Source organism: uncultured Bradyrhizobium sp., from assembly GCF_964252615.1.
Taxonomy (GTDB): Bacteria; Pseudomonadota; Alphaproteobacteria; order Rhizobiales; family Xanthobacteraceae; genus Bradyrhizobium.
Map to the genome: position 1 here is coordinate 1 of NZ_CAXUNQ010000037.1, position 48,267 is coordinate 48,267.

Below are 48,267 nucleotides of genomic sequence, written 5' to 3' on the forward strand. Positions count from 1 at the left end.
GTTCTGGTACGGATAATTGTAGACCGCCTCGACTTTCTTCGCGGCGCCCGCGATGGCCGCCTTGGCGTCGCCGTTCTGATTGCCGACGAAGGCCGGCTGCGTGTTGTCGAGACCTTCTTTGAGCCATGCGGCGATCGATTCGCTCGAAACCTTGGCGTTGTCGCCTTCGTCCCACGCGATCGGCAGCGCGTCGAGCGCGGTCTTGGCGTGCCACCAGGTGTCGGCGACGACGGCGACGGTGGAATCGTTGACGCGCACCACCTTCTTGACGCCTTTCATGCCCATCACTTTGGCTTCGTCGTAGCTTTTCAGCTTGCCGCCGAACACCGGGCAATCCTTGATCGCAGCGTTCAGCATGCCCGGCAGCCTGACGTCGATGCCGTAGGTCATCTTGCCGGTGGTCTTGTCGGCGGTGTCGAGGCGCAGGATGCCCTTGCCGGCGATCTTCCAGTCCTTCGGATCTTTCAGCTTGATATCGGCGTCGGCAGGAGGCTCGAGCTTCGCAGCGGCTTCCACCACCTTGCCATAGGTCGTGGTTTTCCCCGACGGCGTATGGGTGATGACGCTGTTGGCGGCAGCGCACTCGGCAACCGGGACTTTCCATTCATCGGCCGCGGCCTGCACCAGCATCATGCGCGCAGTGGCGCCCCCCTTGCGGACGTAGTCCTGCGAGGTGCGGATGCCGCGGCTGCCGCCGGTGGAGAAATCGCCCCAGGCACGCTTGCGTGCGACACTTTGTCCCGGCGTGGGATATTCAGTGGTGACCTTCGACCAGTCGCATTCCAGCTCTTCGGCGACGAGCTGGGCGAGGCCGGTGAGCGTGCCCTGTCCCATTTCCGACCGCGCGATGCGGATGACCACGGTGTCGTCGGGCCGGATCACGACCCAGGCGTTGACTTCAGGCGAACCGTCGGCGGCGCGCACCACGGTGGGGCCGCCGAAGGGAAGATCAAGTCCGAGTGCAAGACCTGCGCCGGCAGCGGCGGTGCCGATGACGAAAGCGCGGCGATTCAGGGTGGGCATGTGATTCATGGCTGCCTCCCTCAAGCGTTGGCGGCGGCGTGAATGGCTTCACGCGCCTGCTGGAAGGTGCCGCAACGGCAGATATTGGTGATGGCTTCGTCGATATCCGCGTCGGTCGGTTTCGGCTTCTCCTTGAGCAAGGCTGCGACCGCCATGATCATGCCGCTCTGGCAATAGCCGCATTGCGGAACGTCGTTGGCAATCCATGCCTGTTGCACCTTGTGCAGCGCGCCATTGGCGGCCAGCCCTTCGATGGTGGTGATCTGCTTGCCGACGGCTTCCGAAACCGGCACGCCGCAGGAGCGCATCGCGACGCCGTCGATATGCACCGTGCAGGCGCCGCATTGTGCGATGCCGCAACCGTATTTGGTGCCGGTCAGGCCGGCGTTTTCCCTGATCGCCCAGAGCAGCGGAGTATCGGCTTCGACATCCAGTTCAAATGCTTTGCCGTTGATCGTGAGGTTTGCCATCGCGTTTCCCCTGATTAGCCCAATCCATCGAGAGAGCTTCGGCGCGATGCTGGACTGAAAACTGGAATAGTTCAAATCAAGATTGGGCCCGGACAACTCCGCATAAAGTGATTTGGCCTGCCTTGCGGTTCAAGCCTCCTTCAGCCCGAACAGCCGCGCCGCATTGCCGCCGAGAATGGCGGCTTTCTGCTTGTCGCTGAGCGTCGTGGTGGCGAAGACGTGATCGACCGGATGCTCTTCCCAGGGGATCGGATGATCGGTGCCGAGCACGACCTGGCCGGCACCGACTTGCGCCACCAGATGCCGGAGCGCTTCGGGCGTGAATACCAGCGCGTCGAAATAAAGCTGGTTCAGATATTCGGTCGGCTTCTTTTTCAGCTTGATGTCCGCGTCGCAGTTTTGCGGCGACACAAAGCAGGCGTGATCGGAACGCGGCGCGTAGGAACCAAGATAGCCGCCGCCATGCGCCGCGATGATTTTCAGACCGGGAAAGCGGTCCAGGGTGCCTTCGAAAATCAGGTGCTGCAGTGCGATGGTGGTGTCGAGCGGATTGCCGATGGTGTTGGACAGCCAGCCATTGCCCTTGAAGCGCTTGCCGAGTTCCGGCGTGCTTTGCGGGTGAATGAACAGCACGGCGCCAAGCTCTTCGGCCTTAGCCCATACCGGATGGAATTTGGGATCGGAAAAATCCTCGCCCAGCACGCTGCCGCCGATCGCGGCACCCCGCAGGCCCTGCTTCTTGATCGCGGTTTCGAGTTGCTGCACCGCAAGGTCCGGAAACTGCAGGGCCAACGAGGCGAACGCCGCAAAACGGTCCGGTTGCGATGCGCACAGCTCGGCCAATTTTTCGTTCTGCACTTTGACAATCTGCCCCGCGAGGTCGCGATCCCGGCCGTACCAGAACGGATTGATCGAGAGCACCTCCATGTCGATGGCCATTGCGTCCATGGCCTTGAGGCGCTGCTCGATGACGATGAAGTGGTCCTGCTGGCCCTTGGTGGGCGGCAGCGGCTTGTCCTTGTCAGGGCCGAGCAGGTCGAGGGCTTCGTGGAACAGACAATGCGAATGAACGTCGATGGTCTTGACGCGCTTGCCATCGACTTTCACCGGCAGGCGCTGCGCCCTGGGCTGCGCGCGAGCCGCATCCAGCATGCCGCAACTGCAGAACGCGATACCGCTCGCCGCGGCGCCTGCGAGAAAACTTCTGCGCGTGGTCATGTCTTTCTCCCCCGGAAAGCCGCGTTTCCCGCCGGCCGGTCGATTGCCGGCTTGTCTTGGTTTATGAAGCGGACACATTGCCAAGCCGAAGGCGAAAGGGCAATGATTCTGGAAATAATTAATAACGTCGGTTACCTGGAATCACCGCTCAAGGAGATCGCGCAATGCGCCTGCTTCACTCGTTTGTTCCAGCGCTGGCGCTTCTTGCCTCCACCGGCGCCATTGCACAAACGAATTATCCGGACCGGCCGATCAAGATGATCGTGCCGCTGGCCGCGGCGAGCGCCGTCGATGTCGCGGCAAGAATCGTCACCCAGAAGATGGCCGACAATATGGGCCAGCAATTCGTGATCCTGAACCAGCCCGGTGCGTCCGGACTGATCGGGGCCGAGGCGGTCGCGCGCGCCGAGCCGGACGGTTACACTATCGGCGGCTTCAACGACAGCATCATGACCATGGTGCCGAATATGCAGTCGAAGATGCGCTGGGACATCCTGAAGGATTTCGAGCCGGTGTCGCTCGTCGCAACGGTGGAGTGGGGGCTAATCGCCAACAATCAGACCAGCTACAAATCAGCCGCGGACCTGATTGCCGCTGCAAAGGCGGCCCCCGGCAGGATCGACTATGGCTCCGGCGGCCCGGGCAGTCCGCAGCATCTGGCGATGGCAATGTTCGCGTCGGCGGCGGGCATCTCGCTGACCCACGTGCCCTACAAGGGCGCCACCCAGGCCGCGACGGACGTCGCCGCCGGGCAGATCCCCGTCGCTTTCCAGGGGCTGGGGACGGTGGCGGCGCTGGTGCGCGGCAATTCGCTGAAACTGATCGGCGTCACCACGTCAAACCGGCTGCCGCAGTTTCCCGACGTGCCGACCGTTTCCGAATCCGGGCTGCCGGGCTTTCTGTTCAATTCATGGTTCGCGATCCTGGCGCCGGCCGGCACGCCGAAGGACATCATCGCAAGGCTCAATGCGGAAGTGCTCAAAGCCATCGGCGATCCGGACATCCGCGCCAGGCTCGAAAACCTCGGTTTTACGGTACGCGGCAGCTCAGCCGAAGACCTCGGCGCGTTGACGCGCGAGCAACTCGCCAAATACGCGCGTGTGATGAAAGAGATGGGAATCGGCAACGAGTGACTTTGTGCCCCAACGCAGCGCAACGCTCTTGCGGTGCGCTCATCGCGCCGGGGACGCGATGTGCTCGGTCATTGCACCTCAGAAGCACGGATGCCGGCGGCCGTCCTGACCGCGATAGGCGGCGGCGCTCTGTTTGCAGCGGACGGAGGTCGGGCCGTCGTAATACGCCCAGGTGCCGGGGAAGGGGCCCGGCCCGTAATTATGAAGATAGCTGAACCAGGGGATGTGATGGCGAACGTGAACATGGTGATGGCGGTGATGGTGCCGGCGGACGGCATAGTCCGCCGCCTGTGCCGCGATGGGCACGGCAATCAGCAAGCTTGAAAGAGACATCGCGGCAAGCCATTTCGATCCGGTCATCATGGACTCCTGAAAAAAGTCATCATAGAACGATTCGCGGGAAAACCCGTTCCGGACCGGGAGTCCCGGGGCGACGATGGTGGTCCCTCACAATCTGCATATCATCAAGCCCGCACTATGTGGTATCCCTCCAGCCCATGAACCAGCGCGCCAAGATCGATATCCGGCACTCCACCTGTCCGCATGACTGCCCGTCTGCCTGCGCCCTCGACGTCGAGGTGATCGGCGGCCAGACCATCGGCCGGGTGCGCGGCTCCAGGCTGCAAAGCTACACCGCGGGAGTGGTCTGCGCCAAGGTCGCGCGCTATGCCGAGCGCATCCATCATCCCGACCGCCTGATGCACCCGCTGCGCCGGACCGGCGCAAAAGGCTCCGGCCAGTTCGCGCGCATTTCGTGGGAGGAGGCGCTGGATGAGATCGCAGCGAGGTTCGATGCCGCCGAGCGCGACTTCGGCGCGCAATCGGTGTGGCCTTATTATTACGCGGGCACCATGGGTGTTGTCATGCGTGATGGCATCAACCGCCTCACCCATGTGAAGAAATATTCCCGTTTCTACTCGACCATCTGCGCCAACGTCGCCCGCGTCGGATTTGCCATCGGCACCGGCAGGATCGCCGGCGTCGACCCGCGCGAGATGGGCGTTTCCGACCTGATCGTGATCTGGGGCACCAACCCGGTGAACACCCAGGTCAATGTGATGACCCATGCGATGCGCGCTCGCAAAGAACGCGGCGCGAAGATCGCTGTGGTGGATATCTATCACAACGACACCATGAAGCAGGCCGACATCAAGATCATCCTGCGGCCGGGGACCGACGGTGCCTTCGCCTGCGGCGTCATGCACGTACTGTTCCGCGAGGGCTTTGCCGATCGCGCCTATATGGAACGCTACACCGATTGCCCCGCGGAACTCGAGGCGCACCTGGCGACCCGGACGCCGCAATGGGCTTCGTCGATCTGCGGGGTTCCGGTGGAGGAAATCGAAGCCTTCGCCCGCAATGTCGGCCAGACCAGGCGTTCGTTCTTCCGCTTCGGCTATGGTTTTACCCGCAGCCGCAACGGTGCTGCGCAGATGCATGCGGCGCTGTGCATTCCGGCGGTGACCGGCGCCTGGCAGTATGAAGGCGGCGGCGCGTTTTTCAATAATCTGGCGATCTGGAAGTTCAATGAATCCGTGATCGAAGGCCGTGACGCCATCGACCGCGCCACCCGGGTGATGGACCAGTCGAAGATCGGACGCATCCTGACCGGTGACGCGGAAGCCTTGATCGGCGGCGGCCCGGTCAAGGCCATGCTGATCCAGAATACCAACCCGATGACGGTGGCGCCGGAGCAGGATCTGGTGCGGCAGGGCTTTGCGCGAGAAGACTTGTTCGTGGCCGTGCATGAGCAGTTCATGACCGAAACCGCGCAAATGGCTGACATCGTGCTGCCCGCGACCATGTTCATGGAACATGACGATCTCTATTATGGAGGCGGCCACCAGCACATTTCGGTGGGCGCGAAACTGATCGAGCCGCCCGGCGAATGCCGTTCAAACCATGAGGTGCTGCAGGCTCTTGCCGCGCGGCTGGGCGCGAGGCATCCAGGTTTCGAAATGTCGCCGCGCGAATTGATCGACGTAACGCTGAAGAAAAGCGGGCATGGCGATATCGACACGCTGCAGGCCGATCTGTGGCGCGACATTCAGCCGGACTTCCGTACCTCGCACTACCTCGACGGCTTTGGGCATGCGGACAAGAAGTTTCACTTCAAGGCGGATTGGGCGCACCCGCCATGGGGCATCGCCGGGATGGGTCCATGGGAGCAGATGCCGTCGCTGCCCGATCACTGGACCATCATTGAAGAAGCCGACGAGGCGCATCCGTTCCGCCTTGCTACCAGCCCGTCGCGCAGTTTTCTCAACACCACTTTCAACGAGACGCCATCCTCGCAGGCGCGCGAGGGTGCACCATCGGTGATGATGCATCCGGCCGATGCCGCGCGGCTGGGGATTGCCGACGGCGACGCCGTGACGCTCGGCAATACCCGGGGGCAAACGACGCTGACGGTAAAACTGTTCGACGGCCTGCGCCGCGGCGTGCTGATCGCCGAGTCGATCCAGCCCAACCATGCCCACATCGGCGGACGGGGGATCAACACGCTGACCGGCGCCGATGCGGTCGCGCCCGTCGGCGGCGCCGCGTTTCACGACAACAAGGTGTGGGTGAAGAAGGCCGGGGCAGGCGCTGGCGCGGATTAATCCACCGTCGTCATCGGGATGCGCCACCTGGCGCAGGCATGGAATCCATAATCTCCGATCATGGTTATGGTTTCCGGGTTCGCGCTTCGCGCGCCCCGGAATGACGGTATAAAACTCAGCTTCCGGGGGGAGATCGTGACCAGCAGCCCCTTCTATCGCGCCGAGCACCTCGCCTACCGCGAGGTGGTACGCCGCTTCGTCGAAAAAGAGATCGAGCCTTACGCGCATGAATGGGATGAGGCCGGCGGCTTCCCGCGCGTGCTGTATGAGAAAGCCGCGGAAATCGGACTGCTTGGCCTCGGCTTTCCCGAACAATACGGAGGCACCGAGGCCGACAACTTCATGTGGATCGTGGCTGTGCAGGAACTGGCGCGGGCGGGCTGCGGCGGCGTCAGCGCCAGCCTGAAAAGCAATTCGATCGGCGCGCCGCCGATCGCGCGCGCCGGTTTGCCGGAATTCAAGGCGCGGGTGCTGCCTGAGATTCTTTCGGGCAGGAAGATTTCCGCGCTGGCCATCACCGAGCCGTCAGGCGGATCGGATGTCGCCAACCTGCGCACCTCGGCGCGGCGCGACGGCGACGTCTACGTGGTGAACGGCGAAAAAACCTTCATCACCTCGGGCATGCGCGCCGACTACATCACCACCGCCGTGCGCACCGGCGGGCCGGGCAGAGGCGGCGTCAGCCTGCTGGTGATCGAAGGCGATACGCCGGGGCTGTCGCGCACGCCTTTGAAGAAAATGGGCTGGTGGGCGTCGGATACCGCAACGCTGCATTTCGACGATTGCCGTGTGCCGGCCGGCAACCTGCTCGGCGAGGAGGGCGCCGGCTTCAAGATTATCACGCACAACTTCAACGGCGAGCGGCTGACCATGGCGGCGGGCTGTATAGCCGCAGCGCGGGTCTGCCTCGACGAGGCGATCGAATATGCCAGGCAGCGGCATACCTTCGGCAAACCGCTCGCGCAGCATCAGGTGATCAGGCACAAGCTGGTCGATATGGCGCAACGCGTAACTGCATCGCAGGCGATGCTGGAACTGCTGGCGTGGCGGCTCGACCGGGGCGAGAATCCGGTGGCGGAGATCTGCATGCTGAAGAACCAGGCTACCCAGACCATGGCGTTCTGCGCGTCCGAAGCGGTGCAGATTTTCGGCGGCGCCGGTTTCATGCGCGGCATCAAGGTCGAGCGCATCTACCGCGAGGTCAAGGTCAACGCCATCGGCGGCGGCAGCGAGGAGATCATGAAGGATCTTGCGAGCAGGCAGATGGGATTATGATTCTTCTTCGTCATGGCCGGGCTTGACCCGGCAATCCATCCTTTAAAAGAGGATTCCAAAGGTGATGGATACGCGGGTCAAGCCCGCGTATGACGAGATGTGTGAATCCAGCAGGATCAAGCCCGCATTGACGGCAGAGATATGTGCATCCAGTAGGGGCAAGCCCGGCAATGACGGCAGAGATGTGTGCATCCACTAGAATCAAGCCCGGCAATGACAGAATCAAGGGATGATATCATGATCACGCTTTACCACTGCAATGCCGCGCGGTCGTTTCGTCCGCTGTGGATGCTGGAAGAACTCGGCCTGGCCTACGACCTCAAGATGCTGCCGTTTCCGCCGCGGGTGTTCGCCAAGGACTATCTCGCCATCAATCCGCTCGGCACCATCCCGTATATGATCGATGGCGAAACCCGGATGTCGGAATCATCCGGCATCTGCCACTATCTCGGCACGCGATACGGACCGACGCCGTTGGTGGTCGATGTCGCAGAATCCGATTATGGCGCGTTCCTGAACTGGATGTATTTCAGCGATGCGACGCTGACATTCCCGCAGACATTGGTGCTGCGCTACACGCAACTCGAACCCGAAGAGCGGCGCAACCCGCAAGTCGCGGCCGACTATGCCAAATGGTTTCTGGGCAGGCTTCGGGCGGTCGAAGCGGCCACCGGAAAGAGTGACACGCTGTGTGCGGACCGCTTTACCGCCGCCGATATTTTGGTCGGCTATGCCTTGCGCCTTGCCGAAAACATCGGTCTTGCCAGAGATTTCGGTCCGAACGTCGCGGCCTATTGGCGGCGTCTGCAGGCGCGCGACGGATACAGGCGCGCCGTTGCGGCCGAGAATCTCGCCGGTGAGCAGCAGCAGGTGCCGAAGCGGACGTGAGTCCCATGCCGTGGACGCTGAGCCGGGGCCGTCGCGAACACCGTGTTTCGGGCGGTCCGGTTCTGCGAAGCGGCGTTGCACGCAGCACCGCGCCCGGGACACGTGCCGCCGGTGACATCGCCTTCTATTTCTGTATTCTGTGCATCGCTCCGCAAGAGAGCGATCGGGGGACGCTTCAGCCATGAGCGACAAGGCCGTCATCACCTGCGCGCTGAACGGCGTGCTGACCGACCCGAAGCAGCATCACATGCCGGTGACGCCGGAGGAAATGGCGCGCGAAGCCAAAGCCGCATTCGATGCCGGCGCCAGCGTGATGCACATTCATCTGCGCCGGCAGGCGCCGGGCCAGGGCCATCTGCCGTCATGGGATGTCGGCGTCTCGCGCGAAATCCAGCAGGCCATCCGCCAGGCCTGCCCCGGGGTCGTCATCAATCACACCACGGGCACCGCGGGGGCGAATTATCAAGGTGCGCTGGATTGCGTGCGCGAAACCAGGCCGGAGATGGCAGCCTGCAACGCCGGTTCGCTGAATTATCTGAAGGTGAAAAGCGACAATACCTGGGCGTGGCCGCCCATGATGTTCGATAACGCGGTGGAAAAGGTGCAGGCCTATCTCGACGTCATGAAAGAAGCGAACACGATTCCCGAATTCGAATGCTTCGACGTCGGCATCGTGCGCTGCGTCGGCATGTACCGGCAGACCGGGATGTATGCAGGACCGCTGGGATATAACTTCGTGATGGGCGTAGCTTCAGGCATGCCGGCCGATGTGGAATTGCTGCCGATCCTGCTCAAGCTGAAGCCGCCGGACGCCGGCTGGCAGGTCACCGCGATCGGCCGCGCCGAAATCTGGCCGCTGCATCAGCGCTGCGCCGAGTTGGGCGGCCACCTGCGCAGCGGGCTGGAGGACACGTTCTATCTGGGCGACGGCACCAAGGTGACATCGAACGGCCGGTTGATCGAGAGTTTGGCGGCGTGCGCCCGCCGCGCCGGACGAGAGGTTGCGAGCCCTGCGGAGGCGCGGCAGATTTTCGGGATATTGCGGTGATGCGCTCCCCCAAGCACTTCCGTCATCTCGAGAAGCCGCGCGCCCGAGCGGCGTCTCGAACGATGGCCACAAGCGCGTTTGCGGCCCATCCTTCGAGGCCCGGCATGAAGCATGCCGGACACCTCCGCATGACGGCGGCGACGTCGCTGCATCGGCAGATCGGCGGCCATGCCGGTCATTGACTCTACCATTGCGCCCGCGAGTGACGCGTTCAAGGCCAACCGCGAGGGCATGCTGGCGCTGGTCGGCCGCATCCGGGCGCTGGAACACCGCACCCGCGAAGCATCGGCTGCCGCAAAGGACCGCTTCCACAACCGCAGCCAATTGCTGCCGCGCGAGCGCGTGGCGCTGGTGCTCGATCCCGGCTCGCCCTTTCTCGAGTTGTCGACACTGGCGGGTTATATGTTCGACGTCCCGAACGCGGACAAAAGCGTGCCGGGCGGCGGCCTGATCGCCGGGATCGGTTTTGTTTCGGGCGTGCGCTGCATGGTCAGCGCCAATGATTCCGGCATCGATGCGGGCGCCCTGCAGCCCTACGGCCTCGACAAGACGCTGCGGGTGCAGGAAATGGCGCTCGAGAACAAGCTGCCTTACGTGCAACTGGTCGAGAGCGCCGGCGCCAATCTGCTGCGCTACCGCGTCGAGGATTTTATCCGGGGCGGCAACATCTTTCGCAACCTGGCGCGGCTTTCGGCGGCGGGTCTGCCGGTGGTGACGGTGACGCACGGCTCATCGACCGCCGGAGGCGCCTATCAGACCGGACTGTCGGATTACATTGTGATGGTGCGCGGACGCACCCGGGCGTTTCTCGCAGGCCCCCCGCTGCTCAAGGCAGCGACCGGAGAAATCGCCACCGAAGAAGAACTCGGCGGCGCCGAGATGCACACCAGTGTTTCCGGGCTCGGCGATTATCTCGCCGAAGATGATCGCGACGCGTTGCGGATCGCGCGCGACATCGTGGCCAAGCTGGAATGGGGCCGGCCCGCTGCCGCCGGACCGCCGGCGGCAATTCGTCCGCCGCGCTGTGATCCGGAGGAATTGCTGGGCATCGTGCCGATGGACTACCGGCGTCCGGTGGATATGCGGCAGGTGATCGCGCGCATCATCGACGATTCCGATTTCCTGGAATTCTCTCCGGCCTACGGTCCTGCCACGGTGTGCGGCCACGCGCGTATCGAAGCGCATGCCGTCGGCATCATCACCAACAACGGCCCGCTCGATGTCCCCGGTGCCAATAAGGCGACGCATTTCATTCAAGGATGCTGCCAGTCGCGCACGCCGCTGCTGTATCTGAACAACACCACCGGTTACATGGTGGGCAAGGCCTACGAAGAGGCCGGCATGATCAAGCACGGCTCGAAAATGATCCAGGCGGTGACATCGGCCACCGTGCCGCAGATCACCATCTACTGCGGTGCATCGTTCGGCGCCGGCAATTACGGCATGTGCGGGCGCGGCTTTCATCCGCGCTTCTGTTTTTCATGGCCGAACGCCAAGACCGCGGTGATGGGCGGCGAGCAGGCCGCTGAAACCATGGCTATCGTCACCGAGGCCGCCGCGATCCGGCGCGGCAAGCCGGTCGAGCGGCAAAGGCTCGATGCGATGAAGGCCGAAATCATCGGCGTATTCGACGGCCAGATGGACGTGTTTTCGACCAGCGCCCGGCTGCTCGACGACGGCGTGATCGATCCGCGCGATACACGCAGCATTCTGGCCGAGGTGCTGGCGATCTGTCGCGAGGCGGAGGCGCGCAATCCGCAAGCCATGCAGTTTTCGGTGGCGCGGCCATGAATGGCGAATCGAAGCCTACGCCGTTCAATAAAATCCTGATCGCTAATCGCGGCGAGATCGCTTTGCGCATCATGCGTACCGCGCGCCGCCTTGGCTATGGCGTGGCGGCGGTGTATTCGCGCGCCGACGCCGATGCGCTGCATGTGCGCGCAGCCGACCAAGCGGTGTACATTGGCGAGGCGCTGCCGGCGCAATCCTATCTCGACATCCGGGCGATCATCGCCGCGGCGAAGTCAAGCGGTGCCGACGCGGTGCATCCCGGCTACGGCTTCCTCGCCGAGAACGAGGAATTCGCCGCCGCATGCCGCGATGCGGGGCTGGTGTTCATCGGCCCGTCGCCGGAATCCATCAGGGCGATGGGCAACAAGGCCGGAGCCAAGGCGCTCATGCAGGCCGCCGGCGGGCCCTGCGTGCCCGGCTATCAGGGTGACGACCAGAGCGACCTTGTCCTGCTCGCCGAGGCGGAAAAGATCGGATTCCCCGTCATGATCAAGGCGGTGGCCGGCGGCGGCGGGCGCGGCATGCGGCTTGCGCAGGACGCTGCGGCGTTTCCGGATCTTGTGCGCAGCGCGCGGTCCGAAGCGCAGAGCGCGTTCGGCGACCCCGGCGTGATTCTGGAGCGTGCCCTCGTTAACGCGCGCCACATCGAAATCCAGGTGTTCGGCGACCGCCACGGCAGCGCCATTCACCTAGGAGAGCGCGATTGCTCGGTGCAGCGGCGGCATCAGAAACTGATCGAGGAAGCGCCGTCGCCGGCGGTGTCGCCGGAATTGCGGGCGCGGATGGGCGCCATCGCGGTCACGGCCATCCAGTCGATCGGCTACGAAGGAGCCGGAACGCTGGAATTCCTGCTCGACGCCAGCGGCGAATTCTACTTCATGGAAATGAATACGCGGCTGCAGGTCGAGCATCCCGTTACCGAGGCCGTTACCGGCCTGGACCTCGTCGAACTGCAGTTGCGTGTCGCCGCAGGTGAGCCGCTGCGCTTGACGCAGGCCGATATCAGGTTTTCCGGCCACGCCATCGAAGCGCGGCTGTGCTCGGAGGACGCCGGCCATGACTTCATGCCGCAGTCGGGACGGATGGCGCTGTGGCAGATACCCGGCGCATTGCGCGTCGAACACGCGATGCAATCCGGCTCCGAAATTCCGCCGTTCTACGATTCGATGATCGCCAAGATCATTGCGTGCGGTGCGACCCGCGACGAGGCCCGCCGCAAGCTGATTGACGGCCTTGAACACACCGTCGCGTTCGGCGTCACCACCAATCAGGCATTTCTCACCGCATGCCTGCGTCACCCGGCGTTCGCGGCGGGCGAGGCGGCCACCGGCTTTATCCGGCAATACCGCGATGACCTGCTCGCGCCGCGCGCGGGGGCCGGGATTTCGGATGCGGCGCTGGCGGCATTGCTGCTCCACGTCACCGACCGCCATGCGCCGGTGTGGCGAGGCGGACGTACGCTGGCGGCGACATTTCCGATTGCGGCGCGGATTGAACTTGACGGGAAAATTCACGAACTGGACTTCGTGCGCGAGCGCGACGGGGGTTATGCCGCAAGTCGCGACGGTCATGACGTCCGGTTCGAGATCGATGAGCTCGGCCGCGACCGCATCCGTTTCCGCCTCGACGGCCTGATGCAATCGGCGCGCTTCCTCCGCGAGGGCGATCGTCTTTATATCCTGCACCATGGCGTGACGCTGGCCGTCCGCGACCTGACGCTGGCAACTCCGGCAAGGGTGGCGGCTGAAGGCAGCGACGGCCGGGTACGCGCGGCGATGAATGGCCGTATCGTCGCGATCCTGGTGAGCCAGGGCGAGCGGGTCGAGGCCGGCCGGCCGCTGGTGACGCTGGAGGCGATGAAGATGGAACATGTGCATATCGCGCCGGTTTCGGGCACGATTTCCTCCATCGATGTCGCCGAAGGCGAGCAGGTGACGACCGGAAAGATGATCGCCGAAATCAAAGCAGTTTCTACCAGCAGGATTGAGCGAGCAGGGCAATGACCGACAACACCAGCGTGATCCTCGAGAAGCGCGGCCAGGCGTTCTGGATCGCCATCAACCGGCCGGAAAAGCGCAACGCCATCAACAGCGATGTGGTCGCCGGCATCGCAAAAGGTTTTCGCGACGCGCATGATGACGCGGAGGTCCGCGTGATCGTGCTGACCGGCGCCGGCGACAAGGCGTTTTGCGCCGGTGCCGACCTTGTCAACACAGGTGCCGCCTTTGCGTTCGATTTCGCCAGGCCCAATGTCGATTATGCCGATCTGTTGCGGCTGTCGCAAAATGCGACAAAACCGGCGATCGCGCGGGTCAACGGCGTCTGCATGGCCGGCGGCATGGGGTTATTGTGCATGACCGACATGGCCGTGGCGGCGGAAAACGCGATCTTCGGCCTGCCGGAGGTGAAGGTTGGCGTATTCCCGATGCAGGTGATGAGCCTGTTGCAGGCTATCGCGCCGCGGCGGCTGATCAACGAGTGGGCGCTGACCGGCGAGCCGTTCGACGCGCGCGCCGCGCTAGCTGCAGGACTTCTCAATCATGTGGTGCCGGCAGCGGAACTCGATGCAAAGATCGAATGGCTGATCGGTCGGGTCATCGACAAGTCACCGACCGCAATCCGGCGCGGCAAATATGCCATGCGGGCCATCGCGTCGATGTCGTTCGACCAGAGCATCGCCTATACCGAAAGCCAGATCGCGCTGACCGCGATGACCGAGGACGCGAAAGAGGGTCTCGCGGCGTTTGCAGAAAAGCGCAAGCCGGTTTGGAAGGGGAAGTAAACTCGGGCTGTCGTCCCGGCGAAGCGGTTACCCATAACCACCGGATTTCATATTGAAAGATGGCCTCTGCCCCAGCGTGCCTAAAATTACGCTCGGTGTGTATGGGTCCCCGCCTTTGCGGGACGACGTTGTGGGTGCGGTTGCGCTCCTTCTACCCCGCATTCGCCTTCAATCCTGCCGCCTCGATACCCGCCACCGCGCAAATCTCGTCATTGTCCGAGGTATCGCCGCTGACGCCGACGGCGCCCAGCAGCGCGCCGCTGGCGTCGTGGATCAACACGCCGCCGGGCACCGGCACCATCCGGCCCTGCGCCAGCGTGTTTACCGCGCCGATGAAATAGGCCTGTTCCTGGGCGCGCTGGAACAGCGCCCGCGATCCCATGCCCATTGCCAATGCCCCGTAGGCCTTGCCATGGGCAATCTCGCCGCGCAGCAGGCTGGTGCCGTCCTGTGCGGCGCTGACTTTCACGCAGCCGCGCGCGTCAAGCACGGCCACCACCAGCGGTTTTAGTTTTTTCTCGACGCCCTTTGCGAGAGCCACATCCAGGATTTTGCGTGCAACGTCGAGGGTGAGGTCGACCATGGTGTTGTTCCTTTCAGTTAATACCGTCATTCCGGGGCGTCGCCAGTGCTCCGCGCGAAACGCTCGCAAGGGCCCGCGCCCCGGAATGACGGCCGTGGTTGGTTTGCGCGCCATCCAGGCTCATCGCCAGCACGCGTGCGACGTGAAGTGCCGCACGGCCCGCGCCATCGGCGATCTGGTGCCGGCAGGAGGTGCCGTCGGCGACGACAAGCGTCGTCGGCTCAGCCTTGCGGATCGCAGGAAGCAGCGACAGCTCGGCCATCCGCATCGACGCCTGGTAGGTGTCGGCACCATAGCCGAATGCGCCGGCCATGCCGCAGCAACTTGACTCGACGGTTTCGACCTTGAGGCCGGGAACGAGGCGAAGAACCTGCTCGACCGGCTTGAACGCGCCGAAGGACTTCTGATGGCAGTGGCCGTGCGCCAGCGCGGTGCCGGCGATGGGACGCAGCGGCAGCCGCAGACGGCCGGCTTCGGCCTCTTGCACCAGAAACTCCTCGAACAGCAAAGCGTGCGCACCCACGCTGTTTGCCGCATCGTCGCTCCGCAGCGACAGCAGTTCGTCGCGCAGGGTCAGCAGGCAGCTCGGCTCGAGCCCGACGATGGGCACGCCACGCGCGGCAAACGGCGCATAGGTCGCAACCAGCCGATCCAGTTCGGCGCCCGCTTGGCTAACCAGCCCGGCCGAAAGGAAGGTGCGTCCACAGCATAGCGGACGTTTTCCGCGCGGGGGTCGCGGCAGGCGGACACGATAACCGCCTTCCACCAGCACATGCAGGGCGGCTTCGAGGTTTTCGCGCTCATAGGCGCGATTGAACGTGTCGGCGAACAGTACCACCTCGCGCCCGTCGGCAGGGCCGAACGTTTCACCGGCGGGCGCGAACACATCGCGCCGCCACTGCGGCAGGCTGCGCTGCGCGCTGATGCCGGCAAATTTTTCGAACAGCGCGCGCAGCAGCGGGCTGTTGTTGCGCAGGTTGGCCAATGGCGCAAGGCGCGACGCCAGCGCGGCGTAATGCGGCAGATAGCCGACCATGCGGTCGCGCAGCGACAGCCCGTGCCTGGCAACGCGCGCGCTCAGCACCTCGATCTTCATCTTCGCCATGTCGACGCCGGTCGGACATTCGTGGCGGCAGGCCTTGCAGGAGACGCAGAGTTTCAGGGTGTCCATCATTTCGTCGGATGCCAGCGCATCGGGGCCAAGCCGGCCCGAGATCGCCAGCCGTAAGGTGTTGGCGCGGCCCCGCGTGACATCCTTCTCGTCGCGGGTGGCGCGATACGACGGACACATCACGCCGCCTTCCAGTTTCCTGCAGGCGCCGTTGTTGTTGCACATCTCGACCGCGCCCTGGAAACCGCCGCCGGCGCCGGGATAGGCCGACCAGTCCAGCACCGTCTTCAAATCGCCAATCCTGTAGTCCGGCGGATAGCGAAACAGCGAACGGTCATCCATTTTCGGCGGATCGACGATCTTGCCGGGATTGAGCACATTGCCGGGGTCGAAACGCTGCTTGACCTCCCTGAAGTCGGCGACAATGCGCTCGCCGAACATCGCCGCGTGAAATTCCGAGCGCACGATGCCGTCGCCGTGCTCGCCGGAATGCGAACCCTTGTAGTCGCGCACCATTGCGAAGGTTTCCTCGGCGATGGCGCGCATCGCCTTGACGTCCTTCTCCAGTTTGAGATTCAGCACCGGCCGGACATGCAGGCAGCCTTCCGAGGCATGCGCGTACATGGTGCCGCGGGTGCCGTGTCTTGCGAAGATTTCGTTGAGCCGCTTGGTGTAGTCGGCAAGATGCGGCAGCGGCACCGCGCAGTCCTCGACGAACGACACCGGCTTGCCTTCCTGCTTCATCGACATCATCACGTTGAGGCCGGCGGCGCGGAATTCGGCGATGCCGGTCTGCAGCGCCGGCTCGACGATCTCGACCACGCCGCCCCATTTGCGCTGCGGGTTATTCCAGCCAAAGCCGAGATCGGCCATCAGCTCGCCGAGCTGTTTCAAGCGTCCCAGGTTTTCGCCCTGATCCGCTTCGGCAAACTCGACGATCAGCACCGCATCGGGATCGCCGCGCACGGCCGTGCCGATGACGGGCTGGAACATCGCGATCTCGCGGCCGAGCGCGATCATAGTGCGATCGACCAGCTCCACGGCGATCGGGCCCAGTTTCACCAGATGCTGCGCGGCATCCATGGCCTCGTAAAAGCTGCCGAAATGGCAGACGCCGAGCACCTTGTTGCGGATGACGGGCCAGAGCTTCAACTCGACCTGAGTGGTGAAGGCCAGCGTGCCTTCGGAGCCGACCAGCAGGTGCGCCATGTTGTTTGGCGCATTGCGCGGCACCAGCGCATCGAGATTGTAGCCGCCGACCCGGCGCTGCACTTTTGGGAATTTGTCCGCGATCTCGACCGCCTCGCGCTCGCCGAGCGCGAGCAGGTCGCGAAACAGGCCGAGTCCGGCATCGCCGTGATTCAATTGCGGAAAATCGCGAGCCACGTCGCCAAAGCGCAGCAGATGGCCGTCGGCGAGGGCCGCCTGCATCGACAGCGTATTGTCGCGCATGGTGCCGTATCGCAGCGATCGGCCGCCGCAGGAATTATTGCCGGCCATGCCGCCGATGGTGGCGCGCGATGCGGTGGAGACATCGACGGGAAACCACAGCCCGTGCTTTTTGAGCTGCCGGTTGAGGTCGTCCAGAACGATGCCGGGTTCGACCACGCAGCTCCGGTTCGCGGCATCGAGCGACAGAATGCGGTTCAGGTGCCTGGAAAAGTCGATGATGACGCCGTCATTGACGGTCTGGCCGCACTGCGAGGTTCCGCCGCCCCGCGGGGTGACGATGCATCCATCGTCGCGGGCAATGGCGAGCGCCCGTAACGCCTCGTCCATGGTACGGGGAACCACGACGCCCAGCGGCATGATCTGGTAAAACGAGGCATCGGTAGCGTACCGGCCGCGGTTGAAGGAATCGAACCATACGTCGCCGGTGATTTCCCGTCCAAGACGCAAGGCCAAGGCGCTGTTTTCCGCTGAATTCCGGATTTTTTCGGCTCGCCGCGCCGCCATCGTTCAATCTCGTGTGATGTCTTCGAGCCTTGTATCCGATATTCGGCTTTGCGGGCATAGCCCTACCTTTCCTGGGGATTGACGGCGCCCCTGGGCTGCGGGACAAGCCCGCCAAATAGTGATATTCGGACGCTTGAAAACCGCCAGCCCGCCGGGAAGGACGCCCCCAATGAGCCTGCATACAGGACGGCATTTCTTACAGATTCCAGGACCGACCAACGTGCCCGACCGGGTGCTGCGGGCGATGGACATGCCCACCATGGACCATCGCGGTCCGGAATTCGGCGCGCTCGGCCTCGAGGTCCTGACCGGTATCCAGCGCATATTCCGCACCAGGCAGCCGGTCATCATCTATCCGTCCTCGGGCACCGGCGCCTGGGAAGCGGCAATCGTCAATACGCTGCAGCCCGGTGACAAGGTATTGATGGCTGAAACCGGCCAGTTCGCCGTGCTGTGGCGCGGCATCGCCGAGAAATTCAAGCTCGACATTGACTGGATCCCCGGCGACTGGCGGCGCGGCGCCGACCTGGACCTGATCGAGACGCGGCTGGCCGCCGATCGCACCCACCAGATCAAGGCCGTCTGCGTCGTGCACAACGAAACCTCGACCGGCTGCGTTACCCATCCGCTCGAGGTCCGCAAGATCATGGATCGCACCAAGCATCCGGCGCTGCTGATGGTCGACAGCATTTCCGGTCTGGGCTCGCTGGAATACGAGCACGACGCCTGGGGGGTCGACGTGACCGTCGCAGGATCCCAGAAAGGCTTGATGCTGCCCCCCGGGCTTGGTTTCAACGCCGTATCGGACAAGGCGCTTGCGGCTGCAAAGGCCAATCCGGGAATGCGGTCATATTGGGACTGGATGGACGTGATCGCGATCAACAAGGTCGGGACCTGGCCCTATACGCCGGCAACCAATCTGTTGTTCGGGCTGAAAGAAGCCATAGCGATGCTCGAGGAAGAAGGCCTGGAAAACGTCTGGACCCGGCACAGGCGCCACAGCGCCGCAACGCGCGCGGCGGCGAAGGCGTGGGGGCTGGAAACGCAGTGTGCCGATCCGCACGCGCATTCCCCGGCGCTGACCGGCGTGGTGATGCCTGACGGACACGACGCCGACCATTTCCGCAAAGTCGTGCTGGAAAACTTCGACATGTCGCTCGGCACCGGGCTCAACAGGATCAAGGGCAAGGTATTCCGCATCGGCCATATCGGGCATTTCAACGACCTGATGCTGATGGGCACGCTGGCCGGCGTCGAGATGGGCCTTGATCTCGCCAAGGTGCCGCACCGCACGGGCGGCGTGATGGCGGCGATGGAAGTGCTCAAGGGCCGCGACGTGGTGCCGATGCCGAAGGCGGCGGTGGCGTAGCGTTAAAAGCCGTTGTTGCCGGGCATGACCCTCCCATATGCACGCATCTCGGCCGTCATTGCCGGGCTGACCCGGCAATCCATCCTCTCCAAACGACATCTTCCGAACTGATGGATACGCGGGTCAATCCCGCGTATGACGAGTTGTGTGAATCCAGCAGGGCTTGACCCGGCAATCCATCCCTTGGCAAAGACTCTTGCGAAGATGGGTGGATACGCGGGTCAAGCCCGCGTATGACGATCTGTGGCCCTGATTTTGGAACGCTTCATCCATCAAGGGCGGCCGGAGGCCGTATCCACCTCGCGAGGATGAACAGGCGCACAGAAAGAGCATACCATGAACGTCCCGGTAACCGCGACCGAAGATCTTCTCTACAGCATAGAGGACGGCATCGCCCGGATCACCTTCAACCGTCCGCAGGCGCGCAACGCGCTGACCTTTGCGATGTATGAGCAGATGGCGGCGATCTGCGAAACGGTCAATGCCGACCGTTCGATCAAGGCGATGATTCTCACCGGCAGCGGTGAAAAAGCCTTCGCATCCGGCACCGACATCTCGCAATTCCGCGCCTTCAAGACATCGCAGGATGCGCTCGAATACGAAGCGCGGATCGACCGCGTGCTTGGCGCGCTCGAGCAATGCCGGGTCCCGACTATTGCGGCGATTGCCGGCGCCTGCACCGGGGGCGGCGCGGGGATCGCGGCCTGCTGCGACATCCGCATCGGCACGGCGGCGACGCGGATCGGTTTTCCCATCGCGCGAACGCTCGGCAATTGCCTGTCGATGTCCAACATCTCCAGGTTGGTCTCGCTGATCGGTCCGGCGCGGACCAAGGATTTGATTTTCAAGGCGCGGCTGGTCGAGGCGCCGGAAGCGCTGGCGCTTGGTCTGCTCAACGAAATCGTGCCCGACGTGGAGGCGCTGCAGCGCCGCGCCGATGAAACCGCGAAACTGGTGGCGAGCCACGCCCCGATCACGCTCGAAGTGACCAAGGAAGCGGTACGCCGCATCCGCCGCACGCTGTCGCGCGAGGAGGGGGAGGATTTGATCCTGCGTGCCTATATGAGCGAGGATTTTCGCGAGGGCATGGATGCTTTCCTCAACAAGCGCACGCCGAAGTTCAAGGGGAAGTAGGGTGAACTCGTCATGCGCGGGCTTGACCCGGCCATCCATCCCCTTCGAAACGACTCTTCCGAAGATGGATGGATACGCGGGTCAGGCCCGCGTATGACGAGATGTGTGAATCTCGTAGGGTCAAGCCCGGCAATGACGGGGCTGGGCGAAAGTCGTAAGTCGCGTGCAGTCTGATCCGCTTGAACTGCCATGGGATAACCCGCAAAGTGGCCTCCAATCACCATTGACTGCGCCTGCACAAACCACACAGGGACGAAACACATGCGAAATCTTCTGAAAACAACGGTCGCGCTTGCCGCCATGCTGGCGGGCGCACCGGCGATTGCGGCCTGGGAGCCTACAAAACCGGTCGAGATCGTGGTCGCGGCGGGTGCCGGCGGCGCCTCCGACCAGATGGCGCGGATGATGCAGGCCGCGATTCAGAAAAACAATCTGATGAAGCAGCCGATGGTGGTCTCGCTCAAGGGCGGAGCCTCCGGCGCCGAAGCGCTGATGTACATGAAATCCAGCGACGGCGACGCCAACAAGGTGCTGATCGCCTATTCGCTGATCTACATGTTGCCGCTGTCGGCAAAAATTCCGTTCAACTGGCGCGAACTCACGCCGGTGTCGGTGGTGGCGCTCGATCAGTTCGTGCTGTGGGACAACGCCGCCGGACCGAAGACGGTGAAGGAATTCATCGAGGCCGCGAAATCAGCCGGTTCGCCGTTCAAGATGGGCGGCACCGGCTCGAAACGCGAAGATCACGTGCTCACGGTATTCATGGAGCAGAAGACCGGCGCCAAATTCTCCTATCTGCCTTACAAGTCGGGCGGCGAGGCCGCGACCCAGCTAGTCGGAAATCATACCGAATCCAACGTCAACAATCCGTCCGAAAATCTCGAGGTCTGGCGCGCAGGACAGGTGCGCGCGCTCTGCGTGTTCGACAAGGAACGCATTTCCTACAAGACCAAGGTCACGGAGACGCAGTCATGGAATGATATTCCGACCTGCAAGGAAGAGGGCCTCGACGTGCAGTATCTGATGCTGCGCGCCATGTTCCTGCCCGGCAAGGTGACGCCGGATCAGGTCGCGTTCTACGTCGATCTGTTCCAGAAGGTGACGCAGACACCCGAGTACAAGGACTACATGGAAAAGCAGGCGCTGAAGCCAATCTTCCTCACCGGCACCGACATGCTGAAATTCCTCGAGGAGGACGACAAGCTGAACGCGTCGCTGATGAACGAAGCGGGGTTCGTGGCGAAATAGCAAGACACGCGTGCCGGGACGCAGCGCGGCGCTCTTGCGAAGCGAGGCGCTACGGAATAGGCACTTCACCAAGAACTGTCGTCATGCGCGGGCTTGACCCCGCGCATCGATCCATCTTCGTGCGACTCGTCAAAGAAGATGGGTGGCCGGGTCAAAGCCCGGCCATGACGCTTCGACAAGTAATGCGGTCGCGGTCCTGCGGAGCGGCATGAAGCATGCCGCACCGCGTCCGGGACATGATCTCTCTTAGCCAACGAAAATATCTCGATGTCCACTACCGAAATTGAAATTGTCGTCGACGATCCGACCGCGCCGGAGCCCGATTCGCCTGCAGTGACGAATGTCGCAACCGTCGACGCCGCAGTCTCGCTGATGCTGCTCGGGTTGGCCGCGATGCTGGGCTACGACAACTGGCGCACCGGCGTCTCCTGGGATTCGACAGGTCCGCAGCCCGGCTACTTTCCATTCTACCTCTCGGTGATACTGGGCGCCGCCAGCGTATATGGCCTCGCCACCGGCTTTTTGTCGCGCCGCGAGGCCGCGGAGACGTTCGTCACCCGCGCGCAGCTTCGCCGCGTCATGGCGGTGTTCGTGCCGACGCTGCTGTTCTGTCTGGCTACGCAATTCCTTGGACTGTATGTCGCGAGCTTCCTGCTGATCACAGCCTTCATGCGGATGGTCGGCAAGATCGCGCTGTGGAAATCGCTGCTCACCGCGTTCCTGTTCACGGCCATCATGTTCGTGACCTTCGATATCGCCTTCGACGTCATCATGCCGAAAGGCCCGCTCGAAGCGGCGTTGGGGCGTTAGGACGATCATGAAACCGATCAACGGCCACGGCGTCATCCTGAGGTTCTCGCAGCGAGGCTGCGAGCCTCGAGGGATGCGTGATCCGGATTGCCGCCCTTCGAGGCCCGGCGCGCGCCGGGCCTCTCAGGATGACGGGGTGCCGGCTGGGATCTGGGGTAAATAATGGAAGCTTTCGGCCTGTTGATGCACGGCTTTGCCGTGCTGCTGACCTGGAAAACACTGGCGCTGATGATGGTCGGGCTGGTGCTCGGCATTTTCGTGGGCGTGCTGCCGGGGCTTGGCGGCCCCAACGGCGTGGCGATCCTGTTGCCGCTGACCTTCACCATGGATCCGACCTCCGCGATCGTGATGCTGTCCTGCATCTACTGGGGCGCGCTGTTCGGCGGCGCCATCACCTCGATCCTGTTCAACATTCCCGGCGAAGCCTGGTCGGTCGCGACCACCTTCGACGGCTATCCGATGGCGCAGCAAGGCAGGGCGGCCGAAGCGTTGACCGCCGCGTTCACCTCCTCGTTCGTCGGCTCGCTGGTCGCGGTGCTGCTGATCACCTTCCTGGCGCCGATGATCTCGTCCTTCGCGCTGAAATTCGGTCCGCCTGAGTTCTTCGCGGTGTATCTGCTGACGTTCTGCTCCTTTGTCGGACTCGGCCGCGAGGCCAAGCATAAGACCATCATCTCGATGGCGCTCGGATTGCTGCTCGCGGGCGTCGGCATGGATACCGTGTCCGGCCAGTTGCGCATGACTTTCGGTTCCAGCGAGTTGCTGCGCGGAATCAATTTCCTGGTGGCCGTGATCGGTCTGTTCGGCATCAGCGAAATCCTGCTGACCATGGAAGAGCGCCTCGCGCTGCGCGGCCACGCCGCCGGCATCAGCCTGCGCGTCGTGCTGAAGGTGTGGAAGGACCTGCCGAAATACTGGGTGACGCTGCTGCGCTCGTCCTTCATCGGCTGCTGGCTCGGCATCACGCCGGGCGGCGCGATCGCGGCGTCGTTCATGGGCTACAACCTCGCCAAACGCTTTTCCAAGGATCCGGAAAGTTTCGGCACGGGCCGGATTGAGGGCGTGTTCGCGCCGGAGACCGCGGCGCACGCGTCCGGCACCGCGGCGCTGCTGCCGATGCTGGCGCTCGGTATTCCCGGCTCCGGCACCGCGGCGATCCTGCTCGGCGGTCTGATGGTATGGGGCCTCAACCCGGGGCCGCTGCTGTTCGTCGAGCACAAGGATTTCGTCTGGGGCCTGATCGCCTCGATGTATCTCGGCAACGTGGTGGGCCTCGTGCTGGTGCTGACGACGGTACCGATCTTCGCGTCGATCCTGCGCGTGCCGTTCGCCGCCGTTGCGCCGATGATTGTGGTGTCCTGCGCGATCGGCGCCTATGCCATCCAAAATGCGATGTTCGACATCTGGCTGATGCTTGGCTTCGGCGTGGTCGGCTATGTCTTCAAGAAGATCGGCATTCCGCTGGCGCCGTTCACGCTGGCGCTGGTGCTCGGCAGTCGCGCCGAGGACGCGTTCCGGCTGTCGATGATCGGCTCGGGCGGCACCATGAAGGTGTTCTGGTCCAACGGCCTGGTCGGCTCGATCACGACGCTGGCGATCGTGCTGCTGTTCTGGCCGGTGATCGACAAAGCCTTTGCCGGCATGGGCCGGCTATGGCGGCCGGCGAAAGTATAGCCCGTCATTGACGCAATCCCGAAAGCAAGAACTGGACGGCCTCGCCGCTGCGCTCCCCGCGATGACGGTGATGCTCACACTACTTTTGCGTCCCGCAATTGCGCGATCTCCTGCGCGGTAAAGCCGAACTCCGCCAGCACCTCGTCGGTCTGCTCGCCGAATTCCGGCGGCCGCGCCGCCATCTTGCTCGGGGTGCGCGACAGCGTTACCGGCTGGCTGACCAGGCGGAGATGGCGGTTCTCCGCATTGGGCACGTCCTGCGCGATGCCGAGATGCTTGACCTGGTCGTCATCGAACATCTGGTCGACCGAATAGATCGGCCCGCAAGGCACGCCGGCCGCGTTGAGTTCCTTTACCCAGGTGTCCGTGGATTTCGTCACCGTGAATTTGCCGATCGCCGCGTTGAGCGCGTCGCGATTCTTCGAGCGTGCCGGCGCCGTGGCGTAATCGGGGTTGCTGACGAACTCCGGCGCGCCGATCGCCTGCGCGCAGCGCTCCCAGATCCGTCCGCCCGTCGTCGCGATGTTGATGTAGCCGTCGGACGTCTTGAAAACGCCGGTGGGAATGCTGGTCGGATGGTTGTTGCCGGCCTGTTTCGGCACGTCCTTTTCCATCAGCCATCGCGCGGCCTGGAAATCCAGCATGAAAATCTGCGCCTGCAACAGCGAGGTCTGCACCCATTGGCCTTCCCCGGATACATCGCGCTCCAACAGCGCGGTGAGAATGCCGATGGCGCAGAACAGCCCGGCGCTGAGATCGGCCACCGGGATACCGACCCGCATCGGACCCTCGCCGGGCGCGCCGGTGATCGACATCAGCCCGCCCATGCCCTGGGCGATCTGATCGAAGCCCGGGCGCTTGTGATAAGGGCCGTCCTGGCCGAAACCGGAGATGCTGCCGTAGACGATGCCCGGATTGATCTTGCGCACGCTTTCATAGTCGATACCGAGCTTGCTCTTCACGTCGGGCCGGAAATTCTCGACCACCACGTCGGCCTGTTTCGCGAGGCGCTGGAACACCTCCAGGCCTTTCGGATCTTTCAGATTGAGCGTGATCGCTCGCTTGTTGCGGTGCAGATTCTGGAAATCCGAGCCGCGGCGCGGGCCGCCGGGCTGTTCGCCCCCGGCGTCCTCCATCAGGGCATCGATCTTGATGACATTGGCGCCCCAGTCCGCGAGCTGGCGCACGCAGGTCGGTCCGGAGCGGACGCGGGTCAGATCGAGCACGGTGAAGCGGGACAAGGCCTGTGAGGCGCGCGGAAAGGGCATTCGAGAAAACTCCGGGTAAACAAGGCGCGACACTATCGCGGCACAACCATTGCTGAAAGGTGGCCGCTTGTCATAGGTGAAATGCGCCGGGATACCCCGGTGCCGCGGTATGGATTTCCCCGGCACGTACGATTAATGTGCCGCGACGCGCAAGGTAGACGGACTGACGATGGGAACCGACCGCAGCATTAGCTCCGACTCGAAGCAGGTCCTGCCGAAGCGCCGGCCGGTGCCCGATCGTGTCAGACGCGTCTCCTGCATTGTGGCGGTCGCGGCTGCGCTCTTCGTCGCTGCGGGCAATTTTGCCGAAGCGGCAACATTCCGCCAGGGCGTGTCGGCATTCAATCGCCAGGAATATCTGTTGGCGTCGCAGATTTTCTTTCCGCTGGCGGAGCGGGGCGATTCCGCTGCGCAATCCTATCTCGGCTTCATGTTCGAAACCGGCCGCGGGGTTCCGCAAAACTACACCGAGGCTGCGATGTGGTACCGACGCTCCGCCGAGCAGGGCGACAGCCTCGCGCAATATTCACTCGGTTTGCTCTATGACAAGGGGCAGGGGGTGCCAAGGGATATTGTGGAGGCCAATAAATGGCTCAACCTGTCGGCCGCCGCCTCGCCGCGGGGCGCCCGTGAGGCCCGCGCGCGCATCCGCGACGCCGTGACCACCAAGATGACCCGTGGCGAAATTGCACGCGCCCGGCTGCGCGCGCTGGAGTGGGTGCCGACGCGGGAGCGGTGAACAACCGCCGCCTGGTGTCTGGACGCGGTGCCGCGCCCTTTAGATCCCGCGCACGAACGAATCGATCTCGGCCACACTCGCAAGCCGCGTCACCGCTTTGCCTTCCAGTTCGGCTTCGGCACACATCCTGCGGATGTCCGGCATCCAGCTCCGCTCGACTTCCCACATCGTCCGGAACAGTTCGGCGGTCGGCGGCATTTCCGCCGCACCCGCCGGCGGATGATCCAGCCGCCCCCGACTCCAGGCGATCTGCCGTTCCGCGGCTAGAGCGAAGTGCATCCACAGCGCCATATCGATCAATACGATCTCGGTCGAACGCGCCAGTCTTTCCGCAATCGAATCCTGACGGCCGAGACCATCGATCACCCATCGCTCGCGTGCGAGGATGTCGGCGTGCTGCCCCCTGTAGTCGGACTCGGAGGTCAACCGCCAGCCCGGTTGCCACAGCAGCCGGTCCACCTCGATCAGCGGAAGCGCGCGACGGCGCGCCAGATGCCGCGCAAGCGTGGACTTGCCTCCCGCCGCATTGCCGATGACGACGATCCTAGCCACGACGACCCCGGTTGCCAGGCAGTCTCCACCTGAGCGGCGTCAGCTGTTGTATTTGTCGTTGATGACCTTCCGAGCGCATTTATACACCGGCGACTGGTCCAAGGTCATGCAGTAATGACCGCCGATCGTAACACCGGGAACCTTATTCTTCATGCCGGACGGCAAGATGACAATGCGGTCGCCGCGGGTGTAGAAAATCCGGAAGTGGCAGACCCTCGGTGCGCGCGCATCGCACCCAAACGGCGCACTCGCCGTCGGGACCGGAGCCGTCGGCGTCGCAGCCGAGGCCGCGCCGCATAATGCCAGAACATTTGCAAGGATAAAAAACGCGCGCTTCATCGAGGTCCTCCAAACAATCGCATCAGCACAGAGCGCTGGATGCCTGCATCAATCCATCGACGATCAGTTTGCGCCAGGCCGGGCCGCTGCAGGCGTCCTTGTTCGGGATGAACCGGCTGCCGCCGAACCAGGGATCGTTCAGATTGCTGCTGGTCCAGTCGATCCCCACGCTCTTTCCGTCGGCGAGCTTGACATTGGTGAACCAGTCGAAGCGGCCTTCCACCCGGCTGTAGGGCACATCGACATGGAAGCCGATGAACATCGCGCTCGGCGCTTGCAGGCGATATTTGCAAAAATATTCGTCGACCGGCAGGGTCGCATCCGGGATTGGCGTCGAGGCCATGAATTGCGTTCTGTCGACCGGCAGCGTGGCGGCCAATGCCTGGCGGTTCTGACCCTTTGGCTTCAACCAGGGAAACACGATCATGCTTCCGGCGTCGTAGCTGCCGTATCTTCCGCGAACGAAGGTCATGCTCACGACCCCGGCCAGTCCGATATCGTTGGTATTTTTTCGAAACAGCTGAAAGTTTTTTCGCGACGCGCAGTCGACGTTCAGCCGTACCGGAAGGAACGGCGCCATCCCGCCGGGCGCGCATGCCGGCGTTTGCGCAAGGACGCTTCCGGGATGCCGCAACATCGACACTGCGCCTACCGACATGCCCAGAAATGCGCGTCTGTCGAACCCGCTCATGCAATGCCCTCATGCTGAAAATGCGCAGTCTTGATATGCGCAAGGCGGAAAATGCGTAGCCGGACAGTAGCCAAGATGACATCGCTGTCAAAGAATAATGCGATGACGATTTGCAAGAAACGGCCTGTTTAGCTTGCTAAGTCGCGTGTCCACCACGTGAGGTCGTGATGCGGATTCCGGCCCATACAGGCATCGGTAATTCATGTTCTCGCTGACAATGCGGTCGATTCACGTCGAGGACGGCACGATCGCGAAGCGCGCGAGATGACATGCGAGCATCGGCTCACAACCTGACATTACCGACGGCAGAAATTTTGGCTGATGACCCGTTCGGAAACGGAACACGAGGGATATCTCTATCCAAGCAGCGTCTCGAACAGCCAGCCGATCCAGATTGCCGGCGCGAGGAACAGCCCGAACGGCAGGAAGGCCGTTGTCCGGAGCGGGCGCTTCTTCAGGTAGCCGCTCACGATGTAAGCGCCAAGCGCCGACAGCGTGGCGAGTTCGATCACTGCAAAGATGGCGACCCAGCCGAGCCAGGCGCCGGCGACGATGGCAAGCTTGATGTCGCCGAGGCCGAGCCCGTCGCGTCCGCGCCAGCGCCGGTAGCCGAGCATCAGCGCCAGCAGGGATATGGCGATCGCCGCGCCGCGCACCGCCGCCCACAGCACGGCGTAGCAATCCGGGTCCGGACCCGCGGTGCCGGCGCGCAGCAGCGCCAGCGCCGCCGCCGCCGCCGTCAGTTCGTTTGGAATGATGTAGCGGCGACAGTCGGTAACCGCGATCGCAGCCATCAGCAGGCCGAGAAAGGCGCCGAATACGCCGTCCGGGCCGGGCGACGCCGTCAGGCTCGCGCCCACCGCGGCGAGCAGCATAAGGCTGAGCAAGCATTGCAGGCTGGGATGAATGCGTGACGCGTCGATCACGCGATCAGCGCGGGACCTTGGGGGCGGGCAGCACGACGACCGGGTTACTGGTGCCGACAAACTGGCTGTTCATCTTGGATCGCATTTCCTCGGCGATGACATGCGCATCGACGGCGTCCTTGACCACCGTCGGCCGGATGAACAGGATCAGTTCGGTCCGCGCCCGCGCCGTGTTCTGATGCGAGAAGGCGTCGCCGACGCCGGGAATCGAATCCAGCAGTGGAATGCCCTGGCGCTGCCTGTTCTCGGTCTCGCTGATCAGGCCGGCCAGCAGCACGGTCTGGCCGCTGGTGACGGCAATCGAACTCTTCACCCGCCGTTGCGATATGGTCGGCGTCAGCGATTGTCCGCTCCCTGCAGCGACGTTGCTGATTTCCTGCTCGATATCGAGGACGACGTTGCCGTTGGAATTCGCACGCGGCAGCACGCGAAGAATGATGCCGGTGTTTTTATAGTCGATGGTGTTCACCACGGTGTTGTTCGCGGTCAGCACCGTTGCCGTGCCGGTCGAGAACGGCACCTGGTCGCCGACCTGCAAGGTCGCCGTTTGATTGTCCAGCACCACCAGCGAAGGATTGGACAGCACCTTGACGCTGGTGACGCCGTGCAACGCATCCAGGATGACGCGCGGCGAATTCTCGGATCCGATCAGGAAGTTGAAACCGGGAAGCACGCGTCCCAAAAGCGCGCCGGCGGCGGCGTTGACGGCATTGCTGGCAGGCTCGACTGCCGTGGTACTGGTGGCGACGCCGCTGATCGTATTGGAAATCGAGCCTTTCTGACTCGCGAGGAAAAACTGCACGCCGTAGTTCAACTGGTCGTTCAGCGTGACCTCGGCGATGGTCGCCTCGATCGCAATCTGGCGCTGCGGCCGATCGATCTGGCGAATGGTCTGCTCGACGATGCGCTGCGATTCCTGGTCGGCATAGACCAGCACGGCGTTGTTGGTAACGTCGGCGGTGATGCGGACGTTCTGCAGGATGCCGCCGGCCTGCCGGGCGCCGCCCGACAGGCCGGCTGGTGGCGATTGCGTATCCTGTGCGGCCGCAGGGGCCGCCACAGGCGCCAGGCGGGGGTTCAGGGGGTTTCCGCCGGCCGCCGAGGGATATGCCCCGGAAGCGCCGGTATTGGGGGGCAGCCCGCTAAGCGCGGCAACCGCGCCGGTGCCCGATGACGACAGGGAGATGCCCCCGCCGGGCGAAATCTGACTGGAAGCGCTGTCGAGGCTGCCACCGGCACCACGTCCGGTCAGCATGTCGTTGAGCATGGTGACGATCTGTTTCGAATTGCCGTAACGCAGCGGATAGGCCTTGAGGTTGACGCCGTCGGTGTCCGATTTGTCCAGCCGCGCGATCCAGACCCCGGCGCGCTTGAGATATTCCGGCTTCTGGCTGACCACCATGATGGAATTGAGCCGGCCGATGGGCTGGAACTTGATGACGCTTTGGCTGAGGCCGCCTTCGCCGGAATCCATGATCTTTTCGATTTCGGCGATCACCGGCTCCGGCGAGGAGTTTCGCACCGGAAATATTCCGACCGACTGTCCGCGCATCCAGTCGGCATCGAACGAGAGGATGGTATCGATCGCGGAGCTGCGATCCGAGCCGCTGCCGGCGATGATCAACGTGTTGCGCCCGGTATCCGGGCGAAGGGTGGTAGCCTTGACGCCGAATGCATCCAGCAGCTTGAAAACCGTCTGCGCCGAGACGTAGCGCAGCGGCACCACGCTGATGCCCTGTCCCGCTTCGGCCGATCCGGTTCTGTCAAGGCGGCCAGGTCCGGCTTCGTTGGTCGGCAGCAGCCGATACCCGTTGCCGCGGTCGCGAAGCAGCGCCACGCCGGACATGCGCAATGCATTTTCCAGCACGTAGAGCGCATCGGCCTTCGCGACCGGACGTACCGACGCCAGCGTCACGGTTCCCTGTACCCGCGGATCGATGGTGTAGCCGACACCCAATACGTCGCCGAGGATGACCTTCGCCACCGTGGAGACCGGCGCGTTTTCGAAGTTGAGATCATAGCCGCTGCCGGAACCGACGCCGTCGCGTTCGGTCAGGGCCGTGCCCGGCGGCGACGTACCGTCGCTCAAATAGATTGCGGCCTGCTTGTCGCCGCTGCCGCGCTTGAGCGCAGTGGCGTCCGTATCCGTGGCCTGACGCGGTAGCAAATCGATTGAGCGAATCCGGTCGGCGATATCCTGCGACCGAGGGTCTTTGGGGTTGCTCTCGACCGATTGATCGGCCGTCACGATGCAGGCGGTGAGGACGATCGAAGACAAAAATAAAACGAGCGTTCCAGTCAACCCTGAACGCAGGCGCCAAAGCGGGTGGACCACTTTCAACAAAATACGCCTACCAACGCTAACGGTTGAATTGCAACACCACGCCGGTCGAGGTGTCCAGAACCTGGAAAATTGACAGCACAATTATGTTTTTGCTAGGTAATAAGTCAAGTGGTTAAGGCTCGGCTGATACCGAAAGCTGTTGCTTTTCAGTAACAAGGTTAGCGTTGTGAATTCGATGCGAGACCTTTCCGCGGAGACCTTTCGGCAGCATCTCCTTGAAAAATACTCCTTGCCGCCGAAAGCCCGGGCGCGCGTCGAAAACCGCGCCAATTCCACGCTGGCCCGGCCGCTCCGCGAATTGTGGGAAGCCACCGATCTGTCGGCCGCCGAATTTGCCGACGAGGTTTCGAACTATTGGGGCGTCACGAGATTGAGCCTGCCCCAGTTGCTCAACAGCACCCCGTGCCTCGATGGCTTCTCGCGCCGCTTTCTGCGCGAATCGACGATCTTCCCGGTTCGCAGCGCCGATGGCGGCTATCGGCTCGCGGTGGCCGATCCGTCGGACACCGCCGCGATCCGGGCCGCGGAAATCGTGTTCGGCTCCGCCGTAGAGGTCGCCGTCGCTTCGTTCGAAGACATCACGACCGTGCTTGACCAGCGCGTCGACGCCGACGAAGCGAGCACGGAGGACGGCGCAAAAGGATCGACGCAGCAGTCCGACGACGACATCGAAAGCCTGCGCGACCTCGCCAGCGGCGCGCCGGTGGTGCGTGCACTCAATGACCTGCTGGAGCGTGCCGTCGAGCTTCGCGCCAGCGACATCCACATCGAGCCGTTCCGCACCGGGCTCGTGGTGCGCATGCGCGTCGATGGCTTGCTGCGCGCGATGAACGCGCCCTCAGGCATTCCCCCGCAAGCGCTGATCTCGCGCGTAAAAATTCTCGCGGGCCTCAACATCGCCGAACGGCGGCTGCCCCAGGATGGCGCCGCGCGGGTCCGCGTCAGCCGCGCCGAACTCGACGTCCGCGTCGCCACCATGCCGACGCAGCATTCAGAAAGCGCTGTGATCCGCCTGCTGCCGCGCGACCGCGGGCTGCTCGAAATGAGCAGGCTCGGTCTGGCGCCGAAGGACGAGTCGGTCATGACCCGTCTTCTCGCGTTGCCCCATGGCATGATCGTGGTGACGGGACCGACCGGCAGCGGCAAGACCACGACGCTGGCGACCATGCTGTCGATCCTCAATGAACCGACGCGCAAGATTCTCACGATCGAAGACCCGGTCGAATACGAGATTCCCGGCATTAACCAGTCCCAGGTCAAGCCGTCGATCGGGCTCACCTTTGCCACCGCGATGCGTTCCTTCGTCCGGCAGGATCCGGACGTGATCATGGTCGGTGAAATCCGCGACGCCGAAACCGCGCATATCGCGATCCACGCCGCATTGACCGGCCATCTGGTGCTGACCACGCTGCATACCGATACTGCCGCAGCCGCGGTGCCGCGGCTGATCGATCTCGGCATCGAGGGCTTTTTGCTGAAGTCGACCTTGCGCGCCGTGGTGGCGCAGCGGCTGGTTCGCATGCTGTGCGACCGCTGCAAGGTGCCGCACAGATTGACCCAGGCGGATATCGACAACGACCCACGTTTCGCCGTGATCGGCTTCAACGCCGGCGAGACGATCTACCAGGCCGGCGGCTGCGAACGTTGCGGCGGCACCGGCTATCGCGGCCGCAACGGCGTATTCGAAATTCTCGAGATGTCCGACGAGGTCAGAAGACTGATCGGGCCGCAGACCGATTCTCACGCCCTCGACACCGCGGCGATGCGCGGCGGCATGACCACGATGCTGGCGGACGCAGTCTTGAAATGCCGCGCGGGACTGACCACCGTGCCGGAGGTTTTCCGCGTCACGACGATCAGGTAGGCGGAGGCCGCGGCATGCGTTTTGAGTCGTCACGGCCCACAAACTCATCCGTCATTCCCGCGAAGGCGGGAACCCATACACGCCGGGCGCCATTATGGGCATGCGGGCAAACATTTTCCGTCACAATCGGCATCGGTGGTTATGGGTCCCCGCCTTCGCCGCGGCGACTCTCCTCATATGGCCGGCGCGAGCCCCGCCCTCCGCGTCATGCTGAGAGGTTTTCGCGTGTTTTGGGGCGACGGTAATGCCGAACTATCGTTATCGCGCCATGAACAGTAACGGCGAACTGGTTTCGGGCGCGATCGCGGCGCCCGCGCCGGGCGATGTCGCTGCGCGAATCGAGCGGCTTGGTCTGGTGCTGGTCGACAGCGTGACGCTGGAGGAGGGCCGCTCGACCGGAAGCTTCTTCAGCCTGTTGAACAAACCCAAGGCCGAAGACGTCACCATTTTCACCCGCGATCTCGCCTTGCTGCTGCGCGCCGGTGCGCGGATCAACGACGGTCTTGAACTGCTCGCCGCCGACCGCGATTTCGGCCGGCTGCGCGCGGTGGTCGCCGATATCAAGTCGCACGTTGTGGCCGGCGAAAGCTTTGCGGAGGCGCTGGCACGGCACGAGACGCTGTTTCCCGCAATGTATGTGGCGCTGATCCGCGTTGGCGAAGCGTCCGGGTCGTTGGACCAGGTGCTCGAAGTGCTGGCCGACGAGAGGGGCCGCACCGAGGCGCTGAAGCGCCGGCTCGGCGATGCCATCCGCTATCCGATCTTCGTTCTGGGTGCTGCGGGCTGCGTGCTGCTTTTCTTTCTCACATTCGTGCTGCCGCAATTCGCCAGCGTGCTGACCGATTTCGGCGCCAAGGTCGATCCCATTATTCTCAGCTTTCTGAATTTCTCGACCTTTCTGCGCAATAACTCGGATGCGGTGCTGGCGCTGGTCGCGGTTGTCATCGCCGGAAGCTGGCTGCTGCTGCGCCAGCAGGGCATTCGGCGCGGCATCGCCAACGCGTTGACGCGGTTACCGGCGATCCGGCAGGTGATGACGTTTTACCGCACTTCGCTGTTCTGCCGGAATCTCGGGGTTTTGCTCGGAAGCGGGGTCAATCTGACCACCACCTTGCGGATTCTGGTCGATATGATGTCGACCGCCGGTCCGTCCGCGGTCTGGATCGATGCCGCCGAGCGGGTCCGCCATGGCACAAAACTGTCGGATGCGCTATCCGATACATCGGCGCTTCCGTCGATGGCGGTACGGATGCTGCGGCTCGGCGATGAAACCGGACAACTGCCGATGCTGGCAGGCCGTGTCGCCGAATTCTATGAGGCCAAGCTGCAACGCACGCTGGATCGCGTGGTCGGGATCGCCGGGCCGGCGGCGATCATCGTGATCAGCATCGTGGTCGGCGGACTGATCGTATCGGTGATGACGGCGCTGATGTCCGTCAGCCAGATTATCGGCTAGCGTGTATTCCGCAAGGACCGGAACGGGTTTGCGGCAAGACGACGCGTAAAACGAAAAGGTTTCGAGGAGATACGTCACGTGGTTCGAAGTGGTTTGAGTTTGGCAAGGCGCCGGCGGCCGAGAAACTCGCAGGCCGGCTTTACGCTGGTCGAAATCCTCGTGGTGATCACGATCATCGGATTGATCATGGCGCTGGTGGGGCCGCGCGTGCTCGGCTATCTCGGCGAGTCGAAGGCCAAGGCCGCCAAAATCCAAATCGAAAGCTTTTCCAGCGCGCTCGATCTCTATTACCTCGACCTTGGACGGTATCCTACTTCGGCAGAAGGGCTGGCCGCGTTGACGCGCTCAACCAATGCGCCGGGCTGGAATGGGCCCTACCTCCGCGGCGGCGTGGTTCCCAACGACCCGTGGGGCCACGGCTACGTCTATCGATCTCCCGGCGAGCGCTCACCCTACGACATCATCTCGCTTGGCTCCGACGGGCAAGAAGGCGGCAGTGGAACGGCAACCGACATTGCGAGCGGTACGCGCTAATATCTCCAGCCGTCGTCCCCGCGAAAGCCGGGGCCCATACGCCGTGCGCTCTCGTTCGGGTATGGCCGCGGACACCTTGCGTTACCATCGGCATCGGTGGTTATGGGTACGAGCCTGCGCGCTCGGGCATGCACCTATCTGCGGCGTCATCGCCGGGCGTGACCCGGCAATCCATCCGCTTCGAAAAATCCTCCGAAGATCGATCGATACGCGGGTCAAGCCCGCATATGCCGAGATAGGTGCATGCCCGGGCGCCTGCGCGGTGACGACCGGTGGAGGCGGCGAGCGCGGTTTCGCGCTGATCGAAATGCTGTGCGTGCTCGCCATTATCGGCTTGCTTGCGGCCATTATCCTGCCTGCGATCCCCCGCGCCACCTCGCGCGCGAAGCTGGAAAGCTATGCAATGCAAACCGCGGCGTTGCTGAAGGCGGATCGCACCGCCGCGCTGCGGCGGCAGGTTCAGGTGACAACGCTGGTTGACGCCGAGACGCGGTCGATCCGCTCGGGCGTCACCGGCCGGACCATCCGCTTTCCCGCCGATGTCTCGCTCGACGCGTATCTCGCGTTGCGGTGCGCCGACCGGAATGCCGGCCGCTCAATCGATTTCTTTCCCTCCGGGATGTCGTGCGGCGGCACCATAGCGTTGGCGCGCCCGGGCATGGGATATGAAGTTCGGGTCAACTGGCTGACCGGAGGCGTCGAGATTGTCCCGAAAAAGCTGCTCTGACGGCGCCGCAGGATTTACCCTGATCGAGGCCCTTGTCGCCCTGGCGATTGTCGCCACGGTGCTGGGATCGATTGGAACGGTGATCGCGACCACCGTGAAAGGCACGCGCGGAATCGACCAGCGCCTGGCCTTGGGTGGAACCGCCGGGACGCTGCTGGCGGCGTTGCCGGCGCGGACGCTGCTGAAGCCGGGGCGGCAGTCCGGCGAACTGGCCCGTCATCGCTGGCGCATCGATGTCTCGTCGATGAATGTCGCGGTGCCGAGTAACGCGCCGCCAACCCAGCGCTTCGTTCCGCTCGCCATCACCATGCGGTTGCAGGCGCCTGGCGGCGCGGCGATGCAGGTCACCACGGTGCGTCTGGTGCCGAAGGCCAGCGAATGAGCGCGCGCGGCCGATACGATATTGCCGGCGAGGCGGGCTTCACGCTGATCGAAGTGTTGATGGCGACGCTGCTGATGACCATGATCCTCGGCGCGCTCGCGACTGTGACGGCGCAATGGTTGCCGAACTGGAACAGGGGCATGGCGCGGGTCCAGCGCGCCGAGCGGCTGGCGATCGGCCTCGAGCGCATCGCCACCGACCTCTCGGTTGCTGAAATGATGCCGGTCAACAGCGAAACCCGGACACCGCTGTTCGAAGGTGCGGAGTTGTCGGTCACTTTCGTGCGGACCGCCGTCGGTCCGAACACGCGCCCCGGCCTGGAAATCATCAGGCTGATCGAGAAAGCCGACAATCAGGGTCTCGCGCTGGTGCGCGAGCGTGCGCCGTTCACGCCGATGCCTGCCGAGGCACACGTGATGTTCGCCGATCAGGTGGTGCTGATCCGGTCGCCTTTTCGCGTGTCGTTTTCCTATGCCGGACCAGATCAGGTCTGGCAGAAAGAGTGGCGCGGGCAAAGGCAGCTTCCGGATATGATCCGCATTGCCGTCCGCGATGCCGCGACCGGGCAGGTACTGGCGGCTTCCAGCGCGGCGATCGTTCACGTCAATGCGCCCGCCGAATGCGCGCGCTCGAAAAGTCCGGTGCAATGCCTGACCGAGCCGCTGAAGCCGGATAGCGACAAAAAGAAAGAGGAGTAGCGGCAAATGATGCTCCGCTCCGGATACGGCCTTCACCGAAGCCGCGGCTTCATCGTCGTTGCGGTGCTCTGGATTCTTGCGGCGCTGTCGGCGCTGGTCCTGATCTATCTTACCTATGTCACCAATACCGCCGTGGTCGTGGCTGCAAGTACCGATCGTGTTCAGGTCGATGCGCTGGTGAGCGCAGGCGTCGAGCTTACCGCGTATCAACTGACCGCGGTCAACGATGACGTCCGCCCGAGCAGCGGAACCTTCAGCGCCAGGATGGGCGCGGCGCAGGTCTCCGTGGCGTTTCGATCTGAAGCCGCGCGCGTCGATCTCAATGCGGCGCCCAAGGGATTGCTGGCCGGACTCATTATCGGGCTCGGCGCTGCGCCGTCCAATGCGGCCGATTACGCCGATCGCATCCTGGCCTGGCGAGCGCCGGTGACGGCGAGCGAGAACGATCCCGAAACCTCGTCCTATCGCACGGCCGGATTGTCTTATGCGCCGCGCCATGCGCCGTTTCCGCATGCCGACGAGTTGTGGCTGGTACGCGGGATCCCGCCGCCGCTGGTCGAGCGGATGCTGCCGTTCGTGACTGCATTCAGCAATATGGCCTCCATCAACATTAAGGACGCCGCGCCGCAGGTGGTGGCCGCGCTGCCCGGCATGACGCCGGAGCGTCTGCAGGCGGTATTGTCGCAACGTGACGATCCGCGGTTCGATCCGCACGCGCTGGTGGGATTGGTCGGCGGGGCAGCCGCCACGCTCGAGGCGTCCAAAGCTTACCGGTTGACGGTCGTCATCGATTTCGACCGCGGGAGGCGCAGCGCCGCCGAGGTCGTGATCCTGCTTCTCGAAGACGGCGACGAGCCTTATCGTGTATTGTCGTGGCGCAACGCTTCCGATGGTGCTACGGCGCCGCAATGGGCCGCTATAAGATGAAGCTTCTACAGACTATGACTGCGTTCTTCCGCGCCTGGACCGACAGCGTCGCCGCGGCCGTGATCGCCGCTTTCGACCGCGTGTCGTCGCCGCGGGTGATCAGGCTGGTCGAACAGGACAACGGCGATTTCGCGGTTGAATCGGCCGGGAAATCCGAAAACGTGCCGTCGCGCATTGCGTTTGCCGGCGGCAGCCTCGCCGCGCCCAACCTTGCGTCGGCATTCAGGGGAAGCCGCGTCGAGATCGTGCTGCAGCCGAGACGCTTTCTGTTCCGCCCGCTCGAGCTGCCGGCGCGCGCCGCCGATTTCCTCGACGGCATCGTGCGTGCGCAGATCGATCGACTGACGCCGTGGAACGCAAGCGAGGCGGTTTTCGGTTGCAGCAGCCCGGTCGAGAGCGGGCCGGAGAGCATCACCACGGTGATCGCAGCCACCACGCGCAAGGTGGCGATGGCCTACGTTCAGGCGGTATCGATATTTCATCCCGCCGCGGTTGCGGTCTGCACCGACGTTGCGGAACGCAATGCGGGGCGGGTCAAGGTGTTCGAGCAAAAAGCCCGCGGCCAGCTCGATGCTGTCCGGCTGAGCCGCGCGCTGCTGGCCGGTCTTGGTGCAACCGCGGTTTGCGCGCTGCTTGCAGTGGCCGCCGCGGTCTATGTCGCGGACAGTCTCGGCGCGCAGGAAGATGAACTGGCGCGGCAGATCTCGCAACGGCGCGCCGCCATCCGCGCCAGCAGCGACGGCGGCGATCGCTCGCCGATCGCAGCGCTCGAGCGCCGCAAATACGAGACGCCGGCGAGCGTCATCGTACTCGATGCGCTGACCCAGGTTCTTCCGGATCATACCTATATCACCGAGCTGCACCTGGCCGGCACCAAACTACAGATCGTCGGCATCACCCGTGATGCGCCCTCGCTGATTCCGCTGATTGAACAGTCCCAACATTTTACCCGCGCCACGTTCTATGCCCCGACGACGCGTTCGTCCTCCGATCCCGGCGAGCGTTTCCATATCGAGGCGCGGATCGAACCGAAGAACACGGCGAGTCCATGAACGCGGCCATCACCCGTACGCTGACTCGCTCGCCCTTGATCGCGGTGGTGCTTTATGCCGTTGCGATCGGCACCTTGCTTGCGATAGCCGGCCTCGCGATCTCCAGCATTCTCGACCACCAGCGCGCGCTGGCGCAAACATCCGACCTGCTGGATCAGTTGCAGGGCCGAAGGGCGCGGGGCTCCGGAACATCGTCGCTGGCGACCGAGCATCCGGGCACGCCGTTCCTGGAAGGCCCGACGGTGACGGTGGCCGGCGCCACCCTGCTGCAGCGGGTCGCAGCCGCGATCGGCAATGTCGGCGGCACGATCCAGTCGTCGCAGGTTGATCTGCTCGGTACGCAGGCCAAGGACGGCTTCGTAGGTCTCCTGGTCAGTTGCGAGATGGAGCAGCCGGCCCTGCAAAAGCTGCTCTACGATCTTGAGGTCGGCATGCCGTTTCTGTTCGTCGATCAGCTCGATGTCCAGGTGCCGCAAATCACCGCTGCAAGCGAAGGGGTCGCCGGAAAAATCCGAGTAGTTCTGGGCGTTTCCGGCCAATGGCAGGGCGGCAAGTAATTATGGCAGAATTGCCTTGGGTTTGCCGCAAGCTGATCGCAAGCCGTGCGGCAGGGCCGCGCCTTGACGTAGTCGCTTCGAAGCATCGCGGTTGTTGATGACCGCAGCAGTTGCGGGTACGGTCTGAGCATCCGCATACCGGGCTCGCCGCCGGCAGGAAAAGATGATGAAGTGGTCCGAAATCGTCGGTTTGGTGCTGTTTTCCGGGGTAATTCTGGCAGTCGGCGAGGTGCGGACCGGCTGTGCTGCGACTTCCACGACGCTGGACATCCTGCCGAATGATATTGCCGGAGCTCCGGAGCGGTTGGAGGTCGGCACCCTGAAGCCGTTGGAGATCCAGAAGCGCGATAGCGGCAAAGTATATCCGAGCGGCAACCCGCTATGGTCCGTGCCGCTCTCGGTTCTTACTGCGACGCAGGAGCGGCCGGTCTTTTCGATGTCCCGCCGACCGCCGCCGCGGGCGGTGGTTGGACCCGTGATAGAGCCGGTCGCGGCGCCCGTGATGCAGAAGCTGGCCGAACCCGACCATCCGACGCTGATGCTGATCGGCGCCGTTGTCGGCGAAAGCGACGCCATCGCCGTCTTTCTCGACCGCACCAATCAGGGCGTCGTTCGGCTGCGGACCGGAGAAACCCATTCAGGCTGGGAATTAAGTTCGGTCCTGCCACGCGAAGTGACCCTGAAGAAGGCAGACCAAGTCGAAGTGCTTGCGCTTCAGCGTCCCGACGGTCTGCCAGGTCCCGCCGGCGGTTCCGGTTTGCCGATGCAGCCGGTGGAAGCGGTTCAGCCCGCGCAGAACGGCGGCTATGCTCCATTTATTCCACGTTCGGTTCCGAAAAACGGGGAATCGGACGGTCTCTAAGGCGAGAACCAGTTCTCACGCGCGTCCCAGCGCCCTTTGTCAAATCGCGTGCGGCTGCTTCGTGAGCGTCCCCGGTCTTGCCTCTCGCAAAAATGGATGGCATTTCCTCGCCTTCATCATATCCCCGGTCACGAAAGACGCAGCCAGATGCCACGGCGCGTCCCGCTGAACGGCCTCGTCCGGCAGAACCGGCTCCTTCATGAGGAGCTTGCCGCTTCACACATCTTTACGGGCGGCTCGCCGACGTCGAGACGATCGCCGCCGTCCGCGAACCGCTCGGGATTCCGGTGATCGAGGACTGCGCGCAGGCCCACGGCGCGAGGCGCAATGGCAAGTCGGCAGGCAACCTCGGTGCGCTCGGCGACGGCGGAATGGTGACGACCGGCGATGCCCGGATGGCTGAAAGCCTGCGCGCATAGCGTCAATATGGCTGGAGCAAAAAATATCAGGTGAGCCGGGCAGGCGGAAGAAACAGCCGGCTGGACGAATTGCAGTCAGCACTGTTGCTGGCGAAGCATCCCCACCCCGACCGCTGGAACGAAGCTCGGCGTGCGAGCGCCATCAGGCCATCCAAGGATCAACTGCCCGCAAGATTTCGGCGTCGATAATGTAGCTCATCTTTTCATTCTTCGTTGCGAAGACCGCGACGGATTTCAGCGGCACCTGGAGACGCGGGGCGTCAGCACGGACATTCACTATCGATACCCGATCATCAGCAGCCGGGCTATTCGGCATACAGTTCGAGTGAGTTGCCGGAAACCGACCGTCTGGCGAAAGAAATTATCACCATTCCGTGCTTTCCGAAATGGAGGAAGAGGAAATCATCCAGGTGATCGACGCCGTGAATCGCTGGTAGCAAATGTGCTAACTGGCCAACGTAAATGCCGAACGCGCAAGGTGGATATGGCAGAGGAAAAGCCGGCGAAGGTGGATACCACGCCCACCGGCGTGCGGGGAGTCGATCTCTATCGATTCCCTTCGTGAAAGATCCCCGCGGCGATCGCTATATCTCGGGTCCTGCCGGCTATCGAAGCCGCGCTTATAGCCACATATTTCGGAGCACGGTCTTTACGGGCGAGCCATGCGAAAGAAGATTCGGTCGTGGCGAAAGCCTGCGAGCACATTAACGATTGCGGATTGCGCTCAGACGCATATGGCATGCTATGAAAGCCAACAGGCTACCGTTTTGGCCTACGCCGGGGTCTAGGACAGTGACGCCGGTGCCAGGGTTGCCGCTGCAAGTCGAAATGGTCTATACGGGGTTTCTCAGGACAGATTTCGACGGCATTTCGCGGTTATTGGCCGTTAAAACGCGGAACTCGTCTTTGAATCGGGAATATTCCGGACATGCCCTTTGACAACCCAAAGGTCGTCATTCTGCTCGCGACACTTAATGGGGCTGAATATCTCGCCGAGCAGCTTCAGTCCTTTTCCGAGCAGTCTCATTCCAACTGGGAGCTGCTTGTGTCGGATGATGGTTCTACCGATCAGACCGCCGAAGTTGTTCAGGCCTTCGCAAAGCAGGTTCCGCAGCGGGTAACGTTCCTGGAGGGACCGCGGAAGGGTTTTTGGCGAAACTTCTTGTCGTTGGTACGAAACGAAGACGTTGACGGCGAATTTTTTGCCTACAGCGACCAGGATGATATCTGGTTTCCGGCCAAGCTGAAGAAAGCCCTCGCCTGGCTTGCAAAAATTCCCGATGATGTCCCGGCGTTATATTTCACGCGAACGGCGCTGGTCGGGAAAAATGGTAAGCTCCTGGGTTTTTCGCCGCTGTTTGCACGGACGCCAAGCTTTCAGAATGCATTGGTACAAAATATCGGCGGCGGAAACACGATGGTGTTCAACCGCGCCGCCAGATCAATTCTTGCCGCGGCGCCAGCGGATATCGAACTGATTGCACACGACTGGTGGACCTATCAGATGGTGACGGGGGTCGGTGGCGTCACACGCTACGATTCCTGGCCCAGCGTAAAGTACAGGCAGCATGAATACAATCTGGTCGGTTCCAACGTCGGCATGCGCCAGCGCTCGCTTCGACTGAGGGCATTTGCCCAAGGGCGCGTTGTGATCTGGAACGATACCAACATCGAAGCCTTGAACAAAATGCGCCACCTCCTTACCCCGTCGAGCATAGCTACCCTCGATCAATTTGCCCAGGCACGAAAGACTCCACTGCCGAAGAGACTTTATTTGTTATGGAAAGCAGGGACCTATCGGCAGAGCGTTCTGGACAATATCGGGATCGTCGTCGGCTCTTTGCTTGGCCGGATCTGAGCGGGGATGTTTGCTCTCACCGGATGCGTGACGCGCTGCGCAGCGTACAGGGAGGCCCGTTGCATCCGGCACACATTGGCCCTTCGTTCCTTCATTCCTTAAATTGCTAGACCTCAGGAATGCTCGCTGCTAGTTCCATGATTCGGCTGTTGGCCTTGATGAACAAACTAGATTCTCAATGAAACGGTCCGCGGCAACCCAAAAACACCGGCCTGAACGAAGAGCTATTCTGGTTCTCGGAATGCACCGCAGCGGAACGTCTGCACTGTCGGGCGTGGCCTGCGCTCTCGGTGCTTCGGCTCCCGCTAACTTGTTGCCCGCCAATTTTGCAAATCCCAATGGGTATTTTGAATCGTTGCCGCTGGTTCAGGCTCATACTGAACTCCTTGCATCGGCAGATTCGTCCTGGGATGATTGGAGGCAGCTCGATCCAGGATGGTACCGATCGCCGGATGCTCAACGCGTTCACGGTCGAATACGAGACATCCTCGAAAGCGAATACGACGAGAAGCCGCTTTTCGTTGTGAAGGATCCGCGTCTGTGCAGGTTCCTGCCGTTTTTCCTGTCTGTTCTCAAGGAAATGGGCGTGACGCCGGTCGCCTTGTTCTCGCTCAGGGACCCGCTTGAAGTAGCCCTTTCGCTTCGTCGCAGAGATGGTTTTCCGATTTCAAAATCGATTGCGTTGTGGTTGCGGCACGTGCTGGAAGCCGAGCTTCACTCCCGCAACATGCCGCGATATATTATCTCCTACGAAAATTTGCTGAAGGACTGGCGCCTTGAGGTAAGCCGAGCTGGCGCGGCGACCAGCGTCGCCTGGCCGGTCGATCCAGAAACGTCGGCGACCTCGATCGACAAGTTCCTGACCACGGAATTGTATCACGAGAGAAATGAATCAGCGGGATTGGAAAAGCACCCGGACCTCTTATTTCTGGCGGCGGAAACCCATCAATTGCTGCGAGCAGCATCTTCACCGCAAGCAGGCCGTCCCGTCTTTCGCCGAATCGATGCAGTGCGGGCGAGGTTCGATCAAGCGTCCGGATTTTTCGGCGCGATCTTGCGTACCGAGCAAGGCCAGGTAAACCAGCTTCGCAGGGAGCTCCTCCAAAAATCCTCCGAGCTTGAACAGCAACAAGCGTTGGCTATTGACCGGAATAATCAACAACGAGCGGTAGCAGAGGAGCAGACGAAGCAGTATCGAGCACTGATGGAGGAACATACGAAGCGTTATCAAGCGCTGATTGAGGAAGATACGAAGCGGTATCAAGTGCTGATGGAGGAACAGACAAGGCGGCATCAGGCGCTGATGGAGGTACAGACGATAAGGCATCAATCGTTGATGCAGGATCAGACGAAGCGCCATCAAGCGGCGCTCGACGAATACAACGGGCGCGAACAAGCATTGATGGAAGACCAGACGAAGCGCCAGCAAGCACTCATAGAGACGCACCGACGGGAGTTGGACCGCCAAATCCGCCACAACGAGAATGAGCGCGGCAGCTACATCGCGCAAGTCGATGCATTGAGCCGTGAGCTGGAGAAATTGCATGCTACGTCCATCGAGAACGAGTCCCGCCTGAACCTTGTGATTTCAGAGCTGAATGCCGAGCTCGACCGCAAGACGGCCGAGCATGCGAATCTTCGGGCCGACTTCGAATTTTCGAACGGCGCGCTGGACAAAGCGCGGGCTAGCCTGGCCGCCAACCATGATCTTAGCGAGCGCCTGGCCGGCGAACTCCAACAGATCGGCGCCCGTTGCAAGGAGCTCGAAGCCGACCTGTTAGGCAAAAAGGCGGACATTGATGATATGAACTGTACGATTGCCAGTCATCGAAAACACATCGGGAATTTGCAGACGCTGCTGGTTGATCGCAATGAGCAGAATCAGGCGATGATGCTCCAAATTGAGGCTCTGTACGCCAGTCGGTCCTGGCGCATGACCGGTCCCCTTCGATCGGCGCGGCGCTTTTTCTCCTCGGTTACAAACCTAACGCGGTCTGCCGAGTAATATCGGCTCAATCACAATATGATGTGCTTTCGGCTCCGTGAGCCCTCCGAGCCCAATCGATCCTGACCGCCGGGGTTCACACCGGGTGCTTGCATCCGCTCGCTGCCTCAGGCGTTTTGATTGCAATGAGAAAATCACGTAATTTCGTGTCCTCGATGACCTCGCCTTGCGCCACGCTGGCCGAAAGGCCGGGATCGTCGCCATGGACTATCTGCTCGTACCACGCGCTCAATCCGCCGGATTGTTCGATCTCGTAAAGCTTGCGCCAAACGTGGCCGATGTCGGCAGTGAGCTGTTTGTTTCGCTGAAAGGCCGCGCCCCCAAGACGGATTTTGTCCCTGAACTGCTCGAACGATCGGATCGGAAAGTGAAAGATGGTTATGCGTTCATCGGCCTTTGTTGGGGCCAGTGTAGCGGATGCCACGCTATGATTTCCCGCACCAACGATAACATCCATCGCCGCTCTATGCGCTACCTTGCCCGGAAGCATTTCACCAAGAGCGTTTCGGCTGCTCACTTCCCGCCAAATCATGTCTCGCCAGAACGGGCCGTTGCCGGCGCGCATTGGCAAGAAGTTCACGCGTCTTGCTTCTATGACGCCGATGTCCGCCGGCACCGACGACAGGGTCTGTTTGAGATCGCCGCTTGAAGGCCACCAAAACTCGTCGACGTCGGAATTTATGACCCAATCTGCGGCGAGCTCGAAGCCGGCCAGCAGGGCCATCCGCGTAACCCAGACAGATTGATTGTAGTCGTCTGCCGGTTCATCGAGAAGGGTGGCGACGCCCCGATCGACATATTGAAGGACAATGTTTCTGGTATCATCGGTCGACAGATTGTCGGTCACGACAACATGATCGACTCCCATCGCAAGATGGTAATCGATGTTCGCAGCGACAATGTCCTGATTGTTTCGTACCAGCAAAGTGAGAATCAGGCGCATGCAAACTTCCTGGATCCGCGGCTCGATCATCTCAGCCCCGCGGGCCGCCATATATTTCTGTGGCTGGAGATCGAATAATAAATCCATTTTCGCGTTCCGGCCAGTTTACGGATCGGCAGCGGTCCGTGGAACGCGGTATTGCAATTGAGCAGAAGAATGCCTTTGTTGTGCTGATGCGGAAAAACTTTTTCAAGTTTTGGCGAGTGGCACACGCGATCGTCGCGGAATTCCAGGTCTGAAAACAAGCCGAACTCACCACCCTCCATCCCTTCGTCGTCGGCGTCCGCAACGAACAGGATGCCCCCCACCACGCGACGCGGGTGGTCGGTATGTGCAAAATGCCAACCGGTTGATGTGGTTGCCTGGAAGTCGAAGCGGAAGAACAGCGCGTTTGGATCGTGGGATTCGTCCATGACAGGCTTTTTCAATTGCACCCGCGATTCCGTGTAGGGTTCGAGATAGACGGCATCCGGTTCGATCAGGGCAGTGCGTGCCCGGATGTCATCGGCAAAAAGCCGAATCACGCGCTTCATGAATTCTTCGGTCAGGACCGTGCTGGCGAGGTCAGCCCAGCCTGGAGAACGCATGATCTCCGGCCAGCCGGGATCGCACGAAAACAAATCGTGCCCGGTACGGCCGCCCGGCACCTCGGGCAAATCAGGGAATTGAAGCCGGCTATAGATCTCGGGTGCCAGCAACTCGCTGATGACCGCGTGGGGCGTTGGCTGCGAATGATACTGCAGGTCCATGTTGGTCCGTCTTCTGCGCTGACTTGTCCCGTCGAGCAGGCAGCTTGTTATCGCTCATCCGCCTTACCATGCAAGAGCGCCTCTGGGAGGTTCCCGGGATCGCCGGCCGTGCCGGTGCCGGCAGGCGGCAACTGGCATCCATGGCGACGGGCGGACGGCGGCGATTACAGCAACCGGGATTGCAAATGTTCGGCAGCGCGCAAGGTGGAGAATCCGGACAACGAATGGTCTGCGATGGCGGTCACCTTGTGATAGTTGGTGCGGTGGTAATCGACGGGTTTACCCATAACCGTCGCCGCGATCATCACATGCGCACGATCGGTCGCGACGGTGGCGTGTCGAGAGATCGTCCATAACCAGTGATCGAGGCCAAAGCACGTCAAGGAGATATCGTTATTGCCGGCCGGGACAGCGGCGCGCGCGGATTCAGCATCCGTTCGAAAAGCGACGAGATGACCGGCGCCGGCGCGCAGGTAGGGCCGGAAATCGAAAAAAAAGGCGGAGTCATGGCCAATGTCTGCATTGCATACGTGACGAATTTGCTCATAGGATTCGCGCTCGCGCGCGAAGACGAGGGCTTTCGTCCGTCGCAGCGCGTCGAATACCACCGGTTCTGCGAGGTCGAACGTCGACGGCAGAATGATGACCTTCTTGAAGCGCTGCTCGATCCAGGGCAGTGCTTGAGGCAGCTGATGATGAAACGGAATACACCAGCCGCCGGATCCGGTAATCAGGGCGGTATGGCCACGCGCATCCTGCATATCCCAGGTGCCGATCTCCCGGTAGCGAACATTGGCCAATAGCTGCCGAGTCCCGGCGTGGATCAGGTCGTCCCCGATATTACCTCGGTGCCTGAAGAACGTAATATCGGGCGCGTCGGCAATCATCCGGAGGATTTTTTCTCGCTGCAGTTCAAGGTCCGCCGGTGCAGGCGGCGACGCCGGCCGAAACAGACGAAGCAGGGAGGTGCCGAAGCGCCGTCGCGGACTCATGCCTGCATTTCCAATTTGCTCTCGGCTACCACGGCGCTTGGCGGGCTACTTGTCGACATGTCGGCATCGCTGATATGGTCGAGATGATCGGTCGATCATGACCCATTCTGCTAAATTCTGCTTCTCACGGTGCTTTATCCCGTCATTTTCAGCGAACTTACCGAGCGAGTCTACCCCTTTGGCACCGCCGACCCCGAAGCGCGAAGGTAAACGGCTTGCATGAATTGGTCTTTCGGATGTGGTGATCCATCCCGACGCTCCGTCGATCGTTTGCTGCTAACATCAGATCAGGACGGGCATTGGTGATGCCTGGCGAGTGCCTCGCAACGGCCGGATCACGAAGGAAGCATAAGTCGCCGGAATTTGCAGGCGTGCGTCGCATGTCATGGATGACGATCTGGACGCTGCTGCTCGCTGCGTTTCTCGTGCTCAGAATCGATGTCGGCACGCAGGAAAACTCGATGGATGAACGAATTGTTCTGGCTGTTTCCAGGGGCATGTCGGAATCATCGCGGCTGGATCCAAACTGGATTTATGCATCCCCGCATTATTATCGGTACCCACAATACAATTTCTACTCCTTCAACCTGCTCTCGCACTTCTGGATCATGCTGGCCTCGCCCTTGCGCGTCGAGCCGGTCGTTGTCCTCCGGATCATGAACGTCCTCTATCAAGTCGGGGCACTTGGTCTGGTCATCCTCACCTTGCGGAAAATCGGAATCCCACAAACCGGCTTGGTCGCTGCGGCGGCCCTTCTGACGTTTACGCCCGGGATGGTTCATGATGCTCACATCGCCCGCTGTGAAAGTTTTCTTTACCTGCTGTTCGCAGGCGCAATGTATACCGCCGTTGCCGAGCGCTTCCTGATCGGAGGATTGATCCTTGGTGTCGGCGCGGCGGCCAAAGTGACCTTCCTGGCATCCGGATTGCTGTTCATCCCAGCTCTTTTCGCCATCAAGAATTCCTATTCGGCTCTCCTAAGGCGAGCGGCGACAATCGGTGCTGCCACAGTCGTGGGATTTGCCGCCTCCGCTCCTTATGCAGTGATCAATTTCCCCGTTTTAGTTGCCGGACTGGCCCGCATTCGCGGCATCTATTTGGCCGACGGTCCCGGGCCGCACAGGCTTCTTGATCCTACGCCCGTCAAGAATGCATTTCACGCGGTTGCATTCTTTACCGTCATTTCCGGCAGCCTTGTTCTATCGGGATTCATTGCGCCGCTGTTCAACCGCGCGGCCGTATTTCTGGGCGTGTGGATGTCGAGTGT

At 62.4% G+C, this 48,267-nt stretch carries 42 protein-coding genes and 1 pseudogene; 28 read left to right on the plus strand and 15 right to left on the minus strand.

From position 1 onward, the window contains the following. From ACFE72_RS17070 to ACFE72_RS17080, 3 genes are all read right to left on the minus strand, one after another. Positions 1–1,032, minus strand: a 1,032-nt coding sequence (locus ACFE72_RS17070) for a molybdopterin cofactor-binding domain-containing protein (RefSeq protein ID WP_375414302.1), incomplete at its 3' end; no start/stop codon positions are given. An 11-nt stretch (positions 1,033–1,043) separates the two neighbouring features. Continuing rightward, positions 1,044–1,493 carry a (2Fe-2S)-binding protein gene (locus tag ACFE72_RS17075; RefSeq protein ID WP_375414303.1) on the minus strand — a complete coding sequence of 150 codons (450 nt, stop codon included), beginning with the start codon at positions 1,491–1,493 and terminating at the stop codon, positions 1,044–1,046. A 129-nt stretch (positions 1,494–1,622) separates the two neighbouring features. Further along, positions 1,623–2,711: an amidohydrolase family protein gene (locus ACFE72_RS17080; protein WP_375414304.1), complete on the minus strand. Its 1,089-nt coding sequence runs from the start codon at positions 2,709–2,711 to the stop codon at positions 1,623–1,625. 164 nt (positions 2,712–2,875) lie between these two features. Here ACFE72_RS17080 and ACFE72_RS17085 point away from each other — a divergent pair, with 164 nt between their 5' ends. Then, complete coding sequence (locus ACFE72_RS17085) at positions 2,876–3,844, plus strand: Bug family tripartite tricarboxylate transporter substrate binding protein (protein ID WP_375414305.1); 969 nt, start codon at positions 2,876–2,878, stop codon at positions 3,842–3,844. 78 nt (positions 3,845–3,922) lie between these two features. Here ACFE72_RS17085 and ACFE72_RS17090 read toward each other — a convergent pair whose 3' ends face one another. Continuing rightward, positions 3,923–4,204, minus strand: a complete 282-nt coding sequence (locus ACFE72_RS17090; protein ID WP_375414306.1) for a hypothetical protein — start codon at positions 4,202–4,204, stop codon at positions 3,923–3,925. 137 nt (positions 4,205–4,341) lie between these two features. Between ACFE72_RS17090 and ACFE72_RS17095 the strand changes: the two genes are divergently transcribed. The 7 genes from ACFE72_RS17095 to ACFE72_RS17125 all read left to right on the plus strand — a co-directional run bounded on the left by ACFE72_RS17095 (position 4,342) and on the right by ACFE72_RS17125 (position 14,231). After that, a complete protein-coding gene (locus ACFE72_RS17095) occupies positions 4,342–6,447 on the plus strand; it encodes a molybdopterin oxidoreductase family protein (protein ID WP_375414307.1) in 2,106 nt (701 codons plus the stop codon). Positions 6,448–6,582: 135 nt separating this feature from the next. Next, entirely contained in the window at positions 6,583–7,722 is a 1,140-nt protein-coding gene (locus ACFE72_RS17100; RefSeq protein WP_375414308.1) for an acyl-CoA dehydrogenase family protein, read from the plus strand. Between the two features lie 237 nt (positions 7,723–7,959). Continuing rightward, positions 7,960–8,610 (plus strand): glutathione S-transferase family protein, encoded by a 651-nt coding sequence (locus tag ACFE72_RS17105; RefSeq protein ID WP_375414309.1) that lies wholly within the window; start codon positions 7,960–7,962, stop codon positions 8,608–8,610. A 181-nt stretch (positions 8,611–8,791) separates the two neighbouring features. Next, positions 8,792–9,658, plus strand: a complete 867-nt coding sequence (locus tag ACFE72_RS17110; protein ID WP_375414310.1) for a 3-keto-5-aminohexanoate cleavage protein — start codon at positions 8,792–8,794, stop codon at positions 9,656–9,658. 168 nt (positions 9,659–9,826) lie between these two features. Beyond that, positions 9,827–11,449, plus strand: coding sequence for an acyl-CoA carboxylase subunit beta (locus tag ACFE72_RS17115; RefSeq protein ID WP_375414311.1), 1,623 nt, complete (start codon positions 9,827–9,829; stop codon positions 11,447–11,449). Further along, positions 11,446–13,452 (plus strand): acetyl/propionyl/methylcrotonyl-CoA carboxylase subunit alpha, encoded by a 2,007-nt coding sequence (locus ACFE72_RS17120; RefSeq protein WP_375414312.1) that lies wholly within the window; start codon positions 11,446–11,448, stop codon positions 13,450–13,452. The genes ACFE72_RS17115 and ACFE72_RS17120 overlap by 4 nt, the downstream gene beginning before the upstream one ends. Further along, positions 13,449–14,231, plus strand: a complete 783-nt coding sequence (locus ACFE72_RS17125; RefSeq protein ID WP_375414313.1) for an enoyl-CoA hydratase/isomerase family protein — start codon at positions 13,449–13,451, stop codon at positions 14,229–14,231. The genes ACFE72_RS17120 and ACFE72_RS17125 overlap by 4 nt, the downstream gene beginning before the upstream one ends. A gap of 151 nt (positions 14,232–14,382) precedes the next feature. On the opposite strand, the gene ACFE72_RS17130 is transcribed toward ACFE72_RS17125, so the two are convergent. Both ACFE72_RS17130 and ACFE72_RS17135 read right to left on the minus strand, forming a co-directional pair. Continuing rightward, positions 14,383–14,814 (minus strand): heme-binding protein, encoded by a 432-nt coding sequence (locus ACFE72_RS17130; protein ID WP_375414314.1) that lies wholly within the window; start codon positions 14,812–14,814, stop codon positions 14,383–14,385. 13 nt (positions 14,815–14,827) lie between these two features. Then, a complete protein-coding gene (locus ACFE72_RS17135) occupies positions 14,828–17,881 on the minus strand; it encodes an FAD-binding and (Fe-S)-binding domain-containing protein (protein WP_375414315.1) in 3,054 nt (1,017 codons plus the stop codon). Between the two features lie 169 nt (positions 17,882–18,050). Here ACFE72_RS17135 and ACFE72_RS17140 point away from each other — a divergent pair, with 169 nt between their 5' ends. The 5 genes from ACFE72_RS17140 to ACFE72_RS17160 all read left to right on the plus strand — a co-directional run bounded on the left by ACFE72_RS17140 (position 18,051) and on the right by ACFE72_RS17160 (position 24,116). Continuing rightward, a complete protein-coding gene (locus tag ACFE72_RS17140; protein ID WP_375414316.1) occupies positions 18,051–19,250 on the plus strand; it encodes a pyridoxal-phosphate-dependent aminotransferase family protein in 1,200 nt (399 codons plus the stop codon). Positions 19,251–19,586: 336 nt separating this feature from the next. Next, positions 19,587–20,384: an enoyl-CoA hydratase/isomerase family protein gene (locus ACFE72_RS17145; RefSeq protein ID WP_375414317.1), complete on the plus strand. Its 798-nt coding sequence runs from the start codon at positions 19,587–19,589 to the stop codon at positions 20,382–20,384. Positions 20,385–20,645: 261 nt separating this feature from the next. After that, positions 20,646–21,632: a Bug family tripartite tricarboxylate transporter substrate binding protein gene (locus tag ACFE72_RS17150; protein ID WP_375414318.1), complete on the plus strand. Its 987-nt coding sequence runs from the start codon at positions 20,646–20,648 to the stop codon at positions 21,630–21,632. A 267-nt stretch (positions 21,633–21,899) separates the two neighbouring features. Beyond that, positions 21,900–22,442 (plus strand): tripartite tricarboxylate transporter TctB family protein, encoded by a 543-nt coding sequence (locus tag ACFE72_RS17155; protein WP_375414319.1) that lies wholly within the window; start codon positions 21,900–21,902, stop codon positions 22,440–22,442. A 162-nt stretch (positions 22,443–22,604) separates the two neighbouring features. Next, a complete protein-coding gene (locus tag ACFE72_RS17160; RefSeq protein WP_375414320.1) occupies positions 22,605–24,116 on the plus strand; it encodes a tripartite tricarboxylate transporter permease in 1,512 nt (503 codons plus the stop codon). Between the two features lie 74 nt (positions 24,117–24,190). Here ACFE72_RS17160 and ACFE72_RS17165 read toward each other — a convergent pair whose 3' ends face one another. Beyond that, positions 24,191–25,384, minus strand: coding sequence for a CaiB/BaiF CoA transferase family protein (locus ACFE72_RS17165; protein ID WP_375414321.1), 1,194 nt, complete (start codon positions 25,382–25,384; stop codon positions 24,191–24,193). Positions 25,385–25,553: 169 nt separating this feature from the next. On the opposite strand from ACFE72_RS17165, the gene ACFE72_RS17170 reads away from it, so the two are divergent. Next, complete coding sequence (locus tag ACFE72_RS17170) at positions 25,554–26,123, plus strand: tetratricopeptide repeat protein (RefSeq protein ID WP_375414322.1); 570 nt, start codon at positions 25,554–25,556, stop codon at positions 26,121–26,123. Positions 26,124–26,162: 39 nt separating this feature from the next. On the opposite strand, the gene ACFE72_RS17175 is transcribed toward ACFE72_RS17170, so the two are convergent. The 5 genes from ACFE72_RS17175 to gspD form a co-directional block, all read right to left on the minus strand. Then, on the minus strand, positions 26,163–26,675 hold the full coding sequence (locus tag ACFE72_RS17175) for an adenylate kinase (RefSeq protein ID WP_375414323.1): 513 nt from the start codon (positions 26,673–26,675) through the stop codon (positions 26,163–26,165). Between the two features lie 39 nt (positions 26,676–26,714). Then, complete coding sequence (locus ACFE72_RS17180; RefSeq protein ID WP_375414324.1) at positions 26,715–27,014, minus strand: hypothetical protein; 300 nt, start codon at positions 27,012–27,014, stop codon at positions 26,715–26,717. A gap of 22 nt (positions 27,015–27,036) precedes the next feature. Then, positions 27,037–27,705: a hypothetical protein gene (locus ACFE72_RS17185; RefSeq protein ID WP_375414325.1), complete on the minus strand. Its 669-nt coding sequence runs from the start codon at positions 27,703–27,705 to the stop codon at positions 27,037–27,039. A gap of 356 nt (positions 27,706–28,061) precedes the next feature. After that, a complete protein-coding gene (locus tag ACFE72_RS17190; protein WP_375414326.1) occupies positions 28,062–28,631 on the minus strand; it encodes a prepilin peptidase in 570 nt (189 codons plus the stop codon). A gap of 4 nt (positions 28,632–28,635) precedes the next feature. Beyond that, positions 28,636–30,966 carry a type II secretion system secretin GspD gene (gene gspD, locus ACFE72_RS17195; RefSeq protein ID WP_375414343.1) on the minus strand — a complete coding sequence of 777 codons (2,331 nt, stop codon included), beginning with the start codon at positions 30,964–30,966 and terminating at the stop codon, positions 28,636–28,638. Between the two features lie 184 nt (positions 30,967–31,150). On the opposite strand from gspD, the gene ACFE72_RS17200 reads away from it, so the two are divergent. The 13 genes and pseudogenes from ACFE72_RS17200 to ACFE72_RS17260 all read left to right on the plus strand — a co-directional run bounded on the left by ACFE72_RS17200 (position 31,151) and on the right by ACFE72_RS17260 (position 44,316). Then, positions 31,151–32,839, plus strand: coding sequence for a GspE/PulE family protein (locus tag ACFE72_RS17200; protein ID WP_375414327.1), 1,689 nt, complete (start codon positions 31,151–31,153; stop codon positions 32,837–32,839). Between the two features lie 244 nt (positions 32,840–33,083). Further along, a complete protein-coding gene (locus tag ACFE72_RS17205) occupies positions 33,084–34,295 on the plus strand; it encodes a type II secretion system F family protein (RefSeq protein WP_375414328.1) in 1,212 nt (403 codons plus the stop codon). 78 nt (positions 34,296–34,373) lie between these two features. Beyond that, positions 34,374–34,829, plus strand: coding sequence for a type II secretion system major pseudopilin GspG (gene gspG, locus ACFE72_RS17210; protein ID WP_375414329.1), 456 nt, complete (start codon positions 34,374–34,376; stop codon positions 34,827–34,829). 262 nt (positions 34,830–35,091) lie between these two features. Next, positions 35,092–35,556, plus strand: coding sequence for a Tfp pilus assembly protein FimT/FimU (locus tag ACFE72_RS17215; RefSeq protein ID WP_375414330.1), 465 nt, complete (start codon positions 35,092–35,094; stop codon positions 35,554–35,556). Continuing rightward, a complete protein-coding gene (locus tag ACFE72_RS17220) occupies positions 35,534–35,938 on the plus strand; it encodes a prepilin-type N-terminal cleavage/methylation domain-containing protein (protein ID WP_375414331.1) in 405 nt (134 codons plus the stop codon). The genes ACFE72_RS17215 and ACFE72_RS17220 overlap by 23 nt, the downstream gene beginning before the upstream one ends. Beyond that, complete coding sequence (locus tag ACFE72_RS17225; RefSeq protein WP_375414332.1) at positions 35,935–36,636, plus strand: type II secretion system protein J; 702 nt, start codon at positions 35,935–35,937, stop codon at positions 36,634–36,636. The genes ACFE72_RS17220 and ACFE72_RS17225 overlap by 4 nt, the downstream gene beginning before the upstream one ends. Before the next feature lie 6 nt (positions 36,637–36,642). Next, positions 36,643–37,563, plus strand: a complete 921-nt coding sequence (locus ACFE72_RS17230; RefSeq protein ID WP_375414333.1) for a general secretion pathway protein GspK — start codon at positions 36,643–36,645, stop codon at positions 37,561–37,563. A 14-nt stretch (positions 37,564–37,577) separates the two neighbouring features. Next, positions 37,578–38,615 (plus strand): PilN domain-containing protein, encoded by a 1,038-nt coding sequence (locus tag ACFE72_RS17235; RefSeq protein WP_375414334.1) that lies wholly within the window; start codon positions 37,578–37,580, stop codon positions 38,613–38,615. Beyond that, complete coding sequence (gspM, locus tag ACFE72_RS17240; protein WP_375414335.1) at positions 38,612–39,172, plus strand: type II secretion system protein GspM; 561 nt, start codon at positions 38,612–38,614, stop codon at positions 39,170–39,172. The genes ACFE72_RS17235 and gspM overlap by 4 nt, the downstream gene beginning before the upstream one ends. 166 nt (positions 39,173–39,338) lie before the next feature. Beyond that, positions 39,339–40,034 (plus strand): hypothetical protein, encoded by a 696-nt coding sequence (locus tag ACFE72_RS17245; RefSeq protein WP_375414336.1) that lies wholly within the window; start codon positions 39,339–39,341, stop codon positions 40,032–40,034. A gap of 230 nt (positions 40,035–40,264) precedes the next feature. Next, a pseudogene (locus ACFE72_RS17250) lies at positions 40,265–40,453 on the plus strand (DegT/DnrJ/EryC1/StrS family aminotransferase); the annotation flags it as partial. A gap of 928 nt (positions 40,454–41,381) precedes the next feature. Next, positions 41,382–42,311: a glycosyltransferase family 2 protein gene (locus ACFE72_RS17255; RefSeq protein ID WP_375414337.1), complete on the plus strand. Its 930-nt coding sequence runs from the start codon at positions 41,382–41,384 to the stop codon at positions 42,309–42,311. Between the two features lie 178 nt (positions 42,312–42,489). Further along, complete coding sequence (locus ACFE72_RS17260; protein WP_375414338.1) at positions 42,490–44,316, plus strand: hypothetical protein; 1,827 nt, start codon at positions 42,490–42,492, stop codon at positions 44,314–44,316. 76 nt (positions 44,317–44,392) lie between these two features. Here the strand turns inward: ACFE72_RS17260 and ACFE72_RS17265 are convergent, their stop codons facing one another. The 3 genes from ACFE72_RS17265 to ACFE72_RS17275 form a co-directional block, all read right to left on the minus strand. Then, a complete protein-coding gene (locus tag ACFE72_RS17265; protein WP_375414339.1) occupies positions 44,393–45,346 on the minus strand; it encodes a glycosyltransferase family 2 protein in 954 nt (317 codons plus the stop codon). Further along, complete coding sequence (locus ACFE72_RS17270; protein ID WP_375414340.1) at positions 45,286–46,008, minus strand: hypothetical protein; 723 nt, start codon at positions 46,006–46,008, stop codon at positions 45,286–45,288. The genes ACFE72_RS17265 and ACFE72_RS17270 overlap by 61 nt, the downstream gene beginning before the upstream one ends. A 164-nt stretch (positions 46,009–46,172) precedes the next feature. Then, positions 46,173–47,000, minus strand: coding sequence for a polysaccharide pyruvyl transferase family protein (locus ACFE72_RS17275; RefSeq protein ID WP_375414341.1), 828 nt, complete (start codon positions 46,998–47,000; stop codon positions 46,173–46,175). Between the two features lie 389 nt (positions 47,001–47,389). On the opposite strand from ACFE72_RS17275, the gene ACFE72_RS17280 reads away from it, so the two are divergent. Then, positions 47,390–48,267, plus strand: an 878-nt coding sequence (locus ACFE72_RS17280) for a glycosyltransferase 87 family protein (RefSeq protein WP_375414342.1), incomplete at its 3' end; no start/stop codon positions are given.

Coding starts and splice junctions, on each gene's coding strand:
- ACFE72_RS17085 (WP_375414305.1), top strand. CDS start 2,876: ATGCGCCTGCTTCACTCGTTTGTTCCAGCGCTGGCGCTTCTTGCCTCC.
- ACFE72_RS17245 (WP_375414336.1), top strand. CDS start 39,339: ATGAAGTGGTCCGAAATCGTCGGTTTGGTGCTGTTTTCCGGGGTAATT.
- ACFE72_RS17260 (WP_375414338.1), top strand. CDS start 42,490: ATGAAACGGTCCGCGGCAACCCAAAAACACCGGCCTGAACGAAGAGCT.
- ACFE72_RS17265 (WP_375414339.1), bottom strand. CDS start 45,346: ATGGATTTATTATTCGATCTCCAGCCACAGAAATATATGGCGGCCCGC.
- ACFE72_RS17130 (WP_375414314.1), bottom strand. CDS start 14,814: ATGGTCGACCTCACCCTCGACGTTGCACGCAAAATCCTGGATGTGGCT.
- ACFE72_RS17115 (WP_375414311.1), top strand. CDS start 9,827: ATGCCGGTCATTGACTCTACCATTGCGCCCGCGAGTGACGCGTTCAAG.
- ACFE72_RS17150 (WP_375414318.1), top strand. CDS start 20,646: ATGCGAAATCTTCTGAAAACAACGGTCGCGCTTGCCGCCATGCTGGCG.
- ACFE72_RS17235 (WP_375414334.1), top strand. CDS start 37,578: ATGACTGCGTTCTTCCGCGCCTGGACCGACAGCGTCGCCGCGGCCGTG.
- ACFE72_RS17200 (WP_375414327.1), top strand. CDS start 31,151: ATGCGAGACCTTTCCGCGGAGACCTTTCGGCAGCATCTCCTTGAAAAA.
- ACFE72_RS17110 (WP_375414310.1), top strand. CDS start 8,792: ATGAGCGACAAGGCCGTCATCACCTGCGCGCTGAACGGCGTGCTGACC.
- ACFE72_RS17225 (WP_375414332.1), top strand. CDS start 35,935: ATGAGCGCGCGCGGCCGATACGATATTGCCGGCGAGGCGGGCTTCACG.
- ACFE72_RS17185 (WP_375414325.1), bottom strand. CDS start 27,705: ATGAGCGGGTTCGACAGACGCGCATTTCTGGGCATGTCGGTAGGCGCA.
- ACFE72_RS17095 (WP_375414307.1), top strand. CDS start 4,342: ATGAACCAGCGCGCCAAGATCGATATCCGGCACTCCACCTGTCCGCAT.
- ACFE72_RS17075 (WP_375414303.1), bottom strand. CDS start 1,493: ATGGCAAACCTCACGATCAACGGCAAAGCATTTGAACTGGATGTCGAA.
- ACFE72_RS17255 (WP_375414337.1), top strand. CDS start 41,382: ATGCCCTTTGACAACCCAAAGGTCGTCATTCTGCTCGCGACACTTAAT.
- ACFE72_RS17105 (WP_375414309.1), top strand. CDS start 7,960: ATGATCACGCTTTACCACTGCAATGCCGCGCGGTCGTTTCGTCCGCTG.
- ACFE72_RS17140 (WP_375414316.1), top strand. CDS start 18,051: ATGAGCCTGCATACAGGACGGCATTTCTTACAGATTCCAGGACCGACC.
- ACFE72_RS17180 (WP_375414324.1), bottom strand. CDS start 27,014: ATGAAGCGCGCGTTTTTTATCCTTGCAAATGTTCTGGCATTATGCGGC.
- ACFE72_RS17135 (WP_375414315.1), bottom strand. CDS start 17,881: ATGGCGGCGCGGCGAGCCGAAAAAATCCGGAATTCAGCGGAAAACAGC.
- ACFE72_RS17145 (WP_375414317.1), top strand. CDS start 19,587: ATGAACGTCCCGGTAACCGCGACCGAAGATCTTCTCTACAGCATAGAG.
- ACFE72_RS17205 (WP_375414328.1), top strand. CDS start 33,084: ATGCCGAACTATCGTTATCGCGCCATGAACAGTAACGGCGAACTGGTT.
- ACFE72_RS17125 (WP_375414313.1), top strand. CDS start 13,449: ATGACCGACAACACCAGCGTGATCCTCGAGAAGCGCGGCCAGGCGTTC.
- ACFE72_RS17230 (WP_375414333.1), top strand. CDS start 36,643: ATGATGCTCCGCTCCGGATACGGCCTTCACCGAAGCCGCGGCTTCATC.
- ACFE72_RS17155 (WP_375414319.1), top strand. CDS start 21,900: ATGTCCACTACCGAAATTGAAATTGTCGTCGACGATCCGACCGCGCCG.
- ACFE72_RS17170 (WP_375414322.1), top strand. CDS start 25,554: ATGGGAACCGACCGCAGCATTAGCTCCGACTCGAAGCAGGTCCTGCCG.
- ACFE72_RS17080 (WP_375414304.1), bottom strand. CDS start 2,711: ATGACCACGCGCAGAAGTTTTCTCGCAGGCGCCGCGGCGAGCGGTATC.
- ACFE72_RS17270 (WP_375414340.1), bottom strand. CDS start 46,008: ATGGACCTGCAGTATCATTCGCAGCCAACGCCCCACGCGGTCATCAGC.
- ACFE72_RS17275 (WP_375414341.1), bottom strand. CDS start 47,000: ATGAGTCCGCGACGGCGCTTCGGCACCTCCCTGCTTCGTCTGTTTCGG.
- ACFE72_RS17165 (WP_375414321.1), bottom strand. CDS start 25,384: ATGCCCTTTCCGCGCGCCTCACAGGCCTTGTCCCGCTTCACCGTGCTC.
- ACFE72_RS17160 (WP_375414320.1), top strand. CDS start 22,605: ATGGAAGCTTTCGGCCTGTTGATGCACGGCTTTGCCGTGCTGCTGACC.
- ACFE72_RS17120 (WP_375414312.1), top strand. CDS start 11,446: ATGAATGGCGAATCGAAGCCTACGCCGTTCAATAAAATCCTGATCGCT.
- ACFE72_RS17090 (WP_375414306.1), bottom strand. CDS start 4,204: ATGACCGGATCGAAATGGCTTGCCGCGATGTCTCTTTCAAGCTTGCTG.
- gspM (WP_375414335.1), top strand. CDS start 38,612: ATGAACGCGGCCATCACCCGTACGCTGACTCGCTCGCCCTTGATCGCG.